We start from the raw sequence: 57671 nt of genomic DNA on the forward strand, positions 1-57671 counted from the left end.
TAGCGCTGTTTGAGTCCCGCCCATGCCGATGCGAAATATTCACTGCTGCTATAGAAGAACACGGGGATGCTCAGCAGCACGTTCAGGTAGCGGAACACGAAACGGAAGACCGGGTCCATCTCTCCGCCGCCGGCGAGGTATTCCGGGAAGCTGAAGAGCATGATGTTGCCGAACGCAAAGCCCGCGATACCGATGCGGTAATAGAGCTTGCGATTGGAAACATGCCGACGCTTCTCGGCGACATCCTGCAGGGAGATATACGGTTCATAGCCGATGGACGCGAGCAGGATGACAATTTCACGGAGGCTGACGCGGGTGGCGTTCCAGGTGATGGTCGCTTCCTTGCGCGGGAAATTCACGCGGGAACTGACGACGCCGGGATTCAGCGCGTTCAGGCGTTCGATAAGCCAGATGCACGACGAACAGTGCATGGAAGGAATGCGGAAGCTCGCCATGCGTGTGTCGCCGTCGGAGAAATCAATGAGCTGCGCCGCCACAGTTTCGTCGTCGAGATAGTCGTAGCGATGCGAGTAGCCGCTGTCGAGCGGACTCTTCCCCCGCCTGTCGTCATCAATGCTGTAATAATCGCAGAGATCCTTCTCCGCGAGCATTTCGTAAACGGTCTTGCACCCGTTGCAGCAGAAATACTTGTCACCGATGGCAACATCTGCGCTGTCGCAGCGGTCGCCACAGTGATAGCAGAGTAGCTCCTCATCGGAGCCATGTCCACTGCCAGATATGTTCAGGTGCTTGACGTCAATCATACTGATTACTTTCGATACGCCCGCGCGTCAGACACGGTGGGCGATGGAATCCGCGAGTTTGGGATCATGTGCCGGAATGGCGCGATGCGCGGTGTAGCGCGTCCAGAACAGCCAGAGCACGAGTCCGCCGATACCGATCACTGCTGTAAAATGCATCCACGAAATGTGCACGCCTTCCGTGGCGAACGTCGGTTCGACGAGCCAGTACATGTCCACCAGGTGCATGACAACGAGGATGATCGCGATCGAGCGCAAAATCATCGTGTTGCGCTTGAAGCGGTAGAAGAGAAGCACGAGGAAAGGCACCACAAAATGCAGGAAAATCAGCGCCGTGCTCACCACGTGCCAGCCATTGTCCCAGCGTGCGAGGAACCACATGGTCTCTTCCGGGATGTTGGTGTACCAGATCAGGTAGTACTGCGAGCCGCCGATATACGCCCAGAACACGGTGAAGGCGAAGAGCAGACGCCCGAAATCGTGGAAATGATCGATGCTGACTGTGCCCTGCAGCAGATGTTTGCGGTCGAGCTGCTGATAGAACAGTGTCAGGAAGGCCATGGAGGCGAGGAAGCCGCCGATGATGACATAGACGCCGAAGATCGTGGAATACCAGTGCGGCTGCAGGCTCATCAGCCAGTCGAATGCAGCAAAAGTGGCGCTGAAGGCAAACAGCACGATTCCGCCTGCGCTGATCTTGCGCATCGAGATGGTGTGCTGCACGTCGCCGTCAGTATCCTGCGCCAGCGAATGCCGGTTAAGCAGCCAGGCAAGGACGATCCAGATGCCGAAGAAAAGGACACCGCGTACAATGAAGAACGTGGTGTTCAGGTAGGGCGACTTCCACTGCAGGATCTGATCGGAAGCTACTTCCTCTGCGTGTGTCCAGTGAAACAGGTCATGCATGCCGAACAGCAGCGGTACGAAGGCCAGCAGGAGCAGGGGCAGCGTCATGATGAGCGCTTCCGCTCCGCGTCGCACGACGACGCTCCAGACGGCGCCAGAGGCATGCTGCAGCAGGACGAAGAACAGGGCACCGAGCACCAGTGTGGTCCAGAACGCAAACGCGGTCAGCCACGATGCGAAGAACGTGTGCGCATCGGTAAATGCGCCGACAATGGAGAGGGCGACGCCGGCGATACCGGCCACGAGGGCGAAGAGGCCGAACTTTCCCTTGTCGGTGAACGTGTAAGTCTGTGAATCGATTGCGGGCATAGCGATTACTGAGCTGTTTCTGTCGTTGTTTCCTGTGACGGGTTGTCGCCTTCCGCTGCTGCGGCGTCGGCGGGAGTGTTGCTGCCTTCTCCGGCTGGAGTGGCGGTGGCACCGGGCATGGGCGTGCTCGCAACGGGCGTACCCTCGGCCTGCAGCGCGCGCACATGTGCGACGATGCGCCAGCGGTCCTTCACCGGAATCTGCTGGCGATAGGAGGGCATGTTGCGGATGCCGTTGGTAATGATCTCGAAGATATTGCCGTCGACCATGTCATAGACCTTCTGCTCGTACAGCGAGGTCGGGGGGATGGGATACTTGTATTCCATGATTTTCCCCTTGCCGTCGCCGGAATAGCCGTGACAGGGACTGCAGTAGATGGCGAAACGCCGGGCACCGCGTGTCAGATCCTGATCGGATATCGTAAACGGCATGGGGGCGTATGCGCCTTCCGCGGTTTTCCCTGTGTAGAGTGCGTCATCTGCGCGAAGCTCTCCTCGCGCAACGGTGCCCTCGGGGGGCGTGCGCATGGCCTTGCCGTCGGCGAAGAAATCACTGCTGCGCTGTGCGACATACTTCTCCTGCGTGTCCATGTTGCGGTTGAGGTGGACCGGAGGCTGTTCGGAACTGCTTCCGCGGCAGCCGGCGAGCAGCATGACGCATGCCGCGGCAGGGAGAACAATGCGAAGTGTGATATCATGCATCTTCATTAGTCGCCTCGTACGAGTTCGATGTTGCTTCCGCCGATGGACGCCAGGAATTCCCGCGTCTGCTCTTCGTTGAATTTCGGATCGCCTGCTTCAATACTGAGAATGAAACCATCGTCCGTCACCTTTTTGAACTGCTCGGAATAGAACAGCGGGTGATGCAGGCGCGGGAGCCGGATGAGACGGAACATGCCGAACACTGCTCCGAGCGCACCGAAGAGAACAAAGAGCGCGAAGGTGATGATGATGTAGGCCTGCCAGCTGAAGAACGGCTTGCCGCTGATCACCAGCGCGTATGCGTCGGTGGTGACCCAGGTCTGTATTCCGAAGCCGAGGGTTGCACCCAGCAGGGCCATGCCGCCAACGATATAGCCGACGGGGGAACGTTTGAGTCCCATGGCGTCATCCATTCCGTGAATCGGGAACGGGGAGTGACAGTCAAAGCTGCGATATCCGGCGTCACGCGTATGTTCGGCAGCGTGCAGCAGTTCACCGGGGTTCGCGAATTCCGCGATGATGGCGTGAGTTTTCATTGCGCACCTCCATGATCATTCCCATGCGCGTAGTGATGCGGGTCCGCCTCCGGCGTCACACCCTTGATCTCGGTCATCGAGATCATCGGGAGGAAACGCAGGAAGAGCAGGAAGAGCGTGAAAAACAGTCCGAAGCTCCCGACGAAGGTGAGAACGTCCCATGTCGTCGGTGAGTAATAATCCCATGACGAGGGGAGGAAGTCACGCGAGAGCGATGTGACCGTAATCACGAAGCGTTCGAACCACATGCCGATGTTCACGAATATCGAGAGGATGAACATGACAGGAATGCTGCGGCGGATTTTCTTGAACCAGAACAGCTGCGGCGTGATGACGTTGCAGGTGAACATGATCCAGTACGCCCAGGCATAATTCCCGAACCCTCGATTCACGAAGGTGAACACCTCGAAAATATTGCCGCTGTACCAGGCGATGAAAAACTCCATGATATAGGAGTATCCGACCATCGAGCCGGTGACAAGTATGATCTTGTTCATCTTCTCCAGATGGTCAACGGTAATCAGGTTTTCGAGACTGAACACCTTTCGGGCGATAATGGCGAGCGTGAGCACCATGCCGAAGCCCGAGAAGATCGCCCCCGCGACGAAGTAGGGCGGAAAAATCGTGGTGTGCCAGCCCGGGACGAGGCTCGTCGCGAAGTCCGTACTCACAACGGAGTGGACGGAAAGCACCAGCGGCGTGGCGAGTCCTGCAAGCATGAGATAGGCGAGCTCGTAGTGCTTCCACTGCCTGTTGCCGCCTCGCCAGCCGAGGGAAAGGGCGCCGAAAACAAAGCGCTTGATCTTCGTCTTCGCCCGGTCACGGAAGGTTGCCAGATCGGGCACGAGTCCGACATACCAGAAGAGGAAGGACACAGTGAAATACGTGCTGACCGCGAAGACGTCCCACAACAGGGGACTGCGGAAGTTCGGCCACATTTCCATCTGGTTGGGGACGGGGAACATGTAGTACACGACCCAGATGCGTCCGACGTGAATGGCGGGGAAGATTCCCGCGCAGATCACTGCCACGATGGTCATGGCTTCGGCGAAGCGGTTGATCGCGGTGCGCCATTTCTGCCTGAGCAGGAAGAGAATGGCGGAAATCAGCGTCCCCGCGTGACCGATACCGACCCAGAAGACGAAGTTCACGATAGCCCAGCCCCATCCGACGGGGTTGTTGAGGCCCCAGATACCGGTGCCTTCATAGAACAGCCAGCCGATGGCGCCTGCAAGGACCAGGGATCCCGAGAGGGCCACGCCGAACAGCAGCCACCAGAGGGACGGCGTGGGCTTTTCAACGATACCGCTGATCTTCTCCGTGATGCCGTTGAAAGTCAGTCCACCCTGGACGAGCGGCGCTTCCTCGAGCACAGCGGATGCCGTAGTTGGTTTTGTTGTGTTCACGCTCACAATAATGCTGTTATCAATGAATGTTCATTTCGTTCGTGTTCAGGCATCCCCGTGGGGATGCGCAGGACATTCCATTCCCGCGCGTTTCCGCCGCCAGACTGCGCCGCTCAGGCCTCGCCGTTCTCGAGGGCGGGATTCGGGTTGCGCAGACGTGCGAGGAAGCTGGTACGTGGACGCAGATTGAATTCCGCCAGCAGTCCGTACGTCCTTTCTTCCTGCTTGATTTTCGCGACGCGGCTTTCCGCATCATTGATGTCGCCGAATACGATCGCGGAGGTGGGACAGGCGTCCTCGCACGCGGTGGTGATGTCGCCATCCACCAGCTCGCGTCCTTCGCGCTTCGCATCGATCTTTGCGCGCGTAATGCGCTGTGTGCAGTACGTACACTTCTCCATCACACCACGGAAGCGCACGGTGACGTCCGGATTCTGCGACATCTTCGCGACTTCGGGAAGGTCCTTGGTGTAATTGTAGAAGTTGAAGCGACGGACCTTGTACGGACAGTTGTTCGAGCAGTAACGCGTGCCGATGCAGCGGTTGTAGGTCATGACGTTGAGGCCTTCCTCGTCATGCGAGGTGGCGGCGACGGGACAGACCTGCTCGCAGGGTGCCATTTCACAATGGTGGCAGGCGACGGGCATGACACGCATCTCCGGATTGTCTTCATCGCCCTTGTAGTAGCGATCGATGCGAATCCAGTGCATTTCACGACCGTTGAGTACCTGTTCCTTGCCCACGATGGGAATGTTGTTTTCACTCTGGCATGCAACGGTGCAGGAACCGCAGCCGATGCAGGCGTTGAGATCGATGGACATGCCCCACTGATGGCCTTCATTATAAGTGTGGTCATCCCACATGTTGCGCAACGGCAGCATTTCAACTTTTTCGGCAGGGAAGTCGGGATGCTTTTCATATTCCTCGACCGTGCCTTCACGATAAATCTGCGGGAGGCGCTCCTGGATACCCGTACGCGCCATATCTTCGAGATCCAGTCCGTGATGGTCCTGCACGCATGCCAGCTTGTAATCCGCAAACGGCGTCCCGAGCTGCACCCCGCGATCGAAATGCATCGCGTCACTGCGGCGGAGACGATAGCTGTTGAAGCCCACGCCCGTTCCGATGCGTCCCGCGTGCCGGCGGCCGTACCCCAGTGTTACCGTCACGGTGTAATCCGCCTGTCCGGGCAGGGTCCACACCGGCATCGGCGCCTCATGTCCGCCAATGGAGAGCCGCAGCAGATCGCCGTCTTTCACACCCAGCTCTTCCGCGGTGGCGCGGCTGATGAGCGCGGCATTGTCCCATGTCAGCTTGGTGATGGGATCCGGAAATTCCTGCAGCCAGCCGTTGTTGGCGTAGCGTCCGTCATGCACGGCCGGGGAAATGCGATACACGATTTCCATCGACGCACTGCCGGGCGCGGGAAGCTGAAACTGATTTGCGTCGATGGCAGCGGCAACGGCGTCGGCATTGACCGCGGGGGCTTCGAGTGCCACCTCCAGCGGATGGATGCCCTCATGCAGCACGCCGCGCCAGGTTTTCTCGTTCATGCCCGGCATGGTGTTCCATGTGGCGCGCACGAGATCATAGCCTTTTGCGGCGGCACCGGTGGTGAGCAGCGACAGCAGTTCAACGTCACTCATGCCGTCCTGGTACAGCGGGTCGATCAGCGGCTGTATGACACCGAGGTGTCCGTGCAGGCTGCTGACATCGCCCCAGGCTTCGAGATAGTGGCGAAGCGGGACATGCCAGCTCGCAGCCATCGCCGTTTCATCGCTGTGCAGTCCGCAATACACGGTGGTTTTTACCTCGTCCATCGCCGTGCGGAAATCGAGATCCGCAGGAGCGGTGAATGCCGGGTTGCCGCCGAGCATGACGAGTGTTTCCACCTCGCCCTGCTTCATGGCTGCCGTAAGCGTGACCAGCGCGGCAGGATCGGCTTCCATGGCGTATTGATCCGCGGCGTAGCGTACGGTACTGCCGGCATTTCCGAGAGCTTCATTGATCGCGGCGACAACGGCGTGTACGGCGGGGGACTGTCCGCGTCCCGCAATCAGCAGGCTGCGGGAGCGGTTTGCGAGGAGGTCTGCCGCCACGGCACGGAGCCATTTCGCGTTGAAGCCGCCAGCGGCAGGCAAGGCACTCATCAAGGTGGAGGGCAGAGGCAGTCCCTGCGCATTCAGCTCCGCGGCAAGTGCTGCGGTGAAGGCCGGGATCTGTCCGGCGGACAGGCGCAGCCGGTGATCCGACAGCGAAGTGCTCTGTGTCAGTGTCGGCTCTACTATATAGAGGCGATTCATGTCGGCCTTGCCATTGCGCGCAGTGCGGCGTGCGGCGAAGGCGCGGGCATTTGCCAGGGCGTCGAATTCCGTTCCCAGGAAATCCGCATCCAGTGCCAGAACGACATCCGCACGGGCGAAGTCGTAGCGGGGACGAAGCGGGCGTCCGAACGCCAGTGTGCTGCCGGCAAGGACGTTGCTGTCGTTGACCGGGGCGTAGCTCACGACCGTGGCTTCCGGGAAGGCGCCGCGAAATTCTTCAACGAGACGTGCGAGCGTCGGAGAGGCGAAGGGTTGGAGCAGCAGGGCGAGTCCTTTCCCCGCACCGGCCAGGTGGGCGGCATGCAGCGGCACCCACGCATCGATGAACGCCTGCAGCCAGGCCTTTTGTCCCGCCGCCAGGGTAAACTGTGAGCGATCGGGGTCATAGAGTTCGAGGATGGAGGCGTTGGCCCAGACGGACGTCGCGCTCCCCGTACTCGCGTTTTTCCCGTTGCCGGTCACCTTGACCGGTCGTCCCTCACGACTGTCGACCAGCACACTGGCGCTTTCGCAGCCTAGCGGCATGGAGGTCGCATAGCGGAGGATATTCCCCGGGGTCACTTCTTCGGGGCGCGAAACATAGGGCACGATGTCTTCTTCCGGCCGCCGGCAGCTGGTCAGTCCCGCCAGCGCCACCGAGGCACCCATGAGCGTCATGAAGGTGCGGCGGTTCATCGAGGAAGCCAGTTCCATCGTTCCTTCGGGAAATTCCCGTTCAACTATTGCGCGATACTCGGGCGTATCAGCCTTGTCGCGCAGACTCAGCCAGTATTCTTTTCCGTGTTTCATGGCGGATGCGTCAGCGTCTTTGGACGAATGTTTCATCGGTGGCACCCCGAACAGGTTTCCGGGGGATTAATATTGAGGGCAGTCTTGATTTCAGCGGCACGCTGTGCCTGGTCTTCCGGCGGAGTCCATCCCATGACAGTAATGTCTTCAACGGGACGAAGGTGCGGATCAGGATTGCGGTGACATTCGAGGCACCAGCCCATGCTCAGCGGCTTCTCCTGCCGCACTTCTTCCATTTCCGCAATGTTTCCGTGGCAGCTTTCGCAGCCTACGCCGACGCTCACATGCGCACTGTGATCGAAATACGCGTAATCAGGCACCTTGTGGATGCGCACCCAGCGCAGCGGAGTGCCTTTTTCCCAGCTTTCGCGCAGCGGCGCGAGCTTCGGGCTGTCGGTCTTGACCATGGCGTGGCAGTTCATGCATGTCTGCGTCGGCGGCACCATGGCCACCGGAGAGACCTCGACGCCGGTATGGCAGTAGCGGCAGTCCATCCCCAGTTCGCCCACATGAAACTTGTGGCTGTAGGGAATGGGCTGAAGGGGCTGATACCCTACGTCCGTATACCACGGCGACCAGTAGTACCAGATCCCAACGACGACAAGAATCACGAGTACGCCACCGGAAAGTATGATTCTCCCGGGCAACTTGTTGGTCCACTCTGGAAATATTTGCGCCAAAGTTTATCCTCTTACTCTGTATTTAGGGGAGACGTTAGTTCTTAGGACCCAGGTTTCAGAAGAAACTCACGAGATACGTAAAAAGTGCGTGACGGCATTAAAGAGAGTGCAGTCTTAATTGGCTATCAAGTTAGGGAAAAGTTTCACAAAAACAAACCGGACACGGGAGGTATGAATATGATTTTTCCTTCGTGTCGGCTTGATTTATTTCTCTTGTTTTTTTATGAGGCGAAAGCGATTTTTGGGTGACTTTTCTCCCGAGGGTTTGATTGACGATTCCGTTTTGCTCGGACCTGCGCGTGGAGAGGGTCGGGCTGCAGAGCCCGGAAGACCCTGAGTCCGTTTATCGGGCGTTTTCTGGTTCAAGGGCATTCGGCGGAAATCGTCGCGCGGGTTGCGTGGCGTTCAGACACAGACTTCCGTGCCATTGGTCGCTGGTCTGATAAAGGTTTGTCACGCAATGGCACATCACATTTCAAGGTTTTCTGTTATGAATCTCTATGTTGGCAATCTGAGTTATCAGATGACGGACGACGATCTTCGCGCCGCTTTTGAAGCGTACGGTGAAGTGAGCAGCGCAAAGATTATCCGCGACAGGGAAACCGGTCGCTCCAAGGGTTTTGGATTTGTGGAGATGCCCACGGATTCGGAAGCTGAAGAAGCAATCAAGCAGCTTGACAACGCTGAAGTTTCCGGCCGCAATCTGAAGGTCAATCAGGCACGTCCGCGCACTGAGAACACCCGCCGACCCAGCTTCTAAAGTACGCCCACGCCGTTAACCCCTCCCGACCGAGACAATCCGTTGATACAGTGTACGCGGTCCCGTTTTTCAGCGGGACCGCAGTAGTTTTCCGGAGTATCCATCACATGAGAGGACGCGCATGGAAGAGCAGGACCTGCAGCATCGCATCAATGAACTTCAAACGCAGATCAAGGTGCTGGAAGAACGCATCGTCTCCACCGAACGCCGGCAGAGCATGCTGCCGGACATCCCGCAGACCGCGCTGCTGAGCGGCAGTTTCCTCACCCGCGCGTTCGCGGTTCTCGGTCACTACCTGGTCGCCGCGTTGATCATTACCATCCCGGTCTACGTTGTGATCTTCGTGGCTTTCCTCATTATTGGAATTTCCCTCGGCTCCATGTAATATGGAAGCACCGCATTACAATTGAACGGAAAGGAAATCGATGTTTCTCGGTCATTTCGGTGCCGGTTTTTCGGGAGCTGCCGTTTCGCGGCGCGTATCCCCCGGCACGTTACTGATGGCGGCGCAGTTCGTGGATCTTCTCTGGCCGCTGCTTCTGCTTTTCGGGATTGAACGCGTTGCCGTCGTACCGGGTACGAGTGCGGTCACGCCGCTTGAGTTCTCCTACTATCCATGGTCGCATAGCGGACTCATGGTGCTGGTCTGGGGATTGCTGTTTGGAGGGATATACTACCTGCTTCGAAAGGATCTCCGCACGAGCCTGCTTCTGGGTGCGCTGGTATTCAGCCACTGGCTGCTCGATGTGCTTGTGCACGTTCCGGATCTTCCGCTCTTTCCCTGGGACGGTCCGCACATCGGACTCGGACTCTGGAACTCATGGCCTCTTACAATATTGCTGGAACTTGGAATCTTTGGCGTGGGTGTCGCTATATATAGTAGGCTCAGCACCCCGAAGAGCAGGCAGGGAAGCATCGCGCTCTGGTCGCTGGTGATTTTTCTCCTCATCATCTTTGCCGCAAACAGCCTGGGTCCACCACCGGAGGACGTCTCCGCCATCGGCTTTGTCGGACTCTCACAATGGCTGCTCGTGGCCTGGGGGTACTGGATTGGCCGTACGCGGACGCTGAAACCCCGCGGAGTCTGATCCCGTACCGACAGTGATCCTGCACAGACACTGTCTGCGATCGGACGTAGATCCAGTCCGTACCCTGGGCTGCGCGAGGGACGAGCTTCGTATGGGGGCATTAGGGACTTGATATATCCGAATACAGTACGTATACTGCATCGTCTGCATACCATTAAAGCCTGCCGGTATCGGATATTGTTCGCACCGTGTGCAACATCGCGGGAAATTTTGGGATGATTCTTCGCGATAAATTCAAATGCACTCGGTGCATGATATCGCAATACCTGTATCCCATTGAACGGAGAGCACGTGAAGGATCTTTCCAGCATACGACTCTTTATCGCGGTGGAACATCCGCTGATACGCCGCGGATTGGCGGGCTTCTGCGCGGAAACGCCGGACGTGCGTGTCGTCGGTGAGGCGGCGGATGGTGAGAGTGCGCTGCAGGCGATTGCGGCGACAAAGCCGGATGTGGTGGTGGTGCATGCGGAACTGCCGCTCGGGGATGGACCCGAACTCATCGCAGTGCTTCGTGATCGAGAACCGCAGCTGCGCAGTATCATTCTCGTTCCGCTGAGGAATCGCGGCCTCATGCGGCGTGCGATGGCCAGTCAGGCAGACGCCTTTCTGTTGACGACCGACATTCCTCAGCACGTCATTCGCACCGTGCGCGACGTAACGGAAAACCAGCGCTTCGTCTGTCCCCTCCTGGCTGCGTGCAGCGCAACAGTGCTCAACGGGGAAATCCCTGCCAGCGTGAGAGCGGTACTCGAGGAGGAACAACTGGCACTTTTCAAAATGATCGTCGAGCATAAAAACGGCACAAAAATCGCAAGGTCGATGGGGATTGAGAACGGAGAGGTTGCACAACTTCGCATCGCGCTCTGTGAGCGGCTGCATCGTAATCCGTTGCGGGAGGAGAAAGGGTTTGCAGTACCTCGCGACATCCCGGTCATCCAAAGTACAAGTGATTACCGCACAGGCGACTGAGGATACTATGTGTTGTACGTATTCGCATTACAGCGCGTAGTCGATGTGCATACGGGGTTACGGGACAATGCCCGACCTGATATTCTGCATCAATATGACAGACAGGGAAGTCCTCTATTTGTATGTTTGTGTTGCCTGTTGCGGTGATGGGCGGAGAATAAAAGCTTTTGCAGGCAGCATCAAGCTGAAAGGAGGGGCCTTGCCCGAACTTACGATACCACTTTGCGATGAAGGTGCCGCGCTTGCAAGCAGTAAGCACTTCAAAGTACATCCTCCCGCGGAGAACGATCCACTTTTCGAAAATCTCGTTCGTTGTGTTTCCCGTCATTGCCGCAAGTTCGTCGATCTGCACGGTGGTGAGATTAAGGATTACTATATAGGAGCGGCAGGGGACGCCCGCGAGAAACTCATGACTTTCCACCAGGTTCCGGATGACACGCCGTACCTGATACGTGACGGACTGCATTTTGACGCCGCACGCACGATTGTGCAACAGTTGATTCAGAAAGGCTGTCGTGGTGTGGCCTATGTCGAAGCCGGTGACGATCTCGACCTGTACCTGTACCGTGTCGTACCGGGCGTAACTGTGGAAGACGATTAACTGCACCTCATATCAATACCTCATATGCAGTTGGGAAACCGGGCGGAGCACGTTGTGTGTTCCGCCCGGACTTGTTTTAAACGAGCCGTACTCACCGGCATCTTGAACGAAAGCGGATAATCAGCTATTATTCCCTCCACGTAAAAGTATCCGGAGCATGTATGCCGACATCCCTGCGTTACCCGATATTCCTTCTTCCATTCCTGCTGCTTCTCACGGGCTGTATCAAGCCGCAGGTGCAGTACATCGGGCACACCTACCCGGCGCATTATCATCCACGCCTCATTGCTGCGCTATGACTGAGTCGAGGGCAGGGGGCAGGCCATCACCGCTGCGGGCGGAATACATCGCGCGCATCAACCGCGTGATCGATCACATTGAAACGCATCTCGACGAGAAGCTGACACTGGCCGAGCTCGCCGCCGTTGCAACGTTTTCGCCCTATCATTTCCACCGCATTTTCCACGCCATGGTGGGAGAGACACTCAACCGCTTTATCCAGCGGCTGCGCGTTGAGCACGCTGCCGCACAGCTGGCGGGGAATCCCTCCCGCAGCATCGGCAGTGTTGCGCTCGACTGCGGATTCAGCAGTTCCCAGACCTTCGCCCGTGCCTTCCGTGAGCGGTTCGGCATGAGCGCATCCGAGTGGATGGATGCCTGCCCCTTCGACCCGGGCAATATCAGCAACACGCTTCGCAAGATTCGCAACAGGGACAGCAAGATCGGAAACGCATCGGAGAGCGGCGATACGGATATTGGAGACGGCAATCAACAACACTGGAGCTATCAGATGACAAGATCCGTCACCCCGTCCGTCACCGTGCAGGACTTCCCCGAAACCACCGTCGCCTACATTCGTCACATCGGTCCCTATCAGCAGGACGCCGAGTTGTTCGGCCGTCTGTTCGGTCAGCTGTTCACCTGGGCTGGTCCACGCCAGCTGCTTGGTCCCGACACCCGCGTGATGAGCATTTACCACGACGATCCCAACATCACCGAGGAAGCGAAGCTGCGCACCGACGTCTGCATCACCGTCGCCCCCGAGACTCCCGTCGATGGTCCCGTCGGCAAGCTCACCATTCCCGCCGGCCGCTACGCTTTCGCGCGCTTCGAGATCAACACCGATCAGTTTGGCGAAGCCTGGGGCGCCGTCTGCGGCGACTGGCTCCCTGACAGCGGCTACGAGCCCGCTGACGGACTCAGCTTCGAAATCTACCACAACGACCACCGCGAACATCCCGAAGGGAAGCATATCGTCGACATCTGTATTCCGGTGAAACCCCTGCAGTCGTAGAATTATGCAAAAAGTGCATACTATCGGCGTACATTTCACGTACAGTGCCCCGGATGCTCCCGGGGCGGTGATGCTAGTACACATGTTCGTCCGGGATTTCTCATCCCCTTGACAAGCGTCACGTGATCCGTTACATTCAGCTATGATCAAGTCGTTTGCAGATCGCGCAACGGAGGATTTATTCGTCACTGGTCAATCGCGCAGGCTTCCTCCGGACATCGTGAAACGCGCGATTCGCAAGTTGGATGCTATCGCCGCTGCTGTGGTACCTCAGGATCTGGCTGTCCCTCCAGGGAACAGGCTGCATGCACTCGAAGGAAATCGAAGCGGACAGCATTCCATATCGATCAACGACCAGTGGCGGATCTGTTTCGTCTTCGTCGACGGCGACGCATTTGATGTTGAAATCACGGATTATCATTAGGTGAATCATGGCTGCGATAGAAAATCCCCGGCGTACACGACGACCTACCCATCCTGGTGCAATTCTTCGTGAGGACTTCCTCCCGGAATACCACCTCTCTGTGGCGCAGCTCGCTGCCGCTATCGGCGTTACGCGACAGACGGTGAACGAACTGCTGCGGGAGCGGCGGGCGGTCAGTCCCTCAATGGCATTGCGTCTGTCACGCCTCTTCGGAAACTCAGCGGAGTTCTGGCTCAATCTTCAGAGGGCGGTGGACCTGTGGGATGCGATGCAGGCGGTGGGAAAGGACCTCCGTGGTATCAAAACAATGGATCCTGCCTGAAAATAAATATGCAGAAAGTGCATAAAACCTCGTCGATTGGTGGGGTTTTATGTGTGCGTCGAATTTACCGCCTGAGGAGTGAGCTTTCCTGATCTTGTAGCCTTCAAAAGAAACACCCCCGCAGGTGGGACTGCAGGGGTGTGAAATTCAAGCTATGTAGGACACTCGTGCGGTGTCAGCAGGGGGGACTGTCAGAGCGTGAGGGTGAGGGAGTTGTCTGCCGGGGGCAGGTCGGTGCGCATCGAGGTGATGAGCTGCGCCAGCAAGGCAGCCGTGGGGTCTCCAAGACTGTTGAGCATGGCGACGGCCTGTTCGGAAGCGGCATCCATCTCCTCGTCTCCCGCGTAGTTGGCCACGTAAGCACCCGCGACGAACGGTGCGATCTGGCCAGCCAGTTCCTCAGCCACACCGAAATCGTTCATGAGCATGTAGGCCACGAGGTTTGTCATACCGGTGTTCAGGTATTCGGTCGCGTACTGGGGGAAATTTCCGCCAGGAACGCCGACGTTCGTAATCGTCCGCGTGTCCAGCGTCAGCCGGCCGTCCTTATAGATGGTCGCGAGACGCCAGGGACAGGGGGCGCTGAGCGGTGAGCCGGTGGAGACGTCGTACAGGGTATTGCTGCCATCGGTGTAGGACACCACGTCGTTGGCGTGGAAGTGCCCGGAGAACAGGACCTTCATTCCTGCCTGTGCAAAGGCCGATGCGCGCTGCTGCCAGTCGCTGACCACGTACTCGGCAGTCACCGGGAAACTGCTCTGTCCGGTGAAATGCTCCACAAGCGCATGGTGCATCATGGTGACAACGCGAATGTTCTGTGATGTTGCCTGCTGAAGCTTCGCGACCACCCAGGAGGCCGTAGCGTCCGAGATGGTGCCGTACGTGGGCGGTGTTGCCTCCGCGGTATTGTAGACGCAGCCATCGATGGCGATCAGCCAGAGATCCGACTGCAGCTCTGCCACGTAGCTCAGCGATGCGGGGTCGCGCTCTTTTGCTTCACCGTATCCGAACTCATCATAGATCTGTGCGAACTGTGCGGCGGTCACGCCCGGAATGCTCGTGGCGGGATCACCGTGGAAGCTCTTCGCCACGGGATTGTTGATGTCGTGGTTCCCCGGCACAACAAACACTCTCTTGCCTTTGCTTTCAAGCGAGCGCAGAAAACCGGCCATTGCCTCGTGGTTTTGCTTTTCGCCGTCTTTCGTGAGGTCGCCCGGCACGAGAACCACCTCGGCGTCGGAAGCTTCGACCGAGTTGAACAGCGACGAAAGAATATCGGCGTTTTCCGTCAGCAGTTTCGGATCGGCAAACAGTCCCATCTGCCATTCCTGTCCCTCCATTCCCAGGGAAGGATCGTAATAGTGCAGGTCTGATATGACAGCCATGCGCAGTCCCGTATCCGCCGGCTCAACGATAGTCTCGTCCTCCGAGCAGGCTGCGAACAGTGCGACTATGCACAGGGTGGTGAGGATGTGGACCAGGATGCGTGATGTTTTCGTGCTCTTCGTTTCCCGTTTCATGAGATGCTCCTTGACGATAATGAATGTCTGAGAACAAAGAACGCGGATTCGCGCTCCCTGTTTGTCACGATTTTGTCATGGAAATGCAAAAGTGTGTTTGACGCGAGAAACGCTGCAGGGATGGCAGTCCGCAGGATGCGCAATCGTATGCTTGCCACAGGCTGGGACTTGATTTGCGCATTCGGTTGTCGTATGCTGGTATGCAGCAGTTCAATATCCTCTTCTCCTACTCTATCCCGGTACTCACATGTTACGATTTTGCGCACTGGCCCTGCTCGTGGTCTGTTTTTACGTTCTGCCCATCCATGCACAGCAGCGTGTTGTTCCAGACGGATATGCCACCATACAGGAAGCCATCGATGCGTCCATCCCGGGGGATACCGTTCTGGTGCGTGCGGGTTCCTATCACGAATTTCTCGTGCTGCGTGAAAATGTGGTCGTGCGTGCTGAAGGGGAAGATGATGGATCATGGACGCGTGCGCTGCGTACGATTGTTCATTCTGAAGGACTCCGAGACAGTCTCGGACAGATCCCCCCGGTAGTGAATTGTGCGGACGGTGCGGTACTCGATGGTTTTACGGTGACGGGTATGGATACGGTGAACCACCATCTGCCGGGACACAGTCATGCCGTGCAGAATCGTGGTACTTCTTCAACCATCATGAACTGCATTGTACATTCCAACGGCTCAACCGGAATCGGTTCGCATGATAAGGATGGGCGGGAGGCGAATCCGTCCATTATTCACAACATGGTGTACAGGAATTTTGGAATCGGCATCGGTTTCAATCACACCTCCCGCGGAATCGCGAGGGAAAACGACGTGTTCGAGAACCGTGAAGTGGGCATCGGCATCCAGAACGGGGCGGCACCTGAAATCCGCAATAACACGGTGCATGACAATGGTTGGAATGGGATTTCCGCCCGTGAAGGTGCGTGGCCAAGGTTGATCGGAAACACGATTTACAACAATGGTGCGGACCCCACAGGCGAAGGGGTGCCGCCGGGTACGGGGGCGGGAATCGGACTCGACAGCACGGGCTGGATTGCGCGGCCGGGACAAGCACCCGAACCTGCATACCTTGAAGGGAACCACCTTTCAGCCAATCCTTCAGGCGGCATCATGAGCCGGAACAGTGCGCGCTTCGAAGCGCGTGAAAATACGGCTTGCTGCAATACGAACTGGCAGATCTCCGTTTCCGATGGCAGCAACGCCCTGCTGGTGAAGAACTCTGTCGGACTCAACGACACCACCGTACAGGCGGGCGGGATCGTCGTTGCGCGCAGTGCGATGGCGGAACTGCATGAGAATATGATCAAGGACGTGAAGACGGCCGGACTCGCCGTCAGTGAGGGTGCGACGGTCGATGCGATGGACGATATCATAACTGGCTGTCAGAGCAGTGGTGTGCATGTCGATGGCGAGGCATCACTCGTCAGGCTATCCGGGACGCGCATCAGTAACTCCGCCGGTGCGGCAATTATCTGTGAGGGGGGAAGGCTGAGCGTTTCACGCACCATTCTGGACCGAAACCTGAGTGGCGCGATCTTCGGTCCTGAAGCAACCGTGGAGTTCATCAACAACACTGTTGTTGCTGCTCCTGCTGCCACGGGACGCGGTATCGCCGTCAACGGACGCACGGGAGCGGTCTGCTACAACAATATTGTCGTGGGGTACACGCTGGGATTTTTCCTCGAAGAGAATCCCCTCATCAATTACAACTGCACATTCGGCAATCAGGGATATAACGGTCCCCCGGGCACCGGTGGAGCGCATGCCCTGCAGTCCGATCCCCGCTTTGATACACAGGGCGCTACCGGGTATGAGCTGCTGCAGGATTCGCCGTGCATCAACGCAGGGAATCCCGACCCGCAGTATAACGACCCGGACGGCAGCCGCGCAGACATCGGGGCTCTGCCGTATGCAGGCAGTACTTCCGTATCGGCAGCGCCACATCCCGATGCATTGCAATTGCAGGCCTGGCCCACCGTGACACGCGGACCAGTAACAGTGAAACTGCGTGGCGGTGCCTCCGGGAATGATCTGCTTTCCGTCTACGACCTTCCCGGCAGATGTGTGATGACAGATTGGCTGCACGACGGAAGCGCTGTGCTGAATCTCGCCGGACTTCCTGCGGGCACCTACATGCTGCAGGCCCTCACACGCAACGGAGTGCAGCACGCGAAAGTGCAGGTGCTGAGGTGAATCCGGACTGCTGATCTTGCAGAATCGATGACAATACTGCCGACGTCAGGACAAAGAAAAAATCACGCGGCGCGGCGATTAGTTACATCCAGCGAAGAAAAAAATGACCTACACGCCCCGGTGAGCACTGCACCTTGAAAAACGACTGGCTTATCCTCATATTGTCCCGGATTCTGCAGCCTCAGGAATGATCCACGGGCTCCAGTGTCATTTGGTTTACGAAACGCATCTCAGCGTGCCGTGAGGAATTCAACATCACTGAAGGGGATCGAGGAGATGAAGACCATCCTCCATACAGACAGGGCTTACCGTCTCAAACGCTTCGGATACTACTTTCGGACGGTGCGGCAGGCGCTGCGCAATAACGTGGGTGCAGGGAATTATCTCCACCTGGCATTCGATCGGATGCTGCGCATAGACAGCGCGCTGCCGCATATGCTGTACGTGGAGATGTCCAACGTCTGCAATACGCAGTGTGCGTACTGTCCGTACCCCACATACAGCTACAATGAACCCTTCCTGCGGGAGGATGTTCTCGAAAGCATCGTTGCATCACTCTCGAGGCAGCCGGTAGACAAAATCATGATAGGGGGCGGAGAGCCGACGCTGCATCCGGAGTTCAGTTCGTATGCGAGACGGCTGAGGCAGTCTGCGAAATTCCTCTCCGTGGTGACGAATGGACAGTGGACCGATGACCGCGTGACACATACGCTGGCGGAAGGCACCTTCGACCTGGTGGAGGTCTCCGTGGATGCAGGCGGCAAGGAAGAGTATGAGCGAACACGGAAGGGAGGGAAATACCATCGCCTGCTCGGCAATCTCGATGCGCTTATGCGCATCAAGCGCGAATCGCGTTCGAGAACCATAATAGGTATCAGGCTGATGATTCGTCCCACAATGCGTAAAGCGGAGCGACAGTACCTGCAGGCCTGGAAACCATACTGTGATACTATCCTGCCGCAGTACATCTCAACGCCTGCCGGGATGGGAGAACTGGACGATGCCTATCTCTCGGTGCATCAGCACAACAATGACTTCCCACGCTGTACGTATCCGTCACGAGCATTGCAGATTAAAAGTGACGGTACCGTACCCCTCTGTTCGTTCAAGGGACATGCCGCACCGGCGGACAGAATACTTCTCGGGGATATCAGGGAACACAGCATACAATTGCTCTGGAAGCACCCGCTGCTCCTGCAGTACCGCGCCGCGCATCGAAGTCGCGACACGCAGCGTATGCCAGCGTGCAGGGGGTGTCCCGGGGGATAGAGGCTGTCCGGTGTAATAGAGGCTGTGCGGGGGAGTAGAGGCTGGAATAAAAATATGCAGAAAGTGCATAACACCGGGTCCGCCAGGAAGAACATCAGCATTTGTGATCGGAATTTCCTAGTTTAGGGTTCAATCAACGCCATCAAGCCCTCATCCGCGCTCTGCTCCGGCATGTCAGGTCCATGCAGCTATGGATGTACCGGCGTGCAGGCGCGGTCAATGGATGATATGTTTTCGCACAACGGATGGAGAGAATCATGCAGCACCTTTTACATCGATGGATCAGGATTGCCGTGACGACGTTGCCCGTGATCATGCTCGGGTTTTATCCTGCATTCGCGCAACAAGCTGAAAACCTCGTGGAAATCGGCAGCCTGATTGAAGGACCCTGTTTCGGGGCCGCCGTCTCCGGAACGACGCTGTACATGGGAAATGGTCCGATGCTGGAAATCATGGACATCGCAGACCCCGTGAATCCGCAGGGCCTCGGTACACTTCGATTGCCCGGTATTATCAACGATGTCGCGGTCAGCGGCGCATACTGCTTCGTCTCGAATGACGATTTCGGTCTGCGCGTGATAGACGTCTCGGATCGCACTTCACCAGCAGAGGTTGCGCAGATGAAGCTTCCATCTCCCTCCGGTCGAATGCAGTTGCATGGCAACTACTGCTACGTCGTGAGCGCGGGACTGCATATTGTCGACATCAGTGACGCGCAAAATCCCGTGGAAGTGGCGGATTATACACCCGATGGCATGTATGTGCGGGATGTGGTCATCGTACATCCCTACGCGTATGTGGCCATGGGGAATGACGGGCTCCATGTTCTTGACATCTCGAATCCAGCGCAGCCAGATCTGGTCGGATCGCTTGATGGACTCGGGGAGTGTATCGGCGTCGGCGTGCGGGGTACAAATCTCTGCCTGGCCACAGGTTATCCCGGAGTTCAACTGGTGAATGTCTATAATCCGGAGCAGCCGGTAAAAGGCGCATCCCTTGCGATGGAAAGCCAGTATTTCAAGGATGTCGTGGTCACGAACAGGTATGCCTACGCTGTAGGTGGACGCGGGCTGTATGTCGTCGATCTTGTCGACCCCCAGAATCCCGTGCAGGTGGCGTCCTTCGACACTGAAGGCAGCGCGGCGCGGGTGCATGTTGACGGAGACCGTGTGCTTGTTGTGGATGAAACCGGGGGATGCTGCTTCATCGATATTGCTGATCCAACTGTCCCGGTACTGACAGCGACATTCCCGTCCGGTGGGTATTCGCAGAACCTCGCTATCCAGGGTGATTACGCCTATGTCGTTGCCTATGATCGCGGACTGCGGATCGTTGATCTTTCTGATCCCACACATCCAACCGAGTTATCGGAGTTCAGCCCCAACACCTATGTCGAAGACGTCGTCGTCGATGGCGATTACGCGTATCTCGCGAGCGTAATGCGCGGACTGACCATCGTCGATATTTCCGATCCCTCAGCTCCTCGCACGACCGGGTATGTCGATACCGATGGACGCTGCTCAGGTGTCGCGAAGGCTGGACAGTACGCATATCTTGCGAACGGATCCGAAGGGATGTCCATCATCGACGTATCCGATCCGGAACATCCTGCCGAGATGTCGTCCCTTGCACTCAGCGGCGACACACGCGCCATCGCCGTGCAGGGAGATTATGCCTATGTCGCCGACGGAAGCGGTGGACTGCGGATCGTTGACGTCAGCAATCCCACCGCACCGCAGGAGACAGCTGTGTCTCCCACAGCTTCGGTCGCGATAGGGATATCACTGCAGGGCAACTACGCCTATGTCTCCCACTACTATGCGGGCGCAAGCATTTTCAATATCTCCAATCCTGCGCATCCTCAACAGGTATCCAATTTCCCCGGCGCATCGAATACCTACAACATCACCGCTGAGGGGGATCGCGCCTGGATGGCGGACGGGTATGCAGGTCTCCGCATGTTCGACATATCCGATCTGTCGACACCGGTCGAGAAAGGATTTTTCCCCACGGCCGCGTCAGCCCGCGACGTGGAAATGCTGGGAGCATACTGTGTTGTCACCGACAGGCTGTCGGGACTGCACATCGTTGCGTATCAGGCACCGAGCGCGGTCAATCCGGCAGCTTCGATCCCGCGCGGGATACAGCTCCTCGGGAATTTTCCGAATCCGTTCAGCAACAGAACGACGATCGCCTTCCGTCTCGATCATGCGTCACATGTGCGCTTGGCGGTTCACAACCTGCTGGGACGAGAGGTCTTGGTGCTGCGTGATGGCTTCGTTTCAGCTGGAACACAGCAGGCAATTATGTCCGCTGGTGATCTACCGCCCGGGACATACGTCTGCCGTCTCTCCACCACTGCAGGTACGACAAGCGCGTGTATGAAGCTGCTGCGCTAGCGATGGAGATTGACATTCGTGGTCCATTTCCCGACTATGTTGTATATGCTTCATCGCGCATGTTTCAAACGGGATAGTTGGTCAAATGGCGCTGCTGCTTTTCTATGTTCTCCTCGCCCTGCTGGTTTCCTTCATCTGCTCCATCGCGGAAGCGGTGCTCCTGAGTATTACGCCATCCTATATCGCAGGAGTGCAGGAGCGTGACCCGAAACTCGCGTCACTTCTGCACAGGATCAAACAGGAAAACATTGATCGCTCGATAGCGGCGATTCTCACATTGAACACCATCGCCCACACGGTAGGCGCAATCGGTGCGGGAGCACAGGCGACAGCGGTGTTCGGCAGTGCCTGGTTCGGGGCGTTTTCCGTGGTCATGACGCTCATGATTCTCTTCCTCTCTGAAATTATACCCAAGACTCTGGGGGCGATGTACTGGCGTCAGCTGGCGGGAACCGTGGCGACATTCATTCGAGTCATAATCATCGGACTCTATCCGCTCATTCTGATCAGCGAACAGCTGACACGACTCCTTGCCCGTGACCGGAAACTGCATGCATTCAGTCGTGATGAATTCGCTGCCATGGCGGGGGTCGGAGAAGAAAGCGGGGAAATCAACAAGCGGGAGTCGCGCATCATCAGCAACCTGCTTGCATTCTCCGAGCTGCGCACACGGGATATCATGACGCCGCGTACGGTGATGTTCGGACTGCAGCAAAACCTGACCGTAGACGAGGCGAGAGCACCAGCTTCCGAGCGCGCCTTCTCGCGCATCCCGGTTTTTGAAAGCGACCTCGACAACATCACTGGCCTCGTGCTCAAGGATGAGCTGCTCGATACGGGAGCACAGAACAGGGGAGAGGTTCGATTAACCGAACTGCGTCGGGAAATCAGCACCGTGCCGGCGGAGATGCGACTGTCACAGCTGTTTGAACTCTTTCTCGAACAACGACTGCATATCGCCGTTGTCGTTGATGAATACGGGGGGACGACAGGACTCGTCAGCCTCGAGGATATCGTCGAAACCCTGCTCGGCATGGAACTCGTCGATGAAATGGATCAGGTCGTGGACATGCAGGCGCTCGCCCGGCAGCAATGGGAACGCCGCGCCCGCAGGCTGGGGATTGAAACACCACAGCGGGGTGAAGATAATTGATGTTTGCGCCCTTTGCCTGAAACGCATCAGCTAGTTAGTAGTTACTAACTTAGTAAACCTGCACCTGGAAGGCTGGGCAGCATCCACTGCTTGCACATCTGGTCGCGGACCATCGCTTGACATGGGACATTTGTTGCGGATGATTTCGAGCGGAGTATCCTTGCTTACGTGGCACTCTTGACATAAAGGATATTCCAGTGTACTATGATGCAACCATGTAACAATCTGTGAGAGGAAGGGCGTAATGGGGTGCTTCATATCATCAGCCGGGAGGAACGCCGACATGCGTCAATGTTGGACCGGTCTCGTACTGACTGCAGCGATCGCACTAACGTGCATCACAAGCCTTGCGCATGCGCAACCAACCGCGAACGATCTATCCTATTTCCCCGTGCATATCGGCGATGTGTGGGTGTACAAGGTGTCCTCGTTTTCCCCGCATGAGCCGCACTGGGTTCCAATCGATACGATCAGGGTTGAGATCACCGGAGACTCCCTTTATCCCAACAGCAAACGGTATTTTCTCTTCGAAAACGGAGGATCGTTGCGGGTAGACAGCACGGATGGACGCGTGTACGCCCTACTTACGTACCCTTCCTCCAGCGGTTCCTGTCCCGACAGTACCGAGGCGGAAGTGTACAACCTCACGGTTGATTCAACATTCCAGTATTATCCCTGTCCGTCCGGTGGCATCACCGGCGGAGTATGCACCATCAGTCCCCTCGGCAACGAACGCGTTGGAATGCTCAATCTCCAGAGGCAGCAGCGTGTATGGGACTGCTGGGTACTTCGCAGCGTCCTTGCGCAGGGCATCGGTATCTGCGTGAAGGAGGGTGGTGGCGTTTCGGGCAATCAGCATATGCTGATCTATGCCCGCATCAACGGCACGGAATACTGGCCGGTTGAACTCAAATCTTTCACCGCAACCTCGCAGATCGACAACAGCGTACTTCTCAACTGGGTTACGGAAAACGAAGTGCAGAATCACGGTTTCACCGTGCAGCGACGTGCGGCCGATGCAAGGGACGAAGAGTGGAGCAGCCTCGCGTTTGTGCCCGCACGTACCACGGAGGGACATGATGGCACCTACAACTACCTCGACCATCCCCTGCAAAACGGTGGCACGGCGGGAAGGCTGCAATACAGGCTCCTGCAGCACGATTTCGACGGTACCGTTTCCTATCTGCCGGTCGCGGAAGTGCAACTGGATGCAAAAGCGATCCCTGCGCAGATCACCCTCTATCCCAATCCCGCACTGCATGGTGAAATCATCAACGTGCTGCTGCAGGGAAGCTTCATTGGCGAGTTGACGCTGTTTGACGCACTCGGACGAGAATTGCGCAGCATCCCTGCCACACGCAGTATCGAGATCGAGACCGATGCTCTCGAGCCGGGAGTGTATTATCTGCGCGCAAGCCGCGAGAACGGGGTACACGTCTCCAAACTGCTGATACACTGATTTTTTCCAATTAATTTTGTCCACCCGGAGCATTCGAGAGGTAGTACTGTGTATGGAGGGAGTGAATAACGAATTGTATTCGAGTATGATTTCAGGGTGTGCGACCATGAGGTATCGATTACTGACGGTATGGACATGTACCGTGTCGATGATGCTGCTTTCAATGACTATGAACGTGCAGGCGCAGAAGCGGGAGAGCGTGACTGTGCGCGATCGCATTCCTCGCATTTCGCTGAAGCGGGCTGTGCAGGAGTTGAAAGCCATGAGTGAGGATGATTTTGCTCTCGCGATGACGGACAATCATTTTGTCGTGTTTGCGCGGATCACGCATGCGACACGTCCGCTCTCCGATTTGTCCCGCAGCGTTCTTTCGCTTTGGACACGGGCAGTGCAGAGTCAGCAGCGGCTCACATTCTCACACGATGAGATTGAGGTGGCGATTGGTGAGCAGCGCTACTGGTGCCCGGCAAACATGAACCACATCGGGGACCTTGTGCGTGCGACACGCGCTAATGAAGGGGTGTTCCTTTATGTGATGGCCCTCGGCCTGCGCGAGGACACCCCGGTGTTCTACACCGTCAATTTCGGATCAATCGAAGAGTATGGGACGCATGAGGATGTGCTCGAGGATCTGCTGGAAGGAGCGGAGCGGCTCACCGATCCGGAAGAATCGCTCGCCCTCATCTATGAGATGCAGCGCCGATGGTCCGGTGAAGATTGGTGGAAACAGGAGGAAACGCAGCGCATCGTGCACTTTGTCAAAGGTGAAGCGCTGCTTGCGAAAGGTGATTTGAAAGCAGCAGAACCTCATCTCAGTAAGGTGCGCGGTTATATCGCGGAGCATCCATGGGACGATTTTACTCAGACGATGCTATCCGTTCTGACGCGGGTATCATTCAGGCGCGAGTTGACCTCCCTTGCATGCGACTACGCGATGCAGATCGAGTCCCCCGAAGACGAGACCGAAGAGGCATTCTGTAACAGCTGTGTGCGGACGATACTTCATCCAGACGACCTTGGAAAGCCGTTGAAGGATCTCACTGTGATGAACGATCCTTCCTCTGTCGAAATAATTGACCGCGGTCCGAATCATGCAAGCTATGCCATGAATGGATTCCAGATCACACTCACCGCCGATCCGGCCTCCGGCATCGTGCAGGAGAAACGTATCACAGTTCGCGTCGCGAACGAGGATGTGATGGACTGGATGGAATCAGCTGTCGAGGACACAATTGAGGACTATGTCGAAAAGCTGGAGCAGGGTGCGGAGTCGGAAGGACGTGATGTGAGTACCGCACCTTCAAAGTTCAGCATGTCACGGAGCGAAACTGAAGCAGGTGAAATCCTGGAAGTCCTCATCCGCTGAGCACGGCCTCACGCACCGTTCACGAACTGCACAAACCCCGCCCTATGACGGGGTTTGTGCGTATGTGCAGTTTCATGGAGGCAGCGCTGCTATGGCCTCCGTACCAGTGTCGTGGTGAGAGCGGGAAAGATTGTGGGCGAGGTGCGTTGCAATAAAAGCAAAAAATGCCGAAATTATTGCATCCCAAAACGTATCACGTGGCCAGAATCGACCACCTCGAACCATTCGAAAGGAATGCATCATGTATAGATTTTCCCTGCTCCTCACAGGTGCAGCACTCATCCTTGTTGCCTTTACGGCATGTTCAGATGATGATCCCGCATCCCCGGCACAGCCGATGACATACGATGGACAGACTGTCGCAGTGGGTGACGGATCCGCCACGGCGTATGAACGTGCTGATGCAGACGGGAATCTGCTCGCGGTCGGAATTCGCTTTGATGAGGCAGCACTCAGCAATCTCCCGGCCGATATGAGCATGTTCACGCTCGACCTGCCCGGGGATGTATCGACATCACCGTTCAAGTTTATTGCGCTCGACTGGAATCCCCAGGGACATGAGCCCGCACCGATTTACACGCTGCCGCACTTCGATGTGCATTTTTACTGTGTAGACAAGCAGACCGTCGCCGCTGTCGTTGCAGGTCCTGACAGCACCATGCCCGCGCCGCAGTACATGCCGCAGGATTACTTCTCCACCTTCGACGCCGTGCCGAACATGGGAACGCACTTCATCGACAGCCAGTCTCCTGAACTGCACGGTTCGACCTTCGACAAAACCTTCATCTATGGTTTCTACAAGGGCAACCTGTACTTCATGGAACCAATGATCACGAAAGCGTACTTCGAGAGCAAGCCTGATGTCAGCCTCGACATCAAACAGCCCACGGCATTCCAGCAGACCGGCATGGCTTTTCCCATGAAGTATGACATCCGTTACGATGCGACGGCAAAGCAATATATCGTCGAGCTGACGGATATGAGCGTGCGCTGATCAATATCTGTGGCATGCAGGATTTTCCTGCACAGTGTTCAAACCAATGCTGCCACGGGATATATGCAGTTTCTGCATATTTCCCGTGGCATTGTTGACTCCACCTCGCACTATTATCGATACGCGTGCACTCGCAGCGGGACGCTATTTTCTTGTAATTCAGTCTGCCGGGGAGAGGGTTGTCAGACTTCTCGATATCAACAACGCCACATCGCTGAAACGCCGAACGCAGTTCTGATCGGTACTTCAGGGTTACGGCGGAATTCCGCATATTCCGGTGAACGCAATCACAGGAGTATTGGATATGAATCAGCCGAACCCGCCGGACGATCGTTTCGCCGTGCAGCTCGCACATGTCACGAAGTCGTTTCGGAAACATGTTGCTGTGGATACGCTGCAGTTGAACGTGCCGTACGGGAGTGTGTATGGTTTTATTGGACCCAATGGGAGCGGAAAAACGACAACACTGCGGATGATCATGAGCATACTGTACCCGGACGCTGGCGACATCAGGGTGCTGGGCGAGAGGCTTTCTGCGCGCATTGCCGACCGCATCGGATACATGCCGGAGGAACGCGGGTTGTACCGGCGTATGAAAGTGCGTGACTTCCTCGTGTTTTATGGCAGCCTGAAAAACGGGCGCAACGTCCGGCAGCAGGTGGACGAATGGCTGGAACGACTTGAGTTGACGGATTGGGCAGGAAGGAAAATCGAAACGCTGAGCAAGGGTATGAGTCAGAAAGTACAGTTCATTGCAACGGTCGTAGCCCGGCCTGATCTCGTGATTCTCGATGAGCCGTTTGCCGGACTCGATCCGGTGAATACCGATGTGATGAAAGACGCCATCCTGCAGCTGCAGAAGCAGGGTAGTACCGTGCTTTTCAGCACGCACGATATGGACATGGCCGAGAGGATGTGCGATTTCATATTCATGATTTTCCAGGGAAAGAAAGTCCTGGATGGAACGCTCAATGAAATACAGGATCGCTACGCCAACGATACCATTCGCGTGCAGACCAGCGCAGGAAGCAGTGCGCTGGAGGGACTTCCCGGCGTTGAACACGTCAATGACTTCGGACAGATACAGGAGCTGCGTATCGCCGATGATGCGGATCCACAAGACATTTTGAAGCGATTGATAGAACAGACCGCCGTCCAGCGTTTCGATATCGTGAAACCTTCACTGCACGACATCTTCGTGCGTATTGCGGGATCGGCTGCGAAGGAGGTGCGTCATGCGTAAGACACTCCTTTTTGCCATGCGTGAATACAAGGCCGCTGTACGGACGAAAGGCTTCATCATAGGACTCGTGATCGCCCCGATTCTCATGAGCGGAAGTATCCTGGCCTTTGTACTGCTCAAGGATAAAGTCGATACGACGGATCGCAGGATAGCGGTCATCGATCGAACCGGAAGGGTTGCCAGCAAGCTCCTCGAGTTTGCAGAGTATCACAACACGAATGAAACCCGTGATCCGGAAACAGGAGAGAAAATTCGTCCACTCTATCTTTTCAATGTCGTCGACGCTGAGGAAGATGCACATGCGCAGTACCTGCGACTCTCGGACAGTGTGCGCAGCGGGGCGCTCTATGCATTTCTCGTCGTGGGAGCGGATGTCGTGCATCCCACACCTGATGCGGAGGACGCAAAGCTATCCTACTATGCGCGGAATGCCGCGCTCGACGATCTCCGCGAGTGGCTGATGTTTCAGATCAACACGCGGCTTCGTCAGCTCCGCCTTTATGATGCCGGTGTGGATGAACGTAATCTCCCGGATCTCTTTTACTGGGTGGGTGTTGAAGGACTCGGTCTCGTTTCCCGCGATGAGAGTACCGGTACTATAGAGGAGGCGCGGCAGGCGAGTCCCATCGAGGCAATCGCTGTTCCCATCGGTATCATGATGATCATGTTTTTGATGATCATGATGAGCGTGCCGGGCATGCTGCACTCCGTCATGGAAGAAAAAACGCAGCGCATTGCCGAAGTCCTGCTGGGCGCGATCAAACCCTTCGAGTTCATGATGGGAAAACTCATCGGGGGCATTGCGGTTTCGCTGACCAGTTCCTCCGTGTACATCATTGGCGCCATCGTGGCGGTGTCGTACATGGGGTACGACGACTATATTCCGTTTCACGTCCTCCCGTGGTTTGTTGTCTACATGCTGCTCGCCGTGGTGATGTTCGGTGCGCTCACTGCCGCGCTGGGGTCGACATGCAGTGAGGCCAAGGATGCGCAGTCGCTCAGCTTCCCCTCGCTCATCCCCGCCATCATCCCGATGTTCATTTATTTCCCCGTGGCCAAGGAGCCGCTGAGCGCATTCTCCACATGGGTGTCGCTTATTCCGCCCTTCACGCCGACACTCATGCTGCTGCGCATGGCGACACCGGAGCCGATTCCCATCTGGCAGCCCATTGCCGGACTCATCGGCGTCCTTCTCTGCACCGTGCTGTTCGTGTGGGCAGGGGGACGCATTTTCCGCGTCGCCATACTCATGCAGGGTACGCCCCCGAAGCTGAGCAACATCGTACGGTGGGCGTTGCGAGGATAATAATGTGAAGCATGGCTACACTTTTTTCATCCGCGAACGATGAGTATACAGATTCGAGCGCAGGGCGTGCCGATGAAGCATGACAGAAGGTCTAGCCCTTTTCCTTCAGCCTGATATAAATATCTCCCACGGGCCACTGAGGAAGTGTCTGTGCGAGATCACCAGGGAACCACGCGATAAAATCATCGAGCTCCATCCACTTCGGGAGGTGGAAGGTTGAGGATTCCGCCGGAGTGACATTCACTTCAGCTGCGCCGAATTCCCGCAGTCGTTGCAGGCAGCGTATAGTTCGGGGTATGATATCCTCATTGAGATGAAATTCAATGGAGATAAGTGGGATCGGACAACTGAGACCGAGGAGCACCTGATCTTCCCAGCCCTCAACATCGATTTTGCAGTAATACGGTTTCCCGAAAGCTGCGATTGCGGCGTCCAGTGTTGTGACCGGGACATGAATCGAAGCCACAAAGCCCTCTCCACCTTTCCACCTGGAATCGAAGCTGGATTCCCCGGACCGCGTGTGAAGATTCAGTTCCATCAGCGACGCCGCATTGCCCAGAGCGGCGGGAAGAAGAGCCCATTGCGGATGCATGGCGCAGCGCGCGGTGAGTTCAGGGAAGACGGACGGATTCGGCTCGAAGGCCACAACCTTCGCCCCGGCTTTCAGCAGTGTTTCCGATTTTGCGCCGAAGTGTGCCCCGATATCGAAACACAACGCTCCCTCGGGCAGCAGATCCTGGTACATGGCGATATCCTCCTGCATAGCGCGTCGTACGGCGGGCTGAAGGATTCCATTGAGTTTCCGCGCGAAAGGGTACATGCCCAGCGCAAGCGAAGCCTGCTTGAGGTTTGACAATAATCGCACAGATACCTCCACCCGAATAATTATCCCGATTCTTTCCTGACAGCCAAGATATGAAGGAATTACATAAAATCCCGTAGTGAATACATGCAATTGCTGTCAGCGCATGATCGTCCCTGTCGGGGAATACCCGTTTCCAATCACCCCTGAATTTTATGCAGTTTCTGCATATTTCCGGTGAAAGAAATATGCAGAAACTGCATAATTTTTCACTTCTTCGTCATCGTGCACTCAAAGGTGCCGTCTGCTTTCCCGTCTTTCGTTGTGAGCGCGCGCCAGGTTACCTTGTCGCCATCGTGGAAGAAAATCGTCTGTTCGGTTTTGTATGTACTGTTTCCCACGATTTTCTGTCCCTTGAATCTCAGGGTGTTCTTGCTGCCTTCGACCCACGTGCCATCGTACTTGGCTACCTCTCCCATGTTGGAGACGCAGAGAAGAGACATCTTCTTTGTCATCGGATCGTATGCGACGATGTCCTTTTCCATGTAATGACCCATCTCGCCAAGCTCGGCGAAGGGATTGAGTTCGACGGCCTTGTCATCGAGTATATGCTTGCCGCTCATTGTCATGGTAAAGGTGATCTTCTGTCCGTCACCTCCCTCATAGGAGCCCGGTCCTTCCCAGTTCCCCACAAATAGGTTCAGCCGTGTCTGATCCAACGGGGGATCGGTTTGCGTTGCGTCCTGCGCGAACAGCGGTGTGCTCAGGACGAGAAGCATAACTGCATACGTATATAAATATTTCATAAATCCTCCATACGAAGTGTATAAATGAGCTGGGATGCGCGAAGGCATCCCAGCTGAAAATGAACTTTCCGGGTATGTAGGATTATAGCATAATGGCCGTGTGTGATGCAAGTGCATCCGGTCAGATCATGGTTTTCATCTTCCGGAGGTCCTGAATTGCATCGGAAAACGTCCCGATAAGTCGCTCGAGTACATCGCCGAGCTGCTTGGCGTCGACTGCTACGTAGCGCGCCTCCTCGCTGCCGCTGGACGGGGCAGTACGTTGCCGCGCTGTTGCGCGTGTTGGACTGTGTTTCGGGGTAGCGGTGGCAGTATTATCGGCGGTGGTGGTATTCCCGGCGGTGGTGGTATTCCCGGCGGTGGTGGTATTCCCGGCGGTGGAGGTTGTTGCGGCGCTGCGCCGTCGTCCCGCGGGAGGTGAGGCCTTCCCTGCATCCACATCCGCTTTCAGGGTGAGCAACGTATGGGCCACGCGATCGGATATGCGTTTCTGTTTGTTGTTCCGGATGCTGCCGATGGTGATTGGATTGATCCCTGTTGTTTTTGCGACGGCATTTGCACTCCATCCGCCGTCAATGAGTGCCAGCAAAGCCTGCCGCACGTCAGTGAGCAAATCTCGACCGGCTCCGTGAGTTGCAGCAGCAGGGGACCGCACTTCAGTGACCGCCGGCTCTGCCGCTTCCGCGGTATATGTTTCGCAGACGATGCGGTAAAACGAAAAGGCGTACAGATCCGGATTCTGCTGCAGAAGGTTCTCCTTGCGAATCTCCTGGAACTTCTGTTTTCCCGGAATGAAAAACAGTGTGTGATCCGAGTGCGAGAAGGCCAGTTCGAGGAAATCCGGCCAGTGAAGGCTGATTTCACTGAATCGGAATCCGTTTTTCGGCGCGAGTCCCGGCAACGTTATTGTTTCAATAGTATAGGGGCGCTTCCCGTAAAGATTCCGCGCAATGTCCTCTGCATCATAGGGGATACCGGGAGGGGAAAGGACAAAAAGCAGAACGGAAGTACCATAGTCGGGGTCTGAAAGAAAACTGATAGAGGTTGGCATGAAAATGGTATGGTTGGACTGTAGGAATGGAATACTAACATACAAAGATTCTGACTCAAATATCCCGGAATCGACAGTTTTACGATATATGGAAAAGGAAAGGACGCGGTACTATTTGGAAGCATGAGAGGAAGGACTCGTGCTCTCGCGAGGTGTGTTTACGCTCAGCGCAGACGAAAATAGGCGATGATCAGGAATAAGGCGATGCCACCGAAGAAAAGGAGAAGGACCCACCACTGAAGATACCAGTGCTGGGGAATGGTGAACGCGATGCTCGAAAGATGATTTTGCGTATCGGGATCACGCAGGGCGCGCACACGGAACACGTAGTCGCCGGGAGGCAGTGCGGTGTACTCTGCACTATGCCACTGCGCCGGTGCCGACCAGGTACTGTCATAGCCTTCCAGTATCCACTGGTACATCATGCTGTTCTCAAGCGTAATGTTTCCGGAGACAAATGAAATGGTGATATGCTGTGCGTCGGAGGAAAGGCAGAACACCGAATCGCTCTGCGTACGGCAATCGCCGTTGTACAGGGATTTCCCGTCGACGTACAGTTCGCGGATGAGTGTCGAATAACTCGGAGGTACAGGCGTTGACGCACCGGGTATAAAACGGTACACGGCATCATTGGTCCCGAACCAGCTGCTCCCATCGATGTCGGTGTAGACGGCGATGACATCACCGGTTATTCTGCGGAACGGGGCAGAATGGAATTCCCGTTCATTGTTGTGCAGGTCCGCGTATCCGAACGCCTGCGACTCAAACAACTGCATCCAGACGGTGCCGGTATTGTCTTCGCGGAGAAATTTCGGATCGTCCGTAAGTGGACTGAAGAAACTATTGACAAACGTCGTATCGGGATAGAAATGATCGTTCTTCCGGTCGTACGCCATCAGTTCCATTTCCGTCACCACAAGTGGATTGCCATCGATAGTGGAAACGAAGCTCGGGCCCGGTGTCAATCCCTTCTCCTCTCCATAGACATCTGTGATGACGTCCAGTGTCCCCGCTTTTATCCGCAGCCGCCGCGCGCCGAACTGCACTGTGGTGACCCAGAACGCGCCCGTCTTGTCTTCGGAGATCGAAAGCACGAAATCTTCAAGACTGTTTGAAATGTCTTTTGTCTTCCACTCGTTCCCATCCCGTACGAGGAAATAGAGACCATGGTGATGCCCTGCCAGCAGCGTGTCCGTTGACCCGTGTACCGTGTGCAGAACACGCGCGCCGGTGGAAGAGATGCGGCGCAGCTGCTGTGAGGCGTTCATTTCGTACACACCGTGGAAGCTGGCAATCAGCAGGACATCGCCGGCACGCTGAAGGTCATACACCGTCGACCGCACATTCGGCAGGAGGCGAAACATTGACGGGACGTTGCTGCGGCTTCTTTTTCCCAGCGCGAACATACCCTGCGTTGAACCGGCATACATGGTGCCGGCGAACCGCTCCACTGCAGTGATCTGACCAAGTGCACCGCGTGCGGAGCTGAATTTGCTCAGAGCTTCGCCCGGCCACTCGATGTGCAGCAGTCCATTTTCAAGTGCGGCCCAGATGACATCCTCAGCATCGATATACATTGCAGTGACACTGCCCCCGCGGAAGCCTGCCGTGCTGTTGATATGCGTGCGGACGGATCCGTTCGGTTTGAAAATGCAAATCCCGCTGTGTGTGCTGCCGACAGCAAGGGCGCCGTCCGGCAGATGAATTGCGCAGGTCGGCATCCACAGCGGATCCTCGACAGCACTGTAGTCGTGTACCTGCCGGAAACCGTTACCGTCCTGCTGCAGCAGTCCGCGCAGACGGGTGGCGACCATGAGCTTCCCACGATCCTGAAACAGGCAGATGATTTTCTCCGACGGCTCAATGCGGGAATCATTCGTCGTCTGCTCTGCAAAAATCTCGCCGCCCGGGACAAGCTGCCATTCACTGTTTCTGAGCTCGCAGAGCCCAGTGCCGAAAATCTGACCGAAAAGACGATTCCCGGTTTTGAACGTCCCTCCAATAGGAGCGCTGGAGGGTTGCACGTAACAGTTCTCCCCGTCCCATACACACACGGCCTCACGGCTCACAAAGTACACCGTGTTTTCTATCACATGGATTGCTTCGACTTCCGTCAGGAGAGGAGCGTCATCAGGCAGTCTGTCGCTGAGCAATTCCATTTTCGAATTGCCGCAGCGATCGAAACAGACACGCCCGAATGCGCTGCGCAGCCCGAAATACACCGTCCCATTTTTCCCGACAGCGACCGAGTACACCGGAGTTTCATTCGGGGATTCAAGGATGCGCCAGTCCATCCCGTCGTATTCGATCAGACCGAAGCTGTTTCCCACCCACAACAGCCCCCTGTCATCGCGCACGGCACACCAGTTCGATACATCATACCCCAGATCGCTGGTGTTGTGATACGTAACGAAAGGCGCGCCCTTTTCGTTGACATATTGGGCGCCCATACCCTGTGCGGAAATATTCCCGGGAAGGGGAATACTATACAGCAGGAGACATAATACAGTAGCGATGCGAATCATCTCCACTCCACCGACTCGCATGTGGATGAATTAACACAGTTCTAACATGGCAAGCAGGGTAACGCGATACAATAGGTATTACCACCTATTTCACACCTTTACATGAAAAAAAGATACAATATCTCCTTAAGAATACCGAGTGCCAGGTGTTTATCTCCTCATCGCAGCGCCAGCTGGGTAATGCGCAGGAAGAGGTCCGCGCCGGTCTCAAGCAAATCATCGGGAAAATCGTACCATCCGCTGTGCAGATGCGGTTGCTCCACGCCGGACCCGAGTCCGAACAGCGCACCTTCAAAGCGGTGTGTGAAGTGTGCGAAATCTTCCGACCAGGGGAAGGGGTTATCCAGCATTTCCACGTTCAACCCTCTGTCCTCCGCCGCCTGGCGGATCAGCTTCACGCAGGAGGAGTCGTTCTGTACGGACGGAAATTCCTCTTTCCACTCCAGCGTGTACTTGAGATCAGCAGCAGCGGTCATCTCACGTGTCCTGCTCTCTGCGGCTTCTTTCATGAACGTCATGAAATCGTCGCTGTCCGACCGGAGTGTAGCGAGCAGACGCGCATTCCCCGGCGTTGTCCCGAACGCCTCACTGCCCGCGGCGAGATGAATGATGGTGCTCACGGCGCGCGCCTTCTCGCGCTGCGCTTCCTCGGGGAGGGACATGATATGCTGGGTGAGGCGGAGCAGGACAGGCACAGGTGAATTCCCCTGCTCGGGCTCCGCGGCGTGACTGGTGCGTCCTTCAAGTTCAATATCCAGGCCGCTCGATGCCATGGCAAAAGGTCCGTCGCGCAGCAATACGCTGCCCCGCTCCTTGCCGGGAATATTGTGCAACGCAAATACTTTTTTCGGTGCGAGCCGCTCGAAGAGACTGTCTTTGAGCATGGCAGCGGCACCCTGTCCGGTTTCCTCGGCAGGTTGAAAAAGTATGGCAACCGGGGCGGGAAGGGTGGATTGCTGCGTTGCGATACGCTCGGCGGCACCGAAGAGCATGGACATGTGTCCGTCATGTCCACAGAGATGCGCTGTCCCCTTGTTCGCGCTTGCATGTGCGAAATCGTTCTGCTCGGTGATCGGCAGGGCATCGAGGTCGGCGCGGAGCAAAACACCCACCGGACCTTCCCCGCCATACACCGCGACGATACCATGTCCGGCAATCCCCGTGTGCAGGGAGGTCGGCGCCGTGGAGCGGAGCAATTGCGCGATGTGCGCAGCTGTTTCCTTTTCCTCACCGGAGCGCTCCGGGTGCCTGTGCAGATACCGTCGCAGGTCTTTGAGATCTGTCATGTGAAGTCCTTTCCCTTGATGTACGTATACACGCAAGGTCGGGAATTTCCGCTCCTCATCAAACCGGACGAAGGAATGACGCCATATCGGGATTAGGCCCTTTCAGCGGTTTTTTTAGTTTAGGGAAGGCCTGCGGGCCTCGAAGCTGTCAAAGATTTTCCATTGATGATGAAGTCATACGCCACTACTGCCGGATCATGGATTGAACTCAGCACGTCGGCGCTGAAGCGGAACATCGCCTACCTGAAAAAAAGGATCGGGAAGGGGAGCCATTTTGTATCGGTTGTCAAAGGCAATGCCTACGGGCATGGAATCGAAGATTACGTCCCACTCGTCGAACGCTGCGGTGTTCGGCGTTTTGCCGTTTCCGATGCCACGGAAGCAGAACGTGCCAACAGGGTACGTACTGAAGGGATGGCGATCATGATCATGAACCACATTGACCACGCCGATCTTGCCTGGGCCGTAGAGCGGGGCATTTCATGGTATGTCTTTGATCTCGAGCGGCTCGATGCCTCGATCGAAACAGCGAAGCGTCTCGGGAAACGGGCGTCGATTCACATCGAGGTGGAGACCGGCTTCAATCGTACGGGTTTTCGTCCCGTCGAAATGGAGCGTGTGATCGAACGCTGCAGGCATAACGCTGATGTCCTCGACATCGCAGGGGTGTGCACGCATTTCGCGGGTGCCGAGAGCATTGCGAACTATTATCGCATCCAGGAACAGCGTCGCGTGTTCAATGAGGTGCGCGCACAATGGGAAGCCTCGGGTTTGCGTCCCTCTGCCTACCATGTCGCAAGTTCGGCCGCTGCCCTCACCTACCCTGAGACGACGATGGATCTGGTGCGCTTCGGCATTGCGCAGTACGGTTTCTGGCCCAGTACCGAGACACGTGTGCAGAATATGATGAATGGCGAAACCAGCTTCAGCAAGGATCCTCTCGTACAGGTGCTCACCTGGAAAAGCAGAGTCATCGCCATGCAGTATGTGCGTACAGGAGAGTATGTCGGTTATGGTACGAGCTACCTCGCGCAGCGCCCCACGCAGATTGCCGTCATTCCCGTCGGCTACTGCCACGGTTTCGGGCGCAGCCTCAGCAACCTGGGACATGTGCTTATTCGCGGACACAAGGCGCCGGTGATCGGCATGGTCAACATGAATATCATCACGGTGGATGTCACCGCGATTCCCGGTGCCGAATCTGGCGACGAGGTGGTGCTTATCGGTAAACAGGGCCGCCATCGCATCACCGTCAGTTCCTTCTCCGACCTTGCCAATTACGTCAATTACGAGATGCTCATCCGTCTCCCCTCCGAACTGCCACGCTTCGTGGTGGATTGAGCGCTGTCATCAATTCGAAAAATTCCTGACCACTTGCCTTCTGTCGCGGGTTTGTGTATTGTGGGGCATTCTTGTCTGAAATCCGCCCTTCGGGGTGGCCCCTGTCCCAAACAGAGATGCCATGAAGCAGTCCGAAGCCGCCAATGCGACATTCGCCCGCGACCTGGGTCTGTTCGACGCCACGATGATCGGTGTCGGCGCCATGATTGGTGCGGGGATTTTCGTGCTGACGGGACTGGCGGCGGGAGAGGCAGGACCCGCTTCCATGCTGGCGTTTGCCCTGAACGGCGTGGTGACACTGCTGACCGCATTCTCCTACGCTGAGCTGGCGTCCGCCATTCCCCGGGCCGGTGGAGGTTACTCTTTTGTGCGTATGGCGTTTCCCGGCGCTGTGGGCTTCCTCAGCGGATGGCTGCTGTGGTTTGCCTATACCGTGGCCTGTAGTCTCTACGCCCTCGGCTTCGCCGGGTATTTCTGGGAACTGCTGCACAAGTACTTTCCTTCTTTCACCCGTGCGATCACGGACGTCACCGGTGCCCACCCGGCCGTGCTTGTTGTCACCCTGGCGGTGGGACTCGCATTCATCTGGCTGAACGTCCGCGGAGCGGGAGTGACGGGGAAAACAGAGAACGTTCTTACCATGGCGAAAATCATCACGCTCGCCGTGTTCATTTTCTTCGGTCTTCTTGTCGTGTTCGGGGAGCCGCAGCAGGTGACGGAAAACTTCATGCCCTTCATGCCCAAAGGGATGGGTGGTGTGCTGGTTGCAATGGGACTTACCTTCATCGCTTTCGAGGGATATGACCTCATCGCAACCGTGGCGGAGGAGATCAAGGACCCGGAACGGAATATCCCGCGTGCGACCTTCCTCTCGCTGGGCATCGCTGTCATCATTTACCTGCTTGTTCTGTTCGTTTCCCTCGCGGCGCTGAGCGTGCCGGGGGAAAGCACCTGGGAATTTCTCGGACGATTCAAGGAAACGGCTATCGTTCATGCGGCCGATGCCTTCATGCCGGCTTTCGGTGTGGCACTGATCGTGCTGGGGGGATTGCTCTCCACGATGTCCGCTCTCAACGCGACCGTGATGGCGGCATCGCGTGTGGCGTTTTCCATGGGACGCGACAACTGGCTGCCAAAGCGCGTATCGGCCATACACAGCGAACGCCGGACGCCGCATATCGCTATCGTGCTGACGGGCGTCATCCTGCTCGCCATGGCTCTTACGCTGCCCATCGAGGCAGTGGGCTCGTCAGCAAGCCTTATTTTCCTCCTGACCTTCGCGATGGTCAACCTCTCCATCATTGTTCTTCGCCGCAAGCATCCTGAAATCCCCCGCAGATACCGCGTGCCACTCTATCCGGTTCTTCCCATGCTGGGTTTTGTCCTCAACATCTTTCTCGCCCTGTACCAGTTCAACTTTCAGCCCATCGCCTGGTACATCACGGTCGGATGGATACTGGTGGGACTTCTCCTGTACTACGCTGTCTTTGAGAAGCGTGCATCGGCCGTGGAGCCGCAGGTGCTGCTTCCGCGCCGCCGCGCTGATGAGAAGGATGCGCGTCCCTGCGTCCTTGTCTCCCTCTACAATCCCGACAACATCGGCGTGCTGCTTGACATGGCCGTTCCCGAAGCCCGGCGCCGCAACGTGCGCCTGGTCGCGATGTCCGTCGTGCAGGTCCCTCACCAGATGCCGATTCATGAAGGCACGCGCTTTGCGCATCACAAGGAGTCCCTCCTCCAGAAAGCGAAGCGTCTCGCCACCGAGCGCGGAATTTCACTCGAGACGGACCTTGTATTTGCGCACCGGGCATCGGATGGTATTCTTGCAGGAATTGAACGGCATCGGGCCGAGGCGCTGATTATCGGATGGAAGGGATACACGAATTCGCGGGACAGAATTTTCGGGGAGATTGCAGACCGCATCATACGGCACGCCAACTGCGATCTTATGGTATTGAAGGTCGGAAAGAAGCGGAAGTTCGAGAGTTGCCTCCTGCCCACGGCCGGGGGACCCAATGCGCGCCTCGCCAGCACCATCGTCGGCAGTATGGCGGAAGAACTGGACATGGAAGTGTCCGCCGGGTATGTCGTTCCCGAGCAGGCAGCGGAGACCGAGAAGCATCTTGGTCTGCAGCGCATGGATGCCGTGCTGCAGGGAGTTGCACCGGACGTGCGTGCGAGCAAGCGCATCATCGAAAGCTCCTCTGTCGCCGGCGGCATCGCCCGTGCGAGTAAGGACTACGACCTGGTCGTCATCGGCGCCGCGAAAGAACAGATGCTGAAGGTGATGCTGTTCGGCGAAATCCCCGAAAAGGTCGCGCGCTATTCGCCGAGTTCCGTGCTCGTCGTCAAGAAGTACGAGGGGGCCATGAAGTCTGTCGTGAAAAAAGTTTTCGGATAATTCCATATGTACCCTCTGCGTCACATCTGCTTTTCGATGTTTCTCATCCTGGGACTGCTCGTCGTACCCAGTTTTGCGCAGCACAGTGCCGCACAGATTGTTTCCCATACCCCCGTGGATTCACTCGACCCCTTCATCTGCGGCATCGAAGTGCCGGATTCGGTCGTATGGAGTTCAGAGGAAAATGCTTACCTCCCGAATCCTGTCCCGGTAACATACTGGATCACGAATGTTTCAAATGAAACACAGAGCTTGAAACTGCTGGCCATGTGGTTCGAGGAGCAGGATGGATTGCGGCTGCACCCGGATTCACCATCCCCGGTTGAAATACATATGGATTTGCAGATCCCGCCCGGAGATACAGCACGTTTTGCCTGGCTTCTGCAGGCCGATTCCTGGGGAGTTCCGAGAACAACCGGTATTCAGACACTTGGTGTTGGTGGGGGTGGCGTACTGCAACCATGTTCCAATTCATTTTCCATCGGAGCCGCGGATCTTCCTCTCAGCTGCGCGCTGACGCTGCAGGATGGCCTGTTCTGCGATCAGGTGCTGGGCACGCCGTCTGGCGATCCCTTTCCGGCCACCGCGGTCATTCGCAACACCACGGCGACGACGATCGACAGCGTATATATCAAGTGCAGCTGGTTTGGCGAACCCATGGGAAGCGTCATCGCAATCGATCCTGGCTCCGAGAGTGGGGCGGTCAGCTATCTCGGTGCTCTTGAACCTGGTGAGGAAAAGGCGGTCAACTGGACCTTCATAAAGTTACGGGAGCTTTCCGCTAATCAGCGCAGGGACAGGTTCAAGATCAACTATGCGCTCGGTGACAGTGCTGTCGAATCCGCAACGTTAATGCGGCACACGCTGACGATCGACCCCATCGCACTCAAGCCGGAAATCCAGTTGCAGCATACCACACTCATAACGGATCCCTACCAGGAGCTGCTCTGGTACCGTGACGGAGATTCGATTCCCCGCGCCACGCATTATGAGCTGCGTCCCATTCGTCCCGGCTGGTACAAGGTGCGTCGCACCAATCCTTACGGATGTTTCGCATTTTCCGACAGCATCTATGTGAATTTTACTTCTGTTGAAGAACCGCCGCCCGCAGCGGCCATGTTGAACGTATTTCCCAATCCCGCCATGCAGCACTGCACGGTGCAGCTGCCGGAGACGTCTCATCCCACCGTTCTCATGCTGACGGACATGCTCGGTCGCATGCAGCGAAAGTTTGACGTGCGCGCGGGTGTTCAGGATCTGCAGCTGCATGTCACCGATCTGCCGCGCGGCACCTATCTCCTGCGGTTGCTCGGTGCCGAGCGGACGTGGACACGGCGATTGCAGCTGCGGTAGTGTGGTCCGTTGAAACGCCGAAGTGCGATATCCGACCATGAGCAATATCCCACCATGAGGGGTGAGGAAAACTGGGCTTCTGGGTGTTATTTTCCATGAACGCGTCAGTTCGCGGCTGTTTCATTTTGTCCTGCATGCATGCTCTTCCTGCGTATCCATATTTCTTTCGTGATTCTTCTGCTGCCCGCGTTTCTCCATGCGCAGCACGCGCTCATTCCTGCACCTGTTCGCGCGGCGATACAGCCGGGTGCGTTTCATATCGATGAGGAAACCGAGGTGCTGTACGATGTGGACAGCATGGATGTACGCGCTGTGGCGGAGGATATCTGTGAACGTATTGGCAGGGTCTCCTCGTTTCGTCCCTCTGCGCGACTGCATACGGGAACTACCATTCCACGCAACAGCATACTGCTCTCACTGCGGGAGGCAACGGAGAACATGCTGCCGGAAGGGTATGTGCTGCGCATCGCCCCGAACGGCGCGCGCATCACCGCCAGCTCTGCTGCAGGAATGTTCTATGCCGTGCAGACCATGCGGCAGCTGCTGCCCGCGCGCTTTGAGTCCACCGCCGGCAGGGATACCGTCAGGGGCTGGGATGCGACCTGCTGTCTGATTGTCGATGCACCGCGCTTTGCGTGGCGGGGACTCATGCTCGATTGTGCGCGGCATTTTCTCGATGTGGATTTCATCAAGCACACACTGGATGTCATGGCGCTGCTAAAGCTCAATCGCCTGCACTGGCATCTGTCGGATGACCAGGGATGGCGCCTGGAAATCAAACGCTATCCTGCGCTGACCTCGGTCGGCGCCTGGCGTACCGAAGCAGACGGAAGACGGTATGGCGGTTATTACACGCAGCAGCAGGTGCGCGACATTGTGGCGTATGCCGCGGCTCGCAACATCACCGTGGTGCCGGAAATTGATATGCCCGGACACATGCGTGCCGCGATCGCCGCGTACCCTGTGCTTTCCTGCACACAGGAGCGGCTCGAGGTGCCGCATACCTGGGGTGTGTTCAAGGACGTGCTCTGTCCCGGACGCGACGAGACGCTCACGTTCATGGATGATGTGCTTGATGAAGTGATGGCACTGTTTCCCTCGCAATGGATTCATCTCGGCGGCGACGAGGTGCCGCCGGATCGCTGGGAAGCGTGTTCCCGATGCCGGGCTCGGATGGAGAATGAGGGATTGCAGGACGTCCATGCCCTGCAGTCATGGTTCATGACACGCATGGCAGGGACACTCGCCGCACAGGGACGCCGGATGATCGGCTGGGATGAAATTCTGTCGGGTCCCCTTGCGCCGGACGCCGTCGTACAGTGCTGGCGCAGTATCGATTCCGCCACCGCCGCGGTTGAGCGCGGGCACGATGTCATCGTATCCCCGACCAGCCACGCCTATTTCGATTACCCGCTCAGCCGCATCGACATGGAACGCGTGTACGCGTTTGATCCCATTCCGACGGATCTCAAACCGTCGAAGCAGGGACACATTCTCGGCGGTGAAGCGGAAATGTGGACGGAGCGCGCACCACAGGATCGCATTGAGCGTCGTCTCTATCCCCGCCTGCTGGCCATGGCCGAGGTGTTGTGGACAGCGGAGCTGCAGCGGAATTTTTCGAATTTTCGCGACAGGGTGACGAAGTACTATCCCCGACTCGATTCGCTTGGTATCCGTTATGGATTTGAAACATTACCGGTGCAGCTGCTTCCCTCATACGACAGCAGCGGCGTCATCACCTTTGACACGAAAACCCGTCAGGGGGGATTGCAGCTGCAGTGCCTGGAATTCCAGTCCAATGGCAGCGTGCGCGAAGTCGCAACGCCTTTCATCGCAACCGGAGCAGGCGAGGTCGGCGCGATGGCGCGGAAGAACGATCGGCTGCAAAGCGATACGCTTCGGCTGTGCTACGATGCACATGAGGCAATGCTCGCGCGCGTGCAGTACAGTCGGCCATACAGCCCGCATTACACGGGCGGGGGAGACAGTGCGCTGGTCGATGGTATTCTCGGATCCGTCGATCATCGCGACGGACACTGGCAGGGTTTTACCGGAGGCGACATGGTGATCGATATCAGACTCGACCCCCCGCGTTCTGTACACGAGTTACAGCTGGGTTTTCTGCAGCATACGCGGGCAGGAATTCTCCCACCCGATTCCGTGGAGGCGGAAATTCGATTTGCCGCGGGAAGCAGGGATGACAATGACACAAGGGTAGTGCTGACATTGCCCCTGCGGTCTGCTGCCGCAGACAGGAAGGGCGAAACACCGCGACGGCTGGTGTACAGTTTGGAAGGGGATACGGGAGAAGATCGTATTCGTCCGGGCAGTGACTCCCGCTTCGATCATATCCGTCTCTCCATCAAAGCACCGAAGTCGCTTCCAGCCTGGCATCGTAACAATGGCGGTACGGCCTGGCTTTTCATCGATGAATGCGTGCTGCACTGAGCTGAGAATCCGCCAATGACTCAACCCATCGCACATATTGCTTCTCTTGGCCTCTCCTCGTATTATGCATTCCTGATGATAGTATCTTCTGTCGCTCAAGGCATCCAACGGGGGGATTCATGAGACGCATTCTATTTATCTGTATTGCACTGCTTTTTCTGCCGCCTGCGCTGCAGGGGCAGTGGCGTTTTGAACGTATCGGACTCGAACACGGACTTCCGCACAGCCGCATCGTCGCCCTGACGCAGGACGCCGAAGGGTATATCTGGATCGGGACGTTCAGCGGACTGGCGCGGTGGGACGGTCACCGGGCGAAAACCTGGCATCACGATCCTGATGACGTCAACAGTCTGCCCGGCGATAATATCTGGGCATTGAATCAGGACCACACCGGCGTGCTGTGGATCGGCATGGAGGGCGGCGGACTCTGCCGCTACGACCCGAAGGACAATTGCTTTGTCCGCTATCTCAACAAGGCGTCCGATTCCACCACACTGTCACAGAACCGCGTAAGCCTGATTTTCGAAGACAGTCAGAAGCGTCTCTGGATCGGAACGAGCGGAGCGGGACTCAATCTCTATCAACGCGGCAGCGATCAATTCAAGCGCTACAACGGGGAAGATAATCCTCCGGGGCAGAGCTGGGGGACCTACATGCGATCGGCACTGTCCCTCCCCGACGGCAGACTGCTTGTCGGATCGGTCGGATCGGGCGCCGCGGTTTTCGATCCTGCGACCGGACTCGGTTCCCGCGTATTTCACGGCTGCGATCTGCGTGACATTGGTTGCGAGAATATCCTCGACATTCTCCGTGATCGACATGGACGCTACTGGTTCGCCACCTCCGAGGGCATCGCAATCCTCGATGTGCAGTCCCGCAGGTTTTCCTATCTCACCGCCCAGATGGAAGGCGAGCGGAGACTGAGCAGCAATGATGTCTACGATATTCATGAAGACCGTGATGGTCGCATCTGGATTGCCACGCAGGCGGGACTCGACATCCTCGATCCCGTGCGCAACAGTGTGACCCATCTGCATCACGATCCTCTCGATCCCTACAGCCTGTGGCACGACTCCGTTTACCGCATCATGGAAGACCGGGGCGGGAACATCTGGATAGCCACGCATCGCGGCGTGAATGTGTATTCCCCGCTGAAAAATCGTTTTCGTCATATTCAGCATACGACGGATCCGCAAAGCCTGAGCCATGACGACGTAAGTGCGGTATCGCCTTCACCTCGGAACGGAAGGATCTGGGTCGGGACGTTTGGGGGCGGACTCAATCTTCTCGATCCGAGAACGGGCCGGGCGCGGCGTTACACGACGGCAAATACGCCGCTGAGCGAGGACGATGTGCTTTCCGTGTACGAAGATGCGGACGGCATCGTTTGGATAGGCACGTACGGTGGGGGACTCAACCGCTTTGATCCCGCCAGGAACAGCTGGCGGAGTTATCGCGAAGATATCCAGCGTGCGGGTGGTTTGACGCATGACGACATCTGGGTAATAACCGAGGACACCGAACACCGCCTCTGGGTGGGTACAAACTTCGGCCTGAACATCCTCGACAGGAAGACCGATCAGTTCCAGCGTATTGTCAGCGAGTCGCCTGACCCGCATCGTATCCGGCACAACCGCATCCGCGCCGTATATGACGATGGCATATCCATCTGGGTCGGCACCGAGGGAGGTGGCATCTATCGCTACGGGCATGACCTCAGGCAGCAGGCGCATTTCTCCATGGCGGATCAGGAGGAAGAGCATTTGCGCAGTGATGAGATTTCCTGTTTTATGGGAACGTCCGACGGCTCGCTCTGGGCGGGAACTGTCAGTGGCGGTCTGACACTCGTTGACCGGGTGCACGGACCGGTGTTCACGCTCACGCGAGAGCACGGACTGCCCGACAACACGATCTGCGCGCTGCAGGAAGATGCGCACGGCGACCTGTGGATCGTGACCAGTTCCGGTCTCGCCCGTCTGAGTCTCGCGACCGGAAAAATCGATGTCTTCGGGGCCGCGGATGGTATTCGAAACCGGCAGTTCAATCCCCGTGCTGCAGCCTTAACCGAAGACAATGTGCTTCTCGTCGGCGGGATTTCCGGGTTGACGTCCATCGGAGACACGCGTCTGCGTCGTCCCTCCAATGCCGGACGCCTGGTCTGCACCGATATTCGTGTGCTGAATCAGTCGCTGGAATTCGGCAGTGATGAAGAACTGGATCGTCCGGTGGAGCTGATTCACGAACTGTCTCTTCCATACAATAAAAACTCGCTCTCCATTTCCTTTGCTCTGCTGGAGTACGCTGCTCCTGAGCGGCATCACTACCGCTATCGCTTCGCGGGTGTGCATGATACGTGGATAGATCTGGGTAATTCCCGTACCGTGGTCGGTACGGATCTTTCTCCGGGATCCTATACACTGACCGTGACGGCGGAGGACGCATTCGGCACCGAGGCGCTCGAGCCATTCGTGATGCATATCGACATCACGCCGCCGTTCTGGCGCAGCAACTGGGCATACGGATTCTATGCGCTCGTTGCGATCGGATTGCTTTTCGTGCTGCAGCGCCTGCGACTGAATCGTATGCGCCTGCGCGATCAGCTGCATCGTGAATCCCTTGAAGCGCGGCATCTCAAGGAAATGGATGGTTTGAAATCCCGTTTCTTCGCCAACATTTCACACGAATTCCGGACGCCACTCACGCTGCTGCTCGGTCCGCTCAGCGACCTGGAAAAAAGGCTGCCTGATGGGACGATGAGGAAAATGCACGCCGGTATGCGGCGGCAGGCAGAGCGGCTTCTTGCGCTTGTCAATCAGATCCTGGATTTATCGCGTCTCGAATCGGGCGCCATGCCGCTGTCTCTGCGCATGACCGATGTACACACATTCGCGAGCGGTATCCTGCACAGCTTCACCGCGATGGCGGATCAGCGCGGTATCACACTGCTGTACAAGACCGATGAAGCTGGGCTGCGCTTCCCCTGTGACCGCGATGCCGTCGAAAAAGTGCTGACGAACCTGATTTCAAATGCGATTCGTCACACGCGATCGGGAGGACACGTGACGCTCTCTGTCGAGGCCGTGGAAACCATGCTTGACGGACGGCTTCGCGCATGCTGCCGTATTTCCGTCAGCGATACAGGGACGGGCATTCCCTCCGACCAGCTGCCGCATGTATTTGATCGTTTTTTCAGTACTGCCAGTGAGGGGAAAGGCGGAACCGGTATTGGTCTCGCACTTACGCGGGAGCTCGTGCGACATCACGGTGGCAGTATCTCGGTGAACAGCGCAATTGGTGAAGGCTCTGTTTTCAAGGTACTGTTGCCCATGGACCTTCCAGGAACGGGAAGCGAATCCGCCGCACAGCTTGCGCAGGCTGCTCAGCCTGCGGCAGAGGATGAAGCCGCGGTGCCGGAAAACAAGGTGGAACACGCGGAAACCGGAAGCATCACACCCATTCCGGATACGGAAATGCAGTCCCTGCTGGAGGCGCTCCCCGCGGTTACCTCCAGTGATGATGGCAATGCGGAGGATCGTCCCGTATTGCTCATCGTCGAAGACCATGTCGAACTCCGCGAGTATATGCGGTCGCTGTTTGCCGGGCAGTATACCGTTCGCGAAGCAGAAAACGGGGAAGAGGGACTCGCCACTGCGCTGGACATCATACCCGATGTCATCATCAGTGATATCATGATGCCTGAAATGGACGGTTTTGGACTGACACGGGCCCTCAGGCAGGACACGCGAAGCAGTCATATCCCCATCATCCTTCTTACTGCGCGGGCAGATGCGGAAAGTCGACTCGAAGGGCTCGATCTCGGCGCAAACGACTACCTGACAAAACCGTTTGAGGCGACGGAGCTTCAGCTCAAGGTCCGCAACCTCATGCGCCTTTACCGGCAGCTTCGTGAGGAAACCACGCAGCATTCCGGTTACACGCTCGAACCGCGCTCCTATACATCGACGGATCAGCAGTTTCTCGACCGCATCGTCGCCCATGTTGAGGAGCATCTCGATGACGCAGAACTGAGCATCGAAGGCATCGGCAGTGAAATCGGTATGAGCCGCACACAACTCTATCGTAAAATTCGTGCGCTGACCGGACTCTCGCCATCCCGCTTTGTTCGAACCATACGGCTCGATCGTGCCCGTGAAATGCTCGAGCAGGGTGCCGGAAATGTGGCGGAAATCGCCTACGCCACCGGTTTCGGATCACAGGCCTGGTTTACCCGCTGCTACCGCGAACGCTTCGATGTCACTCCCGGCGAAACCGCTCGCAATCGTTAGTCCCCCTTACAGCATCTCCCCGTGTCAGTAAAACCTGACAATGCGGCATAGCTTTGCTGTTCTGGAAATATGCAGAAAGTGCATAAATGCCGCGCGCCGGATAATTCTGTTTGTACATTGCTGTTGTGCTGCCGGTGTAAATATGCAGAAAGTGCATAATTTCGCCTTCCCCACCTGATTATTCCGTCTGAAATCTTCCGAAGACTGAAAAAATTTATGCAGAAAGTGCATAAACCGGACCTCATTTTATGCACATGTTGCATATGGGTACTGCTATGTTGCACCGGGAACATAAGGATACATTATTGACGCATCTGTAGAAGAATCAGGGGCTTGCGATTGCGTATGTTGCAGCGTCGTGATTAGGAGAGGGCCTTGACGGGGGCCGGCGACACAAACCGGTCCCCGTCGGGTCTTGAAAAAATTGCGAATGAACAGATCAGTTATTTAAGGCTCGCCACAGTGCAGCATCAGACAGAATGAGAACAGCAGTTACATAAGAATGGCTCGCCCCGGCGTAGCCACAGTGAAGCAGAAGCTTCGATGGTTGCGTAAAGCGGGCGTAGCCGGGCCCATGAGGGGTACCGAAAGGTGCAGAGGAGGAGCGGGAGAGAGGGCTTTCGTTGTGGGATGGAGGATTTTCCCGGAGGAGCTGGAGGGCTCTGAAGGGGAAGGAGAGGATTTTCCCGGAGGAGCTGGAGGGCTCTGGAGGGGAAGGAGAGGATTTTCCCGGTGGGACGGGAGGGTCCGGGAGGGGATGCAGTAAGCGGTTCGACCTTGTGCATGCCACGGAGGGGATGGGAGGACCGGACCGCTTTCTGCATCCTTAACGGAAAACCGCCGCTCGCGTCATCTGACACGAGCGGCGGTTTCTGTTATTCAGCAAAATTGGCCGAGAACCGGGTTGCTCAGGGAGCGTTGACGGTTTCAGACGACGTGGCATTGAGCAATGCGTTATAATTGTATCCGCTTGCCGTCACACCGGTCACCGTGAATGAAGCGTTCGCGGCTTTGTGATTGCACTTGGTGGAGACAACGCACTGTCCGCTGCTGTTGGTAACAGCATTGGCACTGCCATTCGCACCGCCGCCGAAGTCTCCGGATACGGTCGCGCCTGCGACGGGACCATTACTGCTTGTCACCGTAATCACGAACTCGGCGTCCCAGTTCTTGCCCTTGGACGGCGTTGCTGTCGCAGTAATGCCGCTCACCCACATGTCAGGTGTAGGAGGCGGAGTCTGCGTGGAGAAGTTCACGGTGTTGGTCGCACTCGGCGAATCGCCGGCACTGTTGTAGGCCCACACGCGAACGTCATAAGTGGTTCCGGAGCTGAGACCTGACAGCGTTGTGCTGGAAACGTCAGCACCGACAGTTGTGGAATTCCAGCTGCTGCCGCTGTTGGTGCTGTACTCAATGCGGAAGCCGGTTTCGTCATTCGAATTATCAGTCCAGTTGAGGTCTGCGCTGTTCTCTGTGACATTCGAGGCGCTGAGAAGAGTCGGACTGGCAGGCGCTGTCGGTGGTGCAGTCGTTGTGAAACTCGCCGGTCCGGCAGGATTCTGGGAATCACCCGTGCCATTGTAGGCGAACACGCGCACATCATAGGTTGTGCTGCTGCTCAGTCCGGAGAGCGTTGTGTTGGTGACATTCGAACCGACAGTTGTCGAACTCCAGGTACTGTTGCTGGAGACCTTGTACTCGATACGGAAGCCGGTTTCATTGCTGGAATTGTCATTCCAGCTGATGTCCGCGCTATTCTGCCCGATATTCGAGACCGAGAGTCCCGACGGATCCGCAGGCACGGTCGGCGTGGGAGGGGGACCGGCGATCATATTGTAGAGCAGCAGGTTTGGGGATCCACTCCCGGGATTGCTCACGACACCGCTGGTTGCACCGTTGACGATGGCTGCGTTCACCTGCGCCGGGGTGGCGTTGGGATTGGAGCTGAGATACAGCGCAGCGACACCGGCCACATGTGGAGAGGCCATCGAGGTACCGGACCAGTTGGCGTAACTGCTCGTGCTGTTCATCGTCGAGGACCGGATGCTGGAACCTGGTGCGAACACATCGACGCAGCTGCCGTAGTTCGAGAAATACGAGCGTCCGTCACTGCTTGTGGTCGCTCCGACGGTCAGGGCGTTCGGTGCGCTGGCGGGCGAGTAGTTGCAGGCATTGGCGTTGCTGTTTCCTGCCGACACCGCGTACACCACACCGGCTGCGATACTGTTCTCAACAGCAGTGTTGATAATGGAGAAATAGCCACCACCGAGGGACATGTTTGCGACGGAAGGACCGCTGGCATTCGCGGTCACCCAGTCGACACCTGCAACAACGCCGGACCAGGTGCCTGATCCCTGGCAATTGAGTACGCGCACGGCGATGAGTGTGACCTTCTTCGCGACGCCCACTGTTGTTCCACCAACGGTACCGGCCACATGCGTGCCGTGTCCATCGCAGTCTGATGCGTCATTGTCGTTCTGCACGAAATCCCATCCGGAGAATGCACGACCGTTGTATTCCTGGTGATCGAAACGGATGCCCGTGTCGATGATGTAGGCCGTGACGTCTTCGCCCTGGTTCGGATAGTTGTACGTGTTGTCGAGCGGGAGATAGCGCTGATCGATGCGATCGAGTCCCCAACTCGGCGGATTGTTCTGCGTTCCGTTCTTCGAGACAATGCCATCAGGTTCGACAATCGCGACGTTCGGATTGTGCCGTATGCCCTCAACAGCCTGCGGTGGAATAGTCGCGGCAAAACCCTTGATCGCGTGATGATAGCGATAATGAACCTTGCCACTGTTCCCGCGCATCAGTTCGTCTGTCATTGCGTCGACGTTCTCGACATTGTCTTTGAACATGACCACGTAGCGGTCGCGTATGTCAATGCCATCAGCGTTGCCCTTTTGGAGCTCCTCCGATGCGCCGTTGGACGGATCGTTGCCTGCGGGACCCGACGGATCCTCGCTACAGGCGCTGACCAGCAGCAGGAGCGCTGCTGCGATCCAGACACTGCGTTGTTTCATTGCATCCTCCAGAGATATATGAATAGTAAATGATAAACCATACCCGAAATATCGTAATTAACCAGAAGGACTAACCCGGCCTGAAAGGTACCGTGCCAGTTTTCTACTCTTTAGTACGAGGGCTTATTTGGACAGAATAGCGAAATATTTTCTCTGCGTCAAGGTCATTGCGGGAAATTGGAGAGTGCGTCAAGACGAATTCCGGGGCAGGGTAATGATGAATTCCGTACCAGTGCCCGGCGTACTTTCCGCGCGTATGCTGCCATTGTGACCCTCTACGATGATATCATACGCGATGGACAGGCCGAGACCCGCATTTTTTCCGGTGCTTTTCGTAGTGAAAAACGGTTCGAAGATGCGCGGGAGAACGGAATCAGTGATGCCGGAGCCGTTGTCCTGAAAGCGCAATACGACGCTGTTCGCTTCCTGCCTGGTGCTGACGCTGATGGTGGGTTGGAACGCATTTCCTTCCCCGGCTTTCTCTTCGAGTGCATCGAGTGCATTCTGATGCAGATTGAGGATTGCGCGCGAAAGCTCTCTCGGTCGCAATGGCAGGTCTGCGATGTTTCCGTCCAGGGTGAGATTGAGGATGTAGGGCACGTCCCTGGGCTCGGGGCCCTGCGCACCGCGGGCGATGGTCAGCATGCGCCGCAGCAGGGCATTGAGATCCGTCGGTTCCGGCGCTTCCGTACTGCCTTCCCCATGCTGTACCATGCTTTTCACGATTCCTTCGGCGCGTCGCCCATACCCTGCGATTTTTTCCAGATTCGCCTGCAGTGACCGCAGGTCTTCACGGGAAAGCTGGAGGGGGGTGTCTCCCGGGACCGCATTCTCGGTGAGGAGCTCAGAAGACAGGTCCGCAAAGTTGTTTATGAAATTCAGCGGATTGAGGATTTCGTGAGCGATACCGGTGGAAAGCCGACCGAGCGTTGCCATTTTCTCTGCGTGAATCAGCTGTTCCTGCGTGCGGTGCAGTTGCGCAATGGTGGAGCGCAGCTCGGCATTCCTGCGTTTGCGTTTTCTTGCGATGGAGAAAATCCACACTGCGGCAACGGTGAGCAGGATTACTGCAAGGATGATGAAATTCCTCAGCAGTGATTCGCGCGCAATACGCTCCTCCTGCAATTTCGACGTTGCCTCGAGCAGAGCAATCTGCTGTTCGCGCTCACGAATCTCGTAGGCGCGAGTCTTGGAATTGATCTGATGTAGTACCTCGGAGTTGAACAGCGAATCGCGAATCGCATTGTGCTGCAACTGGTATTGGTACGCCTGCCTGTAATTTCCGGTCGCAGCAAGGCATTCGGCCAGATGTTCGCTGGCAATGCGTTGCAGGTTCATCGCGCCGATATCACGCGCTGTCTCCAGGGCCTGGCTGTACGTCCTGATGGCACTGGCCCAGTCTTTTCGCTTCTTGTGGATTTCCCCGATGTTGGTGCGAATGATCGCGACGGCGCGCATATCTCCACGGCGCTGGTTCATTTCGAGACTGTTGCGATAGAGGCGGAGCGCCTCGGTCAGCCGTCCGAGTTGGACGTATGCATTCGCCATGCCATTCAGAACCGTTGACTCCCCGAAATGATCGCCGGCCCTGCGGAAGATGCCGTTGCATGCATTGAAATAGGCGATCGCCTTTTCATTATTCTTCCGCTGATTCTCAATGTTCCCGAGATTCACCAGTGCCTTGGCCATGGCAAGCGAATCCCCTGCGCTCCGTGCCGCATCGAGGCTGCGCCGCGTGTAGTCAAACGCTTCCTGCAGATTTCCGATGCGACGTTGCACGACCCCGATATTTCGCAATGCACGAGATATGCCGGTTTCGTCACGAAGTGTCCGGTAGAGTTCACGGCTCTGTTGAAAATCAGTCAGTGCCTGCTCGAAGCTGCCCGCGTTCGTGTGCAGGGCCCCCAACGTATTGAGGACCTCAGCTTTCCCCTGCTTCCATGCAAGCTTTTCAGCGAGCGCCCTTGCGTCATTGATGTAGACGAGCGCCTCGTCGGGATCACGGGGACTCAGTTGCTGGGCAATCCTGTTGAGAAGCAGTACCAGGGAGCTATCAGGTGGCGAGCGGTCCGCCAGCGCCTTGAGACTGTCGACGGACTGCGCGTGCGCAATACCATGCATGCCGGCGATGATTACGACCACAATCACGCACGACACGGGTCCCCGTAATGCGGAGCAAAGGGTGGCACGCATGGCCACCTCCAGCTTGAATGGAAGGATTTGGAAGTAAGACGGCTCTGTGGGTAAAGATATGTGCTCTGGCGCATTGTTTCAAGGAGAGGGACTGCCTGCAAACGTAGGGCCGGAGGCAGTATGTGCCAGCGGGAACACCTATTTGGGAGGCAGCGACGAGGCGAAGCCTATAGCCATTTCCAGCCAGTCGCGAAGATCCGCATCGGACACGATACCGCTGGGCTCCACGTACACCATGCCCTTCATTGGCTTCCCGGTAAAATCCATTACACGTGCGTGGGGTCTGCTGAGCGCGAGCTTAGACTGGTTCTCACCCACACGCAGCATCAGCTCATCGCGGATCACACCACAGCACATGTTGCCCGAGAGCATGAATGCTATTCCACCGAACATGCGTTTTTCTATTATATCGTTGCGGCGCGTCAACTGCTGTCTGATGCGTTCAGCGAGAATTTCGTCGAATGCCATGCTGTGCTCCGAAGGCTACGTGTGATGAATATGCAAGCTGGCGATTCACGGTGTCATTACATTTTGTCTTCATCGAGAAAGGCCAGGGGGCAGAAAGCGGGAACCGCTTTATATTTAAGATAATGAGGAGTATCATTCGGTCAAATCCTGAGCCCTTATTTCTCTTTTCGATCTTGCGAACCGCGCGTCGGTTTCGCGCACAGGTCTTTATATATATAGATGGAGTCTGTATGAAATCGTTAGTACTGTATTGCTTTGCGCTCGTGTGTCTGTTGAGCGGATCCGTCTTGGCCACGACGCATACTGTGGTGAATTCAGGGTTCAGTTTCAGTCCCTCGAGTCTTACCATAAACGTTGGTGACACGGTGGTGTTCAATCTCGGATCAGCGCATAATGTTGTTGAGGTGAGCCAGGCCACTTGGAACGCCAACGGGAACACCCCGTTGAGCGGAGGATTTACGCTCCCGTTCGGTGGAGGGACGCTGATCTTCAGTACTGCGGGAACGGAGTATTACGTCTGCTCGCCTCATGCCTCGTCCGGAATGAAAGGCACGATTAATGTCGTGCAGACCACCGTCTCCACCAGTACGCTCGCCGCGTCCAGCTACTGCGTGGGCGATATGATGACAGTGCCGTACACCGCGAGTGGAAACTTCCAGGCGGGGAATACGTTTACGGCGCAGCTCTCCGACGGCAGTGGTTCCTTTTCGAGTCCAACCACCCTGGGAAGCGTAGCCAGCACGACTTCGGGACAGATTTCGGGCAGCATTCCCGGCAGCGTCGTCACGGGCACGGGCTACCGTGTACGCGTTGTTTCGAGCATGCCAGTCCTGGTCGCCAACGACAACGGGAGCGACCTGTCGATAAGCGAGGTCCCGAATGCCAGCATCACTCCTGCCGGACCGACGACGTTCTGTGAAGGATCGAGCGTTACGCTTGACGCTTCACCAACGGGTGCGGGACTCACATACATATGGCGGCGGGACGGTATTGTAATCGTCGCCGCCTCCGGGGCGAGTTATATTGCAGCTCTGGCGGGACAATACACTGTTGAGGTAAGCAATGGCACGTGTTCATCAACGTCCTCCCCGCGTCCGGTGTTCGTCAATCCCGCTGATCCGACTACACTGACATGGACGGCAGCGGTGGATACCGACTGGGGGACCGTGGGGAACTGGGACAATCCCTGCGCCGTGCCGACTGCCGGTGACACGGTCATCATCAATGGAGGCGTGCAGCCGCCTGCAGGCACACCGGCACTTTCCATCGACCGTCTCGTGCTCAACAACTCTGCCGGACTCACACTCAACAATGACCTGGAAATCACTGGCGTGCTGGTGATGAGCAGCGGGTCTATCACACTCGGGATAAACAATCTCACGATCAGTTCCGCTGCGATGATCTCGGGTGCGACATCCTCAAACTTTATCATCACGGATGGAAGTGGGGAACTGCGTCAGGAGGGACTTGGTAGTGGTGGCCGCAGCGCTGCGGTGCTTTTCCCGGTGGGAATAAACGGGTTCAGTTATACCCCGGTATCGGTGACCAATGCCGGAACGCAGGATGTGTTCGCTGTGCGTGTCGCGGAGGATGTGCTCACAGACGGCAGCAGCGGGAGCGCCCTGCTGACGGATATTGTGGACAGAACGTGGTTTATCAGTGAAGGCATCGCGGGAGGGAGCAACGCGGACCTCACGTTCATGTGGAACGGCGCGGATGAACTTCCCGCGTTTGATCGTACGGCGTGTTTTGCCGCACATCACGATGGCTCTGATTGGTCCCCTGTGCAATCCATCGGCGCAGCGAGCGGGGGACCGGTGTACCAGCGTACGGCAACAGGGGTTTCCAGCTTTTCTCCCTTCGCCATCGGAGATGCCTCATCGCCACTTCCCGTGGAGCTGAGCAGGTTTTCGGCGGATGTGGATGGGCGCATGGTTCATCTTCGCTGGGAAACAACGCAGGAAACAGACTGCGCAGGATTCGCGGTGCAGCGGGCGGACGAGCGTCAGGCGGACTGGGAGGATATCATATTTCTCCCGAGCCGGAGTCCCCGTCTCGGAACACAATATTTCTATACCGATGAGACACCGGGAAGCGGTACATGGTCGTACCGACTGCGGCAGGTGGACCTCGATGGCAGCGAGTCGTATTCGCCGGTGCTGCGCGTGCAGGTGATCACCGCCGCCTCGCTGGCCCTCGAGAATCTGTATCCCAATCCGGTATTCCTTTCGAATGGCGCCAGTGTAAGCCTCCAGCTGAGGTCCGCGCAGAATGCACCGGTGCGTCTGACGCTGCACAATGTGTTGGGCGAGGAAGTCATGCAGCTGTTCGAAGGCAACCTCGCAGCAGGTGAGAGCCGGCAGCTGCAGGCCACGCTCTCATCTCTTGTGCCCGGAGTATACATCTACCGGTTGTCACAGGGCGATGTTCTGCGGCAGTACCGAATGCTGGTCCAGCACTGACAGAGCAGGTTGCATGAACAACAGGCGGCATCCACACCGGGTGCCGCCTGTTTCATGTATCAGCGTTTCTTATTGTATTATGGCTGCGGTGTGCTGTCGAAAAAGTCTACCATGCCGCTCTCAAGGGAATATTCCGCGCCGACAATCATCAGTTCATTATCGAGCAAACGTTGTTCGAGAATGCGTGAACCATGGCGGAGATGGTCTGCGGCCAGGCGGACATTCGCGCGAACGGCTTCTGCCATCAGGGCGTCATGATCGTTTCGGAGTTCAGTATGCAGCAGGGATTCGACCGCGGGACGCACCCGCTCGACGATGGAGCGAAGGTGGGGGGATTGTGTTTCCGAGGCACGTGTCATTTCCTCGATCGTCGCCTGTACGGCGCCGCATTGTGTGTGTCCCAGCACGACGACGAGAGGGGTCCCGAATTTTTCCGCGGCAAACTCGACGCTGCCGATTTGAGAGGGTGCCACCACATTGCCGGCGATGCGAATGACGAAGAGATCACCGAGACCCTGGTCGAAAACGATTTCCGCAGGGACGCGGGAATCCGAACAACCGAGTATGGTCGCAAACGGCGTTTGTCCCTCAAGCAACTCCTGCCTGCGGATGTGGTCCGCATCGGTATCCGTATTCCGCTCACCCGCCACGAAGCGGCGATTGCCCTCCTTCAGCCTTGCCAGCGCTTCCTGTGCAGTAATCACGTGCGTACTCCTTTCTTGCTGTTCCCCAGATCAACACGCACTGCGGATAAGGAATTCCCGGTACGCTCGCTTCCAGGCAGTGTGATTCATGACTCATGATCAAGAAGCCAGGCGAGCGCGCTTTCTTCCTCCCTGAACAGTTTCACCTGATAGCCACGGTTTGCGGCCACCGTGACGGTGAAAATGTTCTGTTGATACGACTCCTCATTGAGATCGACGATGGCAGCGCGGTAACTGCGTTTCCAACCAAACGCAGCGGGATCGCTGGAGAGCTGGTATGCGGATCCGGCCGGGAAATCCCCATGGAGATCGATGATGCAGAGAACCCGTGTTCGGTCTGCTTCCTCGCACAAATCTGCAACCGCACGCCAGACCTCAATGGCCTGTGAAGTCGTTTCCCCTTCGATTCGTATCCCGGAAACTTCGACCCGCAGATACCCGTCCTCTACACGCGTACTCATGGAATATGACATGATGCGCCTCAGGTATACTGAATGTGCGCCGCGCGCGCACATGATCATATGTTTGAAAAATCAGGATTACACTGCGAATGTACCTGTGGGAAAGGCAGAAGTCAAGAGAAAAGACGATAGCCCAGTCAGAAGATCCGAATACGACTGTGGACACTCCAGTGCTGTACGTCAAAACACAGGAGTTTCTAGTAATTCACTAACTCTTGCCTAATCAGGGAAGTGCATCTTCGAGTTCAGGTCAACCCAATTTCTATAATTTGTGAGGAGAACTCCATGCAGATGCCTTTCCGCATCCATAATTTGATGATGCTACTGTTCACGTTCGTCCTTTCGACGGCTGTGCAGGCACAGGAAGCTGCATTCAAGGCGGCGGGTGTGCACAGTGTGCAGTGGCATGCGCAGTCCGATGACGGTGTGGCGCTTCCGAGCGGAACATATCTCTACACGCTTCGTACCGCGAACGAGGTGAGCACGCGCAGTATGATGCTCGCCAAGTAAGAACGCAGCTGCTCCACGCAGCAGATGGCATAAAAACAGAAGCCCCCGGTTCTTTGCCGGGGGTTCCTGTTTTTTCAGGGGAGAGCGCGATGTCCCTCCGCACCTGGAAGCGAAGGACATGCTGGAGCTTCTCAGATACTCACGTCATCCTGCTTTCAGCAGCTTGAACGCATGGGTCCATTGCTGATTGAGAAATCCCGGAATGCACCAGAGTATACACAACGGCTCGATGGCGCGGGCGGCTTCGACACCGCCCATGTCTTCCACTTCCCAGCCAAATTTCTGCAGAATAGCTGTGGTTTCCTGCTTTGCATTTTCATTGTTCCCGCAGATGAACATTGTGGGCGTGGCACCGAGTGCCGGATTGACCATCAGGTGTGCTCCGACGGAATTGAATGCCTTCACGAAATGTGCATCCGGTACGGCGGTCTGCAACTGTTCCATCAACGAAGTCTTGAGGTCGGTGAAAAAGTGCAGTACACCATTTTCCGGCGCTTCCTCGGCGATAGGATTTGTTGCATCGATAATGATTTTCCCACGCAGGGCGTCCTTGCCAGCGGCTTCAAGCACGTTCAACGCAGCCGTACCTTTGACCGCGAGAACTACAATTTCTCCAAACGCAGCCGTCTCCGCTGCCTGTCCGGTTTTTGCTTCGGGACAGCGTTCCTCTACCCAGTCCGCCAGTTTCTTCGGCTCGCGGCTACCGACCATGACCGCGTGTCCATGCCTGACAAATCCCTCAGCCAGCGTTTTTCCGACACCA

General features: G+C 56.7%; 44 protein-coding genes (2 of these 44 running past the window's edge). 25 read left to right on the plus strand and 19 right to left on the minus strand.

Annotation, left to right across the window (positions count from 1 at the left end; all coding sequences use genetic code 11):
• The 7 genes from KQI65_07295 to KQI65_07325 all read right to left on the minus strand — a co-directional run.
• A protein-coding gene (locus tag KQI65_07295; GenBank protein ID MCB2204536.1) for a heavy metal translocating P-type ATPase metal-binding domain-containing protein crosses the window boundary here: on the minus strand, positions 1–764 show its beginning. The gene continues 1681 nt to the left of window position 1, outside the view; the window shows 764 of its 2445 coding nt (coding positions 1–764); it begins with the start codon at positions 762–764; its stop codon lies off the left edge, out of view.
• A gap of 27 nt (positions 765–791) precedes the next feature.
• The gene (locus KQI65_07300; protein ID MCB2204537.1) at positions 792–1976 is read right to left on the minus strand and encodes a hypothetical protein; all 1185 of its coding nucleotides are present in this window, start codon (positions 1974–1976) and stop codon (positions 792–794) included.
• A gap of 5 nt (positions 1977–1981) precedes the next feature.
• Entirely contained in the window at positions 1982–2683 is a 702-nt protein-coding gene (locus KQI65_07305) for a cytochrome c (GenBank protein ID MCB2204538.1), read from the minus strand.
• The gene (locus KQI65_07310; protein ID MCB2204539.1) at positions 2683–3213 is read right to left on the minus strand and encodes a DUF3341 domain-containing protein; all 531 of its coding nucleotides are present in this window, start codon (positions 3211–3213) and stop codon (positions 2683–2685) included. The genes KQI65_07305 and KQI65_07310 overlap by 1 nt, the downstream gene beginning before the upstream one ends.
• A complete protein-coding gene (gene nrfD, locus KQI65_07315; protein MCB2204540.1) occupies positions 3210–4619 on the minus strand; it encodes a polysulfide reductase NrfD in 1410 nt (469 codons plus the stop codon). Before nrfD ends, KQI65_07310 begins: the two co-directional genes overlap by 4 nt.
• Before the next feature lie 113 nt (positions 4620–4732).
• Positions 4733–7768, minus strand: coding sequence for a TAT-variant-translocated molybdopterin oxidoreductase (locus KQI65_07320; GenBank protein MCB2204541.1), 3036 nt, complete (start codon positions 7766–7768; stop codon positions 4733–4735).
• Positions 7765–8412 carry a cytochrome c family protein gene (locus tag KQI65_07325; protein ID MCB2204542.1) on the minus strand — a complete coding sequence of 216 codons (648 nt, stop codon included), beginning with the start codon at positions 8410–8412 and terminating at the stop codon, positions 7765–7767. The genes KQI65_07320 and KQI65_07325 overlap by 4 nt, the downstream gene beginning before the upstream one ends.
• A gap of 490 nt (positions 8413–8902) precedes the next feature.
• On the opposite strand from KQI65_07325, the gene KQI65_07330 reads away from it, so the two are divergent.
• The 9 genes from KQI65_07330 to KQI65_07370 all read left to right on the plus strand — a co-directional run bounded on the left by KQI65_07330 (position 8903) and on the right by KQI65_07370 (position 13873).
• Positions 8903–9172, plus strand: coding sequence for an RNA-binding protein (locus KQI65_07330; GenBank protein ID MCB2204543.1), 270 nt, complete (start codon positions 8903–8905; stop codon positions 9170–9172).
• 121 nt (positions 9173–9293) lie between these two features.
• Positions 9294–9557, plus strand: coding sequence for a hypothetical protein (locus KQI65_07335; GenBank protein MCB2204544.1), 264 nt, complete (start codon positions 9294–9296; stop codon positions 9555–9557).
• A gap of 40 nt (positions 9558–9597) precedes the next feature.
• Positions 9598–10260 carry a hypothetical protein gene (locus KQI65_07340; protein MCB2204545.1) on the plus strand — a complete coding sequence of 221 codons (663 nt, stop codon included), beginning with the start codon at positions 9598–9600 and terminating at the stop codon, positions 10258–10260.
• A gap of 291 nt (positions 10261–10551) precedes the next feature.
• Positions 10552–11232 (plus strand): response regulator transcription factor, encoded by a 681-nt coding sequence (locus tag KQI65_07345; protein MCB2204546.1) that lies wholly within the window; start codon positions 10552–10554, stop codon positions 11230–11232.
• A 199-nt stretch (positions 11233–11431) separates the two neighbouring features.
• A complete protein-coding gene (locus KQI65_07350) occupies positions 11432–11833 on the plus strand; it encodes a hypothetical protein (protein MCB2204547.1) in 402 nt (133 codons plus the stop codon).
• A gap of 161 nt (positions 11834–11994) precedes the next feature.
• Positions 11995–12132: a hypothetical protein gene (locus tag KQI65_07355; protein MCB2204548.1), complete on the plus strand. Its 138-nt coding sequence runs from the start codon at positions 11995–11997 to the stop codon at positions 12130–12132.
• On the plus strand, positions 12129–13127 hold the full coding sequence (locus tag KQI65_07360) for an AraC family transcriptional regulator (protein MCB2204549.1): 999 nt from the start codon (positions 12129–12131) through the stop codon (positions 13125–13127). The genes KQI65_07355 and KQI65_07360 overlap by 4 nt, the downstream gene beginning before the upstream one ends.
• A gap of 142 nt (positions 13128–13269) precedes the next feature.
• Complete coding sequence (locus KQI65_07365) at positions 13270–13551, plus strand: type II toxin-antitoxin system RelE/ParE family toxin (protein MCB2204550.1); 282 nt, start codon at positions 13270–13272, stop codon at positions 13549–13551.
• A 7-nt stretch (positions 13552–13558) separates the two neighbouring features.
• Positions 13559–13873 (plus strand): HigA family addiction module antidote protein, encoded by a 315-nt coding sequence (locus KQI65_07370; protein ID MCB2204551.1) that lies wholly within the window; start codon positions 13559–13561, stop codon positions 13871–13873.
• Between the two features lie 191 nt (positions 13874–14064).
• Here KQI65_07370 and KQI65_07375 read toward each other — a convergent pair whose 3' ends face one another.
• Positions 14065–15393: a metallophosphoesterase gene (locus tag KQI65_07375; GenBank protein MCB2204552.1), complete on the minus strand. Its 1329-nt coding sequence runs from the start codon at positions 15391–15393 to the stop codon at positions 14065–14067.
• 247 nt (positions 15394–15640) lie between these two features.
• On the opposite strand from KQI65_07375, the gene KQI65_07380 reads away from it, so the two are divergent.
• The 9 genes from KQI65_07380 to KQI65_07420 all read left to right on the plus strand — a co-directional run bounded on the left by KQI65_07380 (position 15641) and on the right by KQI65_07420 (position 28788).
• Positions 15641–17599, plus strand: coding sequence for a right-handed parallel beta-helix repeat-containing protein (locus KQI65_07380; GenBank protein MCB2204553.1), 1959 nt, complete (start codon positions 15641–15643; stop codon positions 17597–17599).
• Positions 17600–17875: 276 nt separating this feature from the next.
• Positions 17876–18868, plus strand: a complete 993-nt coding sequence (locus KQI65_07385) for a radical SAM protein (GenBank protein MCB2204554.1) — start codon at positions 17876–17878, stop codon at positions 18866–18868.
• Between the two features lie 257 nt (positions 18869–19125).
• Positions 19126–21267: a T9SS type A sorting domain-containing protein gene (locus tag KQI65_07390; GenBank protein ID MCB2204555.1), complete on the plus strand. Its 2142-nt coding sequence runs from the start codon at positions 19126–19128 to the stop codon at positions 21265–21267.
• An 85-nt stretch (positions 21268–21352) separates the two neighbouring features.
• Complete coding sequence (locus tag KQI65_07395) at positions 21353–22420, plus strand: DUF21 domain-containing protein (protein MCB2204556.1); 1068 nt, start codon at positions 21353–21355, stop codon at positions 22418–22420.
• A gap of 283 nt (positions 22421–22703) precedes the next feature.
• Positions 22704–23879 (plus strand): T9SS type A sorting domain-containing protein, encoded by a 1176-nt coding sequence (locus KQI65_07400; GenBank protein ID MCB2204557.1) that lies wholly within the window; start codon positions 22704–22706, stop codon positions 23877–23879.
• 106 nt (positions 23880–23985) lie between these two features.
• The gene (locus tag KQI65_07405) at positions 23986–25245 is read left to right on the plus strand and encodes a hypothetical protein (GenBank protein MCB2204558.1); all 1260 of its coding nucleotides are present in this window, start codon (positions 23986–23988) and stop codon (positions 25243–25245) included.
• Between the two features lie 241 nt (positions 25246–25486).
• Positions 25487–26239 (plus strand): DUF5602 domain-containing protein, encoded by a 753-nt coding sequence (locus KQI65_07410; protein ID MCB2204559.1) that lies wholly within the window; start codon positions 25487–25489, stop codon positions 26237–26239.
• A gap of 304 nt (positions 26240–26543) precedes the next feature.
• Positions 26544–27482 carry an ATP-binding cassette domain-containing protein gene (locus KQI65_07415; GenBank protein MCB2204560.1) on the plus strand — a complete coding sequence of 313 codons (939 nt, stop codon included), beginning with the start codon at positions 26544–26546 and terminating at the stop codon, positions 27480–27482.
• Complete coding sequence (locus tag KQI65_07420) at positions 27475–28788, plus strand: ABC transporter permease (GenBank protein ID MCB2204561.1); 1314 nt, start codon at positions 27475–27477, stop codon at positions 28786–28788. The genes KQI65_07415 and KQI65_07420 overlap by 8 nt, the downstream gene beginning before the upstream one ends.
• Before the next feature lie 91 nt (positions 28789–28879).
• On the opposite strand, the gene KQI65_07425 is transcribed toward KQI65_07420, so the two are convergent.
• From KQI65_07425 to KQI65_07445, 5 genes are all read right to left on the minus strand, one after another.
• Positions 28880–29653, minus strand: a complete 774-nt coding sequence (locus tag KQI65_07425; GenBank protein ID MCB2204562.1) for an FkbM family methyltransferase — start codon at positions 29651–29653, stop codon at positions 28880–28882.
• Positions 29654–29859: 206 nt separating this feature from the next.
• On the minus strand, positions 29860–30396 hold the full coding sequence (locus KQI65_07430) for a DUF1579 family protein (protein ID MCB2204563.1): 537 nt from the start codon (positions 30394–30396) through the stop codon (positions 29860–29862).
• A 121-nt stretch (positions 30397–30517) separates the two neighbouring features.
• Positions 30518–31447 carry a hypothetical protein gene (locus KQI65_07435; GenBank protein MCB2204564.1) on the minus strand — a complete coding sequence of 310 codons (930 nt, stop codon included), beginning with the start codon at positions 31445–31447 and terminating at the stop codon, positions 30518–30520.
• 164 nt (positions 31448–31611) lie between these two features.
• A complete protein-coding gene (locus KQI65_07440; protein MCB2204565.1) occupies positions 31612–33972 on the minus strand; it encodes a hypothetical protein in 2361 nt (786 codons plus the stop codon).
• A 158-nt stretch (positions 33973–34130) separates the two neighbouring features.
• Positions 34131–35258, minus strand: a complete 1128-nt coding sequence (locus KQI65_07445) for an amidohydrolase (protein ID MCB2204566.1) — start codon at positions 35256–35258, stop codon at positions 34131–34133.
• 165 nt (positions 35259–35423) lie between these two features.
• On the opposite strand from KQI65_07445, the gene alr reads away from it, so the two are divergent.
• From alr to KQI65_07470, 5 genes are all read left to right on the plus strand, one after another.
• Entirely contained in the window at positions 35424–36599 is a 1176-nt protein-coding gene (gene alr / locus KQI65_07450) for an alanine racemase (GenBank protein ID MCB2204567.1), read from the plus strand.
• A gap of 121 nt (positions 36600–36720) precedes the next feature.
• Positions 36721–39000: an amino acid permease gene (locus KQI65_07455; GenBank protein ID MCB2204568.1), complete on the plus strand. Its 2280-nt coding sequence runs from the start codon at positions 36721–36723 to the stop codon at positions 38998–39000.
• A 36-nt stretch (positions 39001–39036) separates the two neighbouring features.
• On the plus strand, positions 39037–40353 hold the full coding sequence (locus tag KQI65_07460; protein MCB2204569.1) for a T9SS type A sorting domain-containing protein: 1317 nt from the start codon (positions 39037–39039) through the stop codon (positions 40351–40353).
• A gap of 168 nt (positions 40354–40521) precedes the next feature.
• Positions 40522–42801, plus strand: coding sequence for a beta-N-acetylhexosaminidase (locus KQI65_07465; GenBank protein ID MCB2204570.1), 2280 nt, complete (start codon positions 40522–40524; stop codon positions 42799–42801).
• A 119-nt stretch (positions 42802–42920) separates the two neighbouring features.
• On the plus strand, positions 42921–47087 hold the full coding sequence (locus KQI65_07470; GenBank protein ID MCB2204571.1) for a response regulator: 4167 nt from the start codon (positions 42921–42923) through the stop codon (positions 47085–47087).
• 908 nt (positions 47088–47995) lie between these two features.
• On the opposite strand, the gene KQI65_07475 is transcribed toward KQI65_07470, so the two are convergent.
• The 3 genes from KQI65_07475 to KQI65_07485 form a co-directional block, all read right to left on the minus strand.
• Entirely contained in the window at positions 47996–50110 is a 2115-nt protein-coding gene (locus tag KQI65_07475) for a S8 family serine peptidase (GenBank protein MCB2204572.1), read from the minus strand.
• Positions 50111–50299: 189 nt separating this feature from the next.
• On the minus strand, positions 50300–52303 hold the full coding sequence (locus KQI65_07480) for a tetratricopeptide repeat protein (GenBank protein MCB2204573.1): 2004 nt from the start codon (positions 52301–52303) through the stop codon (positions 50300–50302).
• 138 nt (positions 52304–52441) lie between these two features.
• The gene (locus KQI65_07485) at positions 52442–52771 is read right to left on the minus strand and encodes a TfoX/Sxy family protein (protein ID MCB2204574.1); all 330 of its coding nucleotides are present in this window, start codon (positions 52769–52771) and stop codon (positions 52442–52444) included.
• 230 nt (positions 52772–53001) lie between these two features.
• Here KQI65_07485 and KQI65_07490 point away from each other — a divergent pair, with 230 nt between their 5' ends.
• The gene (locus tag KQI65_07490) at positions 53002–55233 is read left to right on the plus strand and encodes a T9SS type A sorting domain-containing protein (GenBank protein ID MCB2204575.1); all 2232 of its coding nucleotides are present in this window, start codon (positions 53002–53004) and stop codon (positions 55231–55233) included.
• A gap of 77 nt (positions 55234–55310) precedes the next feature.
• Here KQI65_07490 and KQI65_07495 read toward each other — a convergent pair whose 3' ends face one another.
• Positions 55311–55937: a carbonic anhydrase gene (locus tag KQI65_07495; GenBank protein MCB2204576.1), complete on the minus strand. Its 627-nt coding sequence runs from the start codon at positions 55935–55937 to the stop codon at positions 55311–55313.
• An 86-nt stretch (positions 55938–56023) separates the two neighbouring features.
• The gene (locus tag KQI65_07500; GenBank protein MCB2204577.1) at positions 56024–56410 is read right to left on the minus strand and encodes a hypothetical protein; all 387 of its coding nucleotides are present in this window, start codon (positions 56408–56410) and stop codon (positions 56024–56026) included.
• A gap of 273 nt (positions 56411–56683) precedes the next feature.
• Here KQI65_07500 and KQI65_07505 point away from each other — a divergent pair, with 273 nt between their 5' ends.
• Positions 56684–56908, plus strand: coding sequence for a hypothetical protein (locus tag KQI65_07505; protein MCB2204578.1), 225 nt, complete (start codon positions 56684–56686; stop codon positions 56906–56908).
• A gap of 144 nt (positions 56909–57052) precedes the next feature.
• Here the strand turns inward: KQI65_07505 and KQI65_07510 are convergent, their stop codons facing one another.
• Positions 57053–57671, minus strand: partial view of an NAD(P)-binding domain-containing protein gene (locus tag KQI65_07510; GenBank protein MCB2204579.1) — the 3' portion only. It continues 50 nt past the right edge of the window; only the last 619 of its 669 coding nucleotides appear in the window; its start codon lies beyond the right edge, outside the window; it ends in the stop codon at positions 57053–57055.

This window comes from bacterium, assembly GCA_020444325.1.
In the GTDB taxonomy this organism is placed as follows: Bacteria; Bacteroidota; Ignavibacteria; order SZUA-365; family SZUA-365; genus BM516.

Excerpts from the sequence above, each read along its gene's own strand:
- KQI65_07445 (MCB2204566.1), bottom strand. The coding sequence starts at position 35,258 with ATGACAGATCTCAAAGACCTGCGACGGTATCTGCACAGGCACCCGGAG.
- KQI65_07470 (MCB2204571.1), top strand. The coding sequence starts at position 42,921 with ATGAGACGCATTCTATTTATCTGTATTGCACTGCTTTTTCTGCCGCCT.
- KQI65_07430 (MCB2204563.1), bottom strand. The coding sequence starts at position 30,396 with ATGAAATATTTATATACGTATGCAGTTATGCTTCTCGTCCTGAGCACA.
- KQI65_07490 (MCB2204575.1), top strand. The coding sequence starts at position 53,002 with ATGAAATCGTTAGTACTGTATTGCTTTGCGCTCGTGTGTCTGTTGAGC.
- KQI65_07395 (MCB2204556.1), top strand. The coding sequence starts at position 21,353 with ATGGCGCTGCTGCTTTTCTATGTTCTCCTCGCCCTGCTGGTTTCCTTC.
- KQI65_07485 (MCB2204574.1), bottom strand. The coding sequence starts at position 52,771 with ATGGCATTCGACGAAATTCTCGCTGAACGCATCAGACAGCAGTTGACG.
- KQI65_07500 (MCB2204577.1), bottom strand. The coding sequence starts at position 56,410 with ATGTCATATTCCATGAGTACGCGTGTAGAGGACGGGTATCTGCGGGTC.
- KQI65_07305 (MCB2204538.1), bottom strand. The coding sequence starts at position 2,683 with ATGAAGATGCATGATATCACACTTCGCATTGTTCTCCCTGCCGCGGCA.
- KQI65_07375 (MCB2204552.1), bottom strand. The coding sequence starts at position 15,393 with ATGAAACGGGAAACGAAGAGCACGAAAACATCACGCATCCTGGTCCAC.
- KQI65_07310 (MCB2204539.1), bottom strand. The coding sequence starts at position 3,213 with ATGAAAACTCACGCCATCATCGCGGAATTCGCGAACCCCGGTGAACTG.
- KQI65_07410 (MCB2204559.1), top strand. The coding sequence starts at position 25,487 with ATGTATAGATTTTCCCTGCTCCTCACAGGTGCAGCACTCATCCTTGTT.
- KQI65_07300 (MCB2204537.1), bottom strand. The coding sequence starts at position 1,976 with ATGCCCGCAATCGATTCACAGACTTACACGTTCACCGACAAGGGAAAG.
- KQI65_07405 (MCB2204558.1), top strand. The coding sequence starts at position 23,986 with ATGAGGTATCGATTACTGACGGTATGGACATGTACCGTGTCGATGATG.
- KQI65_07420 (MCB2204561.1), top strand. The coding sequence starts at position 27,475 with ATGCGTAAGACACTCCTTTTTGCCATGCGTGAATACAAGGCCGCTGTA.
- KQI65_07360 (MCB2204549.1), top strand. The coding sequence starts at position 12,129 with ATGACTGAGTCGAGGGCAGGGGGCAGGCCATCACCGCTGCGGGCGGAA.
- KQI65_07475 (MCB2204572.1), bottom strand. The coding sequence starts at position 50,110 with ATGAAACAACGCAGTGTCTGGATCGCAGCAGCGCTCCTGCTGCTGGTC.
- KQI65_07330 (MCB2204543.1), top strand. The coding sequence starts at position 8,903 with ATGAATCTCTATGTTGGCAATCTGAGTTATCAGATGACGGACGACGAT.
- KQI65_07385 (MCB2204554.1), top strand. The coding sequence starts at position 17,876 with ATGAAGACCATCCTCCATACAGACAGGGCTTACCGTCTCAAACGCTTC.
- KQI65_07435 (MCB2204564.1), bottom strand. The coding sequence starts at position 31,447 with ATGCCAACCTCTATCAGTTTTCTTTCAGACCCCGACTATGGTACTTCC.
- KQI65_07440 (MCB2204565.1), bottom strand. The coding sequence starts at position 33,972 with ATGATTCGCATCGCTACTGTATTATGTCTCCTGCTGTATAGTATTCCC.
- KQI65_07390 (MCB2204555.1), top strand. The coding sequence starts at position 19,126 with ATGCAGCACCTTTTACATCGATGGATCAGGATTGCCGTGACGACGTTG.
- alr (MCB2204567.1), top strand. The coding sequence starts at position 35,424 with ATGATGAAGTCATACGCCACTACTGCCGGATCATGGATTGAACTCAGC.
- KQI65_07415 (MCB2204560.1), top strand. The coding sequence starts at position 26,544 with ATGAATCAGCCGAACCCGCCGGACGATCGTTTCGCCGTGCAGCTCGCA.
- KQI65_07320 (MCB2204541.1), bottom strand. The coding sequence starts at position 7,768 with ATGAAACATTCGTCCAAAGACGCTGACGCATCCGCCATGAAACACGGA.
- KQI65_07455 (MCB2204568.1), top strand. The coding sequence starts at position 36,721 with ATGAAGCAGTCCGAAGCCGCCAATGCGACATTCGCCCGCGACCTGGGT.
- KQI65_07400 (MCB2204557.1), top strand. The coding sequence starts at position 22,704 with ATGCGTCAATGTTGGACCGGTCTCGTACTGACTGCAGCGATCGCACTA.
- KQI65_07340 (MCB2204545.1), top strand. The coding sequence starts at position 9,598 with ATGTTTCTCGGTCATTTCGGTGCCGGTTTTTCGGGAGCTGCCGTTTCG.
- KQI65_07460 (MCB2204569.1), top strand. The coding sequence starts at position 39,037 with ATGTTTCTCATCCTGGGACTGCTCGTCGTACCCAGTTTTGCGCAGCAC.
- KQI65_07365 (MCB2204550.1), top strand. The coding sequence starts at position 13,270 with ATGATCAAGTCGTTTGCAGATCGCGCAACGGAGGATTTATTCGTCACT.
- KQI65_07335 (MCB2204544.1), top strand. The coding sequence starts at position 9,294 with ATGGAAGAGCAGGACCTGCAGCATCGCATCAATGAACTTCAAACGCAG.
- KQI65_07370 (MCB2204551.1), top strand. The coding sequence starts at position 13,559 with ATGGCTGCGATAGAAAATCCCCGGCGTACACGACGACCTACCCATCCT.
- KQI65_07380 (MCB2204553.1), top strand. The coding sequence starts at position 15,641 with ATGTTACGATTTTGCGCACTGGCCCTGCTCGTGGTCTGTTTTTACGTT.
- KQI65_07480 (MCB2204573.1), bottom strand. The coding sequence starts at position 52,303 with ATGCGTGCCACCCTTTGCTCCGCATTACGGGGACCCGTGTCGTGCGTG.
- KQI65_07355 (MCB2204548.1), top strand. The coding sequence starts at position 11,995 with ATGCCGACATCCCTGCGTTACCCGATATTCCTTCTTCCATTCCTGCTG.
- KQI65_07505 (MCB2204578.1), top strand. The coding sequence starts at position 56,684 with ATGCAGATGCCTTTCCGCATCCATAATTTGATGATGCTACTGTTCACG.